This window comes from Segetibacter koreensis DSM 18137 (assembly GCF_000374045.1).
Classification (GTDB): domain Bacteria; phylum Bacteroidota; class Bacteroidia; order Chitinophagales; family Chitinophagaceae; genus Segetibacter; species Segetibacter koreensis.
In genome coordinates this window covers 1-52188 of record NZ_KB893334.1, presented here as the reverse complement: position 1 = coordinate 52188, position 52188 = coordinate 1, and the positions used below count along the sequence as shown (strand labels likewise).

Genomic DNA, 52188 nt, shown 5'->3' with positions numbered 1-52188 from the left:
CTATTTGTGTGATCCTTTTTTATTTGACCGGACATACATCAAAAGACATCGTCGATGTAAACACCCCTTTCTTATTTCGTCCGCAGCACTTTGGCTTTAATTTATGGATTGTTTACATTACCTGGCTTTTTGTTATAGTGGTTCTTTATAAGCCATGCAAATGGTTCGATCAATACAGACGAAACCACAGGCAGTGGTGGCTTAGCTATTTATAAAATATTTACAGAATGAAAGATAGTTGTGCGACTGAGGATGGGGAATGCTTGCAAAGAAGTATTCTGTATAGCCTAAAACTTCTCCGCAATATCCTCCTTTTTTAGAGTCTTTCAACAATCACTAAAACTCCCCAAGGCACTCTCCCATTCTCCGCTATCTCCTCCGCTCGACCGTCCTTGAGGATTATCAACAGCATCATAAGTTTCAACAACGTTTAATGATTGCAAATCCTGCAGCTTCATCGGGTTAAGGCTGTGGTGAATGTTGGTTCGGTAGCCGTAGAACCAGATCTCTTTTGTCCAGCTCTCTGCCGCTGGGTTTGTGCAATCTCCTCCGACAGTAGATCAGGATCGGGAAGGTTGTCTACGTCAGCAAGTGGTTTATCTTACCCATGTGTCATCTCTTCATCCAGGTTTCAACAATATATTTTCCCAAATCAGCACCCATTTGAAGTGCTACCTCATTATCTGTGCGGAAATGAATGCCTGCATAAAATCGTGAAGCTGCACATTCTTTTGCCAATTGTTGAAACTGTTCGGCGTCTGCAGGAAAAAAATATTCAAGTACTGCGCAAGAAGTGGCCGCTCCTGCAGCATGGCCAGACGGATAACCGGGGAAAGGTGGGGTTGGAATAAGAGGCTTATAAGTAGTATCGTATTGAGATGGCCTTATACCCCAATATGCATATTTTGCATCCATGATAGCAATTACGGCGTCATGATAAGCCGTAGTTAATACAGTGTATATACGCGCAACAGCAGGAGCATCGTCTTGCATACGGTATTCAAATATTTTTTGGCCTACTAAATCCATCCACACATCTCCTTTGCTTGCCCAATAATATGCTTGTGAAGCGGATTTAAAAGTTTGTTTGAAATTTTTCATTTCCTTCATATCCTTTGCAAAATCAGGAGGAGGCGCAGGTCTGAATTGGTTTGCTGAATGTATAACGATTGGCGTAAAGGAAGCGAGTGTTATACCTAGCGGGTATGGGCCTGTCCATTTTTTTGGGTCCTTGTTCATTTTGCCATCCCAGGCTTTAGCTGAACCATCGTTTTTTGCTTTTTCTATAATCTGCTTTGCAACCTGCTCACCAAGCTTCCAGCCTGCTTCTACATCACTTGGAAATTGCACGCCTGCATCAATCCTTGATTGCGAGGCATCATGGGCAATTTGCAAAATCGAGTCCGCTTTCGCGGGAAAAAAATACGCAAGCACATTGGCGGCCGCAGAAGCGGTTACAGAATGTTCACATGGATAAGAATAAGTCAGAGGTGCGTTAATGGCAGTTTTAATAGAAGTATCTAAAACGCTGGGACGTTTTCTCTTATATTTCAACTTTTCCTTCCACGCTAAAATAGTTGCATCATAAATGGCAATGTTCATCCACGCATCCGGCATGCGCAGCTGAACCTCGAACTTTTGAGCAAGTAGCTTGGGCACTATTTGATTCCACCGGTAACATGGCGCCCCTGCATCCCAATATTTTATTTGCTGCATTTTCTTGTCATCAAGCTTCCTCAGTCCCAGTTTCAAAGATTTCAATTCTGCTTTAGTTTGATCCGGACCGGGAGCAGCAGGTATTGTTATTTGCTCTGATTTATCTAACAACCATGTATGCCATGTGGCCGCTTCATAGTTGACCGGCTGGCGCTGCTCCATTTGCGCATTTGCATATACTGCAGTAAAAACAATCGCAAGCGAAAGAATAACGTGTTTCATAAAAGAGGTTTTAAAAGGTTGTTTTACAACTAGTCTTGTAAATTTTACTATTAGCTATCGACTATTTAGTACAAGAATACCTAATAAGAAAATTTGAAGGAAGCGGTTGTCAACAGATAACAACTGCTGGTCAACAAACAACACAATTGCGATAACCACCAGGAATAGCTGCTAAAAGAAATCTGCGTTTTTTACAAAATTTGATGATTAGGAAAAGCTGAATAAAGGTTTGTTTTACAAGTGAGTGACACGACGATGTTAAATAGCGAACATTGACGGCTAATCCCAATAGCTATCAATTGCACTTCTCACTCTTTTAATTGACTTCGACTTGTCGTTCGTTGACCACAAAATCAATTATAGAGATTGTGGAATAAAAAGGAAAAGATTTGACGATATTTATATCATCTAAAAAAGATGAAGAAGCCATTTGATATAAAGCTGGTTAAATTTTATCTATGGGTCGGTCTCGGTTACTTTTTTTTGGGGCTCATGGCCACTATGGGAAGTTATCCTGGCAAATTTTTTCCGGTTGTTTTCAATAATGTTTGGGGCGTTATTTATCTTATTGCTGTCAACTTTATACTTCTTGAATATACCATTCCATTTGTTTTAAAGAAAAGAAGTAACGTTAGCTATAATATTCTCCTGGCAATTATCCTTTCATTCGTTCATTTGATGTTATATTCTTACGGTTCCTATCTATGGAGGTCACTGGGACTGCAGTTAGGAGTTTATACAGCCTTAAAAAATTACTCCTCTTTAGACGCCCTACTTCAAAATCAGATGGGATATAGTATGGGGTCGGTTTTCCTTTTTGGCATCATCCGGCACATTTACAACTATACAAAACTAAAACAAGCAGCTCAGCGCTTGCGAATTGAAAAACAGGAAGCAGAACTCAACTACCTGAAGTCTCAAACGAACCCACATTTTTTATTCAACACGTTAAACAATATTTATTCATTAGCGAGAGATAAGAGTGACCTTGCACCGGAGGCAATTTTACGCCTGTCGAAAATGCTGCGGTACATGTTATATGAAACCAGCGCGGCATACATAGCTATAGAACAGGAACTAAAAATCATAAGCGATTACATCGCTCTTGAAAGCTTGCGTTATGATGACTCCTTACGCATCAATTTCAATCACGATGTTGAGGATATGAAACAAGCTCTACCACCACTGCTGTTGATACCGCTAGTTGAAAATGCATTTAAGCATGGCGTATCAGAAACCAGAACTCGGCCATTTGTTGATATTCATTTATCGGTGAATAAACGGCAGCTATCATTCTTTGTTAAAAATTCGTCGGAAGCAATTTCTAGCGAACGCAATGTAAAAGAAAATATAGGTCTATCAAATTTAAGACGTCAACTCGAATTACTATATTCAGATTACAGTTTATCGGTTCGTCAACATCAATCAGTCTTTACGGCGACTTTGAAAATTAACCTGGCAAGCCATGTCTAAAATAAAATGTATTGTAATAGAAGATGAGCCTTTAGCAGTAAAGGTTTTACTTGATTATATATCACAAGTTCCGTTTCTTGAATTGCAAAAAACATTTAAAGATGCCATTCTTGCAACTGACTTTTTACATGATAATCATACGGACCTTATCTTTTTAGATATCCATTTGCCAAGGTTGAAAGGAATGGCTTTTTTAAAAACACTTATTCATCCGCCTGCCGTAATTATCACGACGGCTTATCATCAATATGCGGTGGAAGGGTTTGAACTAAATGTAACAGATTACCTGTTGAAGCCATTTGAATTTGAACGTTTTTTGATAGCTGTTAATAAAGTAAGAACATTACAAAAAGAAATACACGAAGTGGATGAAAGCAGGGAGGCAAAAGATTACCTGTTTTTGAATGTGCAAAAGAAGAAGGTGAAGATTTTGCTCTCAGACATTATCTATGTTGAAAGTCAGCGCGAGTACATAAAGATTGTTACAACAAAAGGGGAATACATATCAAAGATGAGCACTCATGATATTGAGGATTTGTTACCTGCAAATCTTTTTAAACGCATTCACCGGTCTTATATAGTTTCTATAAACAAAATTGACTCTTATACAGCGGAGGAAGTTGAGGTAAACGGGGTGCAAATTCCAATTGGAAGGGGTTATAAAGATGTTATTGAAAAATGGTAGCAATACCAATTGAATTATAACCGTGCAAAAGCCCGAAGGCAACAGTTGATGGTCCCATTGTCATTAATTATGAAAATTCAGACTTTGGTTGACAAATGCTAATTTCTATATATTCATCACCGTTGTTCTCTTGTGCTAACCTTCTTAGTGTAAACAACAGCATTTCAAGTCTTACTTTTAAGAACACGCAGAGCCACTGATGGATTTAATAAACCTGATATTGAAGCATTTGCTCATTTTTTTCCTGTTGCAATGATTGCAACTTATTGAAATTGCGCCTCGTCTTTATTACATGATTTGGGCAGATTAAGCCCCCGAAAACTTTTTTTTATTTGTGGTTAAACATCAAAACTAAAACATGCAAAAAATTTTAAAGTCGGTCGCAATAGCTTGCTTACTAATTGCTACCCAATCTGTAAATGCTCAAAATGAAGCAAAAACTATTTCTATTGACCAAAAGAAAAACGTTTTTAAAGTCAATCTCACCTCCTTGATTTTTAAGAACCTTTCCTTTCAATATGAAAGAGTTGTAGCAAAAAAGACCTCGGTAGCACTTGGTTTGAGCGTAATGCCTAAAACCGGTTTGCCATTTGCTTCGACTGTAAAAGATAAGTGGGGTGGTAATGCTGATGCGGCACGAGCTATTGATCAAACACAACTAAGCAACTTTAGCATCACGCCTGAGGTTCGTTTTTACTTAGGAAAAAAACAAGCTCCAACAGGTTTTTACATTGCTCCATTTGGTCGCTACAACCAATTGAGGTTTGATCAGATTTACACGTTTACCCCAAGTGATAATACTTTACATACCGCAAACGTTAAGGGAACTCTAAATAATATTGGAGGCGGAATATTGATAGGATCACAATGGAACCTGAGCAAGAGCATGACGCTTGATTGGTGGATTGCAGGTCCAATTTATGGTTCAAGCAATGGGAAGCTATCTGGCACAGATCCAAAAGGCATTCCTGCACAGGATCGTGCAAAGGTTAAGAGTGACATCGAATCAACAAACATTCCAGGAACTAAGATGGAGGCAACTGTAGGTGCTAATCAGATAGATGTAAATTTAAGTGGACCGTATGTCGGCCTACGAGCATTCGGCATTGCTCTAGGCATTAAATTCTAATTTTAAAATACTCTTCATATTTTTCGTTCAGCATGGGCCGGTGTCTTTACACCGGTCCTTTCAATTTCAGGCGGGGATTGTGTGCACCATTTTGTCTTGTAATAGGAATGGGTACGTTGATAGCTGTCCTGATCGTTGCAAAACTAAAACTGGTAACTGCTCAACTTGCAGTGCCGCACGACAGTTCACCGGTACGCCATTTACTAAACACCTTCTCAAAAAGAAACTAGCGCATCGGCTTTTAAGCCGCCTTTCTGCCTATCGGTGGATTTATGATGATGCCCTTCAGCAGTGCGTTAGCAGTAAACAACCTGGGAGTGACGCATAAACAACTGCCCTTGTTATTTAGGGTTTCCCGGTGCAGTTCTCTTGTCATTATGCCGCTTGCAGGGCGAATTGCCGACCGCATAGACAAGTTTAGTAGTCCTCTGTCTGTATAAAATATTCAAACTGCTTTGAAACCTGCAACTTATTTGCAGAGGCTTGTTTAATTTTATTATCAATTAATACGTAAGCAATGTCCTCTTCACCTTTATTAGATATCTTTAAGAATACATCCACAACTTGCTTGAAACAATCTTTTTTTACTGAATATTCAGGCTCCGCAGTAACAGAATAGTTTTTTGAAAACTAAATAATTTTTTCCCGGATAGTCCCTTGTCTCAACTGTAATAAGTTGCAAATTTTGTTATTAGAAAGATTACGGTCAATTAAATCAAAAAACAACACAAGATTACGTCACTGATTTCTCACCGCATCTCCATCATGTCTTTTCCTGAAATTGGCTTTTTGTATCTGAAAATGTTGCGATTTTGACATTTCGAAAGTTTAGATCGGTATCGATCTATAGAGTGGATCGGTTAGGTAACACCGCACGTTGCGGCCGTGCAATCTGCTGGCTTTTCGTTAGACTTAGAGCTTATCTGCAGCAGCTAGACTGTTCCTAAAGACAATAAATGTACGATGAAAGGCGTTTGAAATTATTATTAGTAGGTTCTCTAACAATTCAATAAACTCTACACTTTAGCTTTATGCAAAAACTACCTGTCTTTTTTTTGTTGCTCTTACTTGTTTCTTGTACAAAAAATTCTACTTCTATCAACCAAACTAGCAATAGTCAAGGTAATGGTCAAACCGAAAGTAAAACCGTATGGCCAGTCGTGACGGGGAATTATTGGGTGTATCGAGACTCATTGTTTAATGATAATGGGTCTTTCGGTTCCGTATTCCCTTCCGATACACTTAAAACTACTGATAGCGTGACCTATGAAGGAAAAGTATTTTATGGAACTAATCCCTTTTATGTTTCCCGCACATACTATAGGCAAGTAGATGACAATACAGTTGAAGAATATGATTACAACATAAATTCTTCCGCTATCATTTTTAAACGAGTAGAAGCAAACAATACAATAATCAGGAGTCAAGATGCAGTTGTTCCGAACGAACATGTTGTAACGACTTTAACCGGCTACACAGATGTTATTAATATCTATGGTTATGATTGCATTAGAAATGAGAATACGCAGACGGTTAATGGGGACCTTTGGCTGAGAGTTGTAACTTATGTGAAACCAGGTGTTGGGTTAGTACGAATGGAATACTATGTAAAATACAAAGCGTCAGAAAAATTAAGGTTATATTTCACCAGGACTATGGTATCATATAAGATTAAATGACACACAGCTTGCGATCTTAGCTAATTGTATTGCAACCTGTATGGGTCCTATTGTTCTACAACCGGGCTTTTTTATTTAGCGAGGTCGGAGGTGGATTTTAGAAACAGAAAAATAAATCAATAGAATTTTAAAGCAAGATAGGCGATCCGATAAATACTTGCCACTCAATTGAAATTACTAGATTTTTAAAGTGTAACAGGATATCGGTTCATTCTCCTCTATCAACGTCCCTCAGGATTTAAGCTAGATGAAAATCAAAAGTAACAAGCTCTAATTCACCTGCTTCTTCAATTAATGAGTCTTTCAAAACGGTATCTCTATTCGGAAATTTTTCCTTTGTGATAACAACAATTTATTGAAATTAGCAACTCGTTCAGAGTACCCGCCAACTAATCCGTTGAACATAACCGGTAGTACAGATTCCGTTCTTTATAGGATTCTTTATTAAAAAAATCGTTGATATCAGTGTTGTAAATCATAAGAAATCTCTTTACTTTCTTCCCTTACTTACATGTTAAAACCCTACAATTGCCCCTTCAACCTCCTCAACACCTCCTGGAAACTTCCCAGCGCACTCTCCAAATTCTCTGCTATCTCCTCCGCCAAAACATCAGGATCAGGTAGATTATCTAAATCAGCAAGTGATTTGTCTTTTAGCCAGGTGATGTCTAAAGATGTTTTATCGCGAGCAATGATTTCGTCGTAGGTGTACTTCCTCCACCTTCCTTCAGGATTATCAGCAGCATGATACGTCTCAACACGTTTAAACCTATTGTCAGGATTATAACAAGTAATAAACTCCTGTAGATCGCTAAGCTTCAGTGGGTTCTTTTTAAGTGTGTGGTGGATGTTGGTGTGGTAGTCGTAGAACCAGATCTCTTTTGTCCAGGGGTCTTTGCTGCTGGGTTTGTTGTCGAAAAAGACAACGTTTGCTTTTACGCCGTTGGCGTAAAAGATACCGGTTGGCAAACGAAGGATGGTATGCACATCTGGTGTTTCCAACAGCTTTTTACGAACCGTTTCTCCTGCCCCGCCTTCAAACAAAACATTATCCGGAACAACTACTGCTGCCTTGCCTGTTGTCTTTAGCATCCAGCGGATGTGCTGAACAAAGTTAAGTTGCTCGGTGCTGTGGTTACCCAGAAGTCCTGGCGGTTGTAGGTCTTTTTTCTCCTGTTCGCCTTCTTCATTTCTAAAGGTTTGACTGCTCTTTGTAACAAGGGATGGATTGGCAAATACACGGTCAAAGTAATTTACCGAAGGGGCAACCAAGCGGTAGCACTCCCTTATTTATATGCAACTGCCGCGCTCGTTGGCCCGGCCAAAGGAACTAATTCTGTTCGCCTGAATCCTGCTGCTTTGGCCCATTTCTCAAAATCATTTAGTGTATAGTCAAAAGCATCACCATTTTCAATTAGCATATTTAAACTCATCAGTAAGCCAAATGTATTTTGCCTCCGTTCATTATCAATAATATTTTCAATTGCAATAAAAACTCCATTTTCTGGCAGCACGTCATATACTTTTCGTATTAATTTTTGTTTCGCTTCTTCATTCATCCCATGTAATATATTGCCCATAGAAATAAGATCGGCTTTTGGCAGGTCTTCTTTCATAAAATCCCCTTCACATGTAGTTATGCGATCACTCAAATTAAACGCTTCAATTTTCTTTTTTGCCAAAGGTTCTACAGCCGGCAAGTCAAAAGTGATGCAACGTATAGCAGGATGGCGAAGGCAAATTTGTATACTCAGCCACCCATCCGCACCTCCAATATCGAGCAATTGATTGTACTTACTGAAATCAAATTTGTTTGCCAGTTCGATAAAATTGCCTGTCTGAATACCGCTCATAGCATTCATAAATTCCTGCAGCTTTTCCTGGTCTTTATATAGGTCCTCAAAAAAAACCATGTTTCCCTGTGATGTTCCCTTTGCTTCATTTTGCGGTTGCCCAGTTATTAATCCATCTTCAAGATCGCCCCAATATTTGTAAAGGCGGTTGTTTGCCATTTCCAAAATGCCACCCATATAGCTCGGCTTGTTTTTATCTAAAAAAATGCCAGTGTCCTCTGCGTTTGAATACATACTATTTTGCAGCAAACCTGTACGCTCTAAAAATCCCAGTGAAACCAATGTATCCAGCCAGTCAAACACATGCCTGTCGTCGCAGCCTAAACCAAGTTTTTCCTTGATCTCTCTTGTCGACAAAGGCTTCGTTGCAAGAAGCGTAAACAATTCGAACTTAACAGCAGTAAGCAGTACTTTAGAAGCCCAGAAGCCCATCCCCAATTGCATAATTTTTGAAGGAGTAGGTGTGGGAGCAACTTTTTTTTCGGAAGTAACTTCAGTTAGCATAATCGTTAGTTTAAGGTTTAGTAAAAACAGGAGCAGTATAAAATTAAAAAAAATAACGGCAATTGCTAGTAGCGCGTGAGATATAAAGTTTTAAAAAAAGCAGTTTACTTGGGTGAGCTCCCAAGACGAGCTACTGTTACCCCTTCAACTGCCTCAACACCTCCCTAAAACTTCCCAACGCACTTTCCAAATTCTCCGCTATCTCCTCCGCTAATACATCAGGATCAGGAAGGTTATCTAACTCCGCAAGTGATTTTTCTTTTACCCGGGGGCCCTTTACGATTATCTGTTGCATGATATGTCTCAACATGCTTAAACCTATTCACTGGGTTATAACAGATGTTGAAGTCGTTCAAATTGTGTAGCTTCAATCAGTTTTTCTTGATAGTTGCACCGCACTATTTTGTTGGCAGCTAAGTATTAAGTGCGGTTTTTTGATAGGTCGCAATTGGTGCGTTAGTTTCTGAAATTCTCATTTTAACAGCAGAACCCTGTAAATATATTATTACTAGTCTCTTAATTCTTCAACTTCACCTTAATAAATTCCACATACTTTTCAATAATATCCTCATTAGAAGAGACGCCGTAATTGATTATTCGGGTATTATGGCGTACTAGTGGGGAAAGATGCATTAAAGGAAGAACAGGAATGTTATTATAAAATAAATTAAGATGGGCAGTATCACTTGTATTATTACTAATTTCCAAAAGTCGCTTATACGATACTTTAGGTTCTTTTATGCTTGTGAACCATAAACGTGGGTGCTTTCCCAAAGTCACAATAAGGTCCGGTTTAACTAATTCCACTTCTCTTGCAAATATTTCCTGATGAATTGCTCCATTTCCATACGCCTCTGGATTTGTAAAGGCTGCTATATCATAACTTCTTTTGCCCTGAAATTTGAAATATAATTTAAAAGTATCAGTTAAATATACTGTTAGATTAAGCTGCTCCATCAAACCGCTCATCAATTGCCAATAAATGTTATGTTGAGTTAAATGAAAAGCATAGGGGGTACCAAGCGAAATAAATTTTTGCAGATCAGGTTCACTTCTTAGTGGATCGATACCTACTACCATTATTTTAGGGGTATCTTCACGGTAATTATAATATACCGGCACATCTATTCCAACGTATTCAATAGTTGGAGCAGTGCGCTCTACATATCTGAAGGAAGGAATTAATGAAAAAGAGATTGGATATTTTAAAGAAACCTCTTTCGACGTTCTTACCTTGCTGTAAAAAGCACTTAACACTTCATACAAATTTGATGCTCCTTGTGGATCATCAAACTTAAATATCTTCTCTTGAACTAAATCTGCAAGTTTAGCATTCCAGGTAGGGTTGCTACAAAAGGATGGGAACTGATTCACGATATACGTTTTTTTAAGGATTATACTCGAATTAATTGCTTTTGTTTCAGACTTATTTTTCACCGCTTCAACCTCCTTAACACCTCCCTAAAACTCCCCAACGCACTCTCCAAATTTTCCGCTATCTCTTCCGCCAACACATCAGGATCAGGAAAATTATCTAAGGCAGCAAGAGATTCATCTTTTAGTCAGATAATGTTCAAAGATGCTTTTTCACAATGTGATCATAAGTAAACCTTCTAAATCTACCTTCAGAAGTCCGATAGCATCTAATAGTCTCCAAATTTCTCAATTATACTCTCTTTAGTAACAATGGTTGAATAGGATATTAAAGCATCAATAATTTCATTTAGGGGCAACCTGTCTTTAGTCTTATATGCTAAAAGATATAAAAGAGCCTCAGATGTTAATAAAATGAAACGCTTGACGTCTGTATTCCAAGTTATTGAATTAACAAGCTCGTGCAAATTGGATTTAAACGAATTTGAGACGATAATAAAGCCAATCTTATTAAAACCTGCCTGTCTCAGCTTTGGGCAATAGTAATTTATATACTCTCTTATTGCACGATCATCAGTTCCAAGCGAATAACCTAGCGAGTATGCCTTCGCATCTATAATAAAGGCAACATGCTCTTCGCTAAATTTAATTATTGCATCAGGTTCACGACCTGCCCCCTGGCCTAACATCTCTAGTTCAAAATCTAATAGCCGAAACACTTCACCGACCATTTTCTCAAATTCGTGTCCTTTTGAGGAACTGGATCTTTCCGTACTTGCGCCCAATTCAACCAATTTACAAACTTTAGGTATCAGATAGTCTGTCAACTCGAAACCTGGGGTAACAACTTTAATTTCAGCTTTGCCTTCAACAATAGTAGCAGTATTAGTGGTAGGAATAGGAGGAGAAGTAGCAGGAGTAAATTGCTTTTTTTTCGGCTGCTTCCAATTTACTGACACCGTACCTGAAAAATGCCAAAATGCATGTTCAATCTCCCAGTTTGAAATGGAATTTTTCCTCTGCTGTATCAAATAGTTCTTGATTTCCTCATTCAAGTTATAAAACTGCTTATAATTTTCTTGTGGTGTAGACTGCTCTTCCCATATACCTAACTCTTCGAAGGAGTTGATTAGGGAGCTATACATAACCGGCCACTTTTGGAAGTCATGAATCTGCCAAAAGTAGGAAAGAAAATATGCAGCCGATTTAGGATTAGCGCATTTTCTCTTGTCTATGGCCTTCAATTGATATTTGCTTGTGTACACAAATAGTTCCTGCATCCTTGATAGTGCATCATCAAGGTCCGTAGGTTCTGTAATAATTTTTTTAAGTAAGGCACTAAGTTTATCAAGTTCATTCTCGCTTGATTTTGTAAGTAGATTAAAAAACATTTGCCCTTTAGCTGCGGTAAATCCCCAGTAGTTATTTTGCTTATTGTAACTGTCAAGGTTTGTTTTAAACTCTAACAGATTTGTTTTATCAGTTAAAAAGTCTCCTATAATTTTTTTTATCACCTTTATTGCCTCAACTCGAGAACCGTCGATGTTTTCAATTTCATTGCCTTTTGTATCAAACGACTTTTTGTTACTGTTGCTATAGGCAAACCAAATGGCATTGATTCTTGATTTTGTTTCTTCAGTTAGCATTGTTTGTTTAATTAGCTACTCTTTTAATATCAAAAAATATTTATTTGCATACTACTATTGAACTAGTGAATCCCTTAGTTCTTGAACTAATTCACCCCCTTCAACTGCCGCAACACCTCCCTAAAACTCCCCAACGCACTCTCCAAATTCTCCGCTATCTCCTCGGCTAATGCATCAGGATCAGGAAGATTATCTAAGTCAGCAAGTGATTTATCTTTTAGCCAGGTAATGTCTAAAGATGTTTTATCACGGGCAATGATCTCTTCATAGGTAAACTTCCTCCACCTGCCTTCAGGATTGTCAGTAGCATGATAAGTCTCAGCACGTTTAAAACGATTGTCTGGATTATAGCAGGTAATAAACTCCTGCAGGTCGCTAAGTTTTAATGGGTTCTTTTTAAGGGTGTGGTGGATGTTGGTGCGGTAGTCGTAGAACCAAATCTCTTTTGTCCATGGGTCTTTGCTGCTGGGTTTGTTGTCGAAGAAGATAACGTTGGCTTTTACGCCGTTGGCGTAAAAGATACCGGTAGGCAAACGAAGGATGGTATGTACATCTGTTGTTTCCAACAGCTTTTTACGAACCGTCTCTCCGGCCCCACCTTCAAAAAGGACATTGTCCGGAACAACTACTGCTGCCTTGCCTGTTGTCTTTAGCATCGAGCGGATGTGCTGAACGAAGTTCAGTTGCTTATTGCTGGTGGTAGCCCAGAAGTCCTGGCGATTGTAGGTGAGGTCTTCTTTTTCCTGTTCGCCTTCTTCGTTAGTAAAGGTTTGACTGCTCTTTTTACCAAAGGGTGGATTGGCTAATACATAATCATAATAAACAGCTGAAGGAGCAATCAGCGCATCAGCCGGAGATATATTGTTGTCACTGTCTATATCGCCGATGTTGTGCAGGAACAGGTTCATCAGTGCAAGCCTTCTTGTGCCTGCAACTATCTCGTTGCCATAAAAGGTATTTAGCTTAAGAAACTTCTTTTGTTCTCTATCCAGGCCCTTATGATGCTCAACAATAAAATCGTAAGCGGCTAAAAAGAAACCACCGGTACCACATGCAGGGTCTGCAATGGTACGCATTGGTTCAGGACGAACACATTCTACCATTGCCCTTATCAGCGAACGTGGGGTAAAGTATTGACCGGCTCCGCTCTTCGTATCTTCTGCATTCTTCTCCAGCAGCCCCTCGTAGATGTCGCCCTTTACATCTGCACCCATCATTACCCAGTTCTCGTGGTCTATCAGGTCTACCAGTTTATACAGCTTGGCAGGGTCCTGTATCTTATTCTGGCTCTTGGTAAAAATCTGTCCCAGCATGCCTTTCTCCTTACCCAACTCACGAAGCAGGATGGAGTAATGCACCTCCAGCTCTCCACCACGAAGCGCAGTTAAGCTTTGCCAGTTATATTCTTGTGGAATAGCAATATTACGACTGCAAGGCGGCTTGCTATATTCATCTGCCATTTTCAAAAACAGCAGGTAAGTAAGTTGTTCTAAATAGTCACCATAGCCCACACCATCATCACGAAGGGTATTGCAAAACGACCATACTTTAGAAACTATTTGATTCGTTGACATTTAGTATTTTGTAATTATTATGGTACAAGCTGAAGTAACTCCGATTAATCATCATTGCGTCGCATTTCGTTCATCGGCACAATTTGCATGATACTTTTTCAGCTTATTATTTACCCAGAGCAGCCTCTAACAACAGTTCATCTGCAGGTAAGAGTGCATATTTTGTTTTCAATTGTGAATGTCTGAATTCGCCCGCCCTTAACTCACTCATATCTGGATTGTCTAATCCAAATATCTCAATAGATTTCCTTGCCTGGGGGGAATCATTTTTAACTTGTATAAGCAGTTCTATTTCGTTATCTGTCCACTCGTAATGTTCTTCCGGATCATCAAGATAAGGATGCACTATGTTGAACTTGCACTTCGAGTAAATAGTTTTCTTTATGCTTATGGTATCCTTTGTACCTTTCTTTTCTGGAGAATTACAATAATGGCATGCAAGCACTAAGTTTTTTAATGTAAAAGTAAACTCTGGATGACGGAAATAAGCCTTTGGTGCTATATGTTCGATTTGACCTTGGCTTGTGCCTTTCAACTTCAATCCACAGAAACCACATACTTTTTGTGACGCCTCTAAATCTACGCGTATTTTTTTCTTAATTGCATCAACTTCGTCATTTGGTGGATAATCCCAAGGATTATTTCCCTTATAGTTTATAAAAGGTTCATGTGGTCTGACTTTAGCAAGTTCTTTCACTTCGCTAAGGGTCAATGAAGAATTGTGTATACATTTTTTAATCATTGGTGAGATATTCTTCCGCTTTCGCTATAATTAATGTTATTGGATCTGACGCAGAAAATTTGAGTGATTTTAATTTCTCAACTATTCTCTGCATCTCTGCATATTCAGTTGACTTTATTGCAATATTGTGAAGCAAAAATCTTAAGTCTTCTTCCAAGTATTTGTTGCGGGTCGTTTTGACATCGAAAATTGAATAAAGCACTTCTTCAGCCGACCAACCATATGTTTGAGCAGTCAATAAGTTCGCTGAAATCTGACCCGCATTTTCGTTGTTTCTTAAAGCCAAAACGGAGGAAGAGGTATTCTCAAGATCGGATACTATAAAATGAGAATGGCTCGCGAGAATAAAATGACAGGTCGAATACTTATAAAACATTCGTTTAAGCTCATGAATATATCGCATCTGCCAATTTGGATGTAGGCTTATTTCAGGTTCATCTATAAAAATCAGGCTATCAGGTTGTATTCTTGAGAAAATACCTAATAGAGAGATTAATAGATGGTATTCACCAGAACTACTGTTTTCAACTCCATATGCTTTTGTATCTTTTTTCTTAATTCTTATACCCTCCAACCTTAATAAATCAAGGAATATCAATTCTTCGATTAATGAATAACTTTCGAATATTTGTTCTTCTTTGAACACATCAATAATGAACTCTCTCGACCTTTTAGAATCCTGCTTAAGAACCAGTCCGTCACTGATATCGTTTAGCAATTTTAAGAGACGTAAGATTTTTTCTTCGTCTTCTTTGATCTTTTCATAATACCATAAGCCCCAAGGCTTATTTTCCCTTTTCCTTTTTCCATTTGTTGCTATCCACCATTCCGTAAAGAATTGATGAAAGTTTTCAAGTTTAGCAGTTTGCTTTTCAAAGAGGTCTTTATACTTTATAGAATAACTAACCGTTAGCTGCTCTTCCAAACCCATGAAATCCAAAATCTCTGCAAGATTGATCTTAAATTCATTTGTCTTTGTTGCATCAAAAAGATAACGGATTGTTTTCCTCTCGAAAGTTTGCGTACTAGAAGTACTTCTATTTCTTCTAACACCTAAATATTGGTAGAAATCATCAGGAGTGCTATCTCGAAAAGTGAATCGATCAGTCAACATAACAGAAGACACCAAGACCCTCATAGGTAATTCAACTTCTCTACTTAGAACTACAAAAAAATCCTTTTCCTCGGGAGACAGACTTTCAAAATTTTTGGGTTTATTTTTCAAACATTCAACTTTTCTGTGCTCACCCTTTTTGTTGAAAATTTTAAATCTTCCAGTACGTATTTCGTAAGTATCCTTGTAAAACTTAAACTCTATCGAAAAACCAAAGCTGTTAGTCCAGAATAAACTTTCATCAAGTTGAAAATCCTTAAAGTAAACAAACGTATCAGCAATAGCTTTAAGAATATGACTTTTACCTGTCCCATTTGGTCCTATCATTACAGTTGTATAAGGAAACTGTTTATTTTCAACCTCTTCGTAGTTTACAAAGTCCAGCTTTAAGTCGCGCAGCACAGGATGATTATCAAATTGAACTTTTAAAAGTTTGAACATAATTCGTTAAATTAAATATTAAGCTGTTTCAGCTAGTGACTATTAAACTTCTTCATCTCCTGACGTTTTAACAAACTTTAGTTGACGTCCTTCAGCATTGTTTTAAAGTTGTTATAGATACAGCTTTTCGCCGCTTCCAAATCTTGTTTCATCATTAAACCGAGTCCTTCGGTAGCAGCTCGTAAGCTATCCAGGCGAGATTTAATATTATCGCTGAACGTAAAAGGTGCATCTGTTTCGGTAAGTAACAAATGATTTGGTATTGACATGATGATTTGTTTACCTTTTTCTGAAGCGACCATTTTATGATTTACAGAAAAATAATATCCGTTTCGAATAGCTGCTTTCAAATCCGTTTGATTTCCTGAGTACCAGTGAAATATTACTCTACAACTTGATTTCGCTAAGTACTTTTCTAATAGCTCAATCGTTTCTGATGCAGCATTTCGAGTATGAATTGTAAGCACTTTTTTGTCACTTGATTTGCAGAGGCTGAGTATTTCGATAAACACCTTCTTTTGATACTCGAAGCTTTTACTAAAACGTGGAGAGCCGTCTAATCCAATTTCACCTATATATTTGGTGTCACCAATTAGCTTTTCAAACAAATTTAGTTGGCTTCCATATTGATCAACTAATTCTGGATGCATTCCCAAAGCCACTCTAATATTTTTTGAATTTGAGAAAAGCCTTTTGCTTGGTTCGTAAATAAAGGGTGCGTTAGTAACGCTAATTGTTTTTATTGGCAGAGAATCCTCATTCGTCCAACTATATTGAATGTTTTTTAGTAAATCGACGTGGCAATGTGCATCAATATAATAATTCATGCAGTAAGTGTAACTCCATTTAAAAATTGATCAACCTCGTTTAATGCCCTACTATAAACATCAACATAACGTTGAACTTGTGTTCCTAACCGACCTGTATTTCTAATTGCAGCCGTCAAATAAGATGGATGCCGCTTTACTTTTTCAATCATATATTTAAAAGCTATTACGTCAGCTCCTTTGGCAGTTTTAATGTCGATTGGAGTTGAATGGAGATCGACACCATAAGGAAAAGGATCGTGTTGACTAGCTGCACGAAAAGATGACTGGCGAATGATACATGGGACACAATAGCCACAATGCTTGTTTGAACTTCCCACTCCACCTTGATATCGTCCTGCTGCAGGATGACTGCATGACATCGTTTCTGTGTTTATTACGAGAGATTGATTGGCACATTCAATTAGCATTTCTCCTTTAGTTTTAAACTGATAAGGATTATGTAAGGTAACACCTAGTCCTAATTGAGAAAATAACTCCTGCATCATCTTCAAATAGTAAGGATGCGTTGTACGAGTACTATGAGATCCTATACGAAGAGGTGTTAATGGCAAGTTTAAACTAATCATACCATTTTCTGGAATTACCAGCGTGGATGTTTGATTTAATGAGGAAGCACAAACCCCACCCAAAGTTAAAAAGAGAAAAGATCTACCTCTTTCAGTATTGTCTAAGCTATCGAATAAGTCTTCTTTAGGAATACTTAAAAAAGCATGTATCCTTTGTGGAGCAATATTATTATAGTGAGATGCTAAAGCGGCAGCACACTTTGATTGATATGGTGCAACATCTGCACTTTTAGAATGCCCAACTAAAAGCGGTCTAATACCTCTTTCCAATAAGTCTATCGCTCCAATAAAACTGTCCATCCCTCCTGAAAACAAACAGACAGTATCTGTATTGTAAGGCATTTTATACTTCTTACGATTCCCCCTAGGTGAAAGAATAGGCATATTTGTTCTAGGACGAAAATAAAGAGTCCAAATATCGCCAGTAAGAAAGCGAAATATCTTTTGTAAACGATCACTTTGATTACTCCAGCGAACAGGATCACTAACAGGTATATAGAGATCTATTATTCTTGTCCATGAATCTTCTCCAAATGTTTTCCTATCTATTCTTGTATCAGCTGCATACATGGTACTAGCAACCACAAGAAGATCCATAGCAACTTCAGAAGGCTCAAGCTTTAATTTTTTAAGACTTGAGAGTAATGCATGAACACTTACACTTGAAGATGCTGTAAACATTTTAAGATTACCGGTTTTTAAATATTCTCGTCCGCTCACATCCACTCCGGTATCTTCTTCACCCACTTTTGTAATTAAGGCAAGCTTTCCCATAGTTAATCATTTGTACCTGCCATTGCATCAAAGGCAGTTCGGTAAATGTTTTCAATGTTTCGTTCAAGGTCTTGTTTGTCTCCCCGTCTAGTAGCACTTATTTCAGGCATTATTTGATTGCGTACCATTCCCTTTACAATTTGGTAAATACCATTTTCAATCTCTAACAATGCTTCAATATCAACAAGGGTTTCTGTGTATTGATTTCCGATATCATTAATAACTCTTTGGGCAATTGTTTCTTCAATGAAAATCGCCATCATAACTTCTACCTGATCATTGCTTAAGTCATTTAAATCCATATCAGGTGCATCTTCACAAATTCGTATAACAGTATTTGCATAAGCGACTTTTGTAATACTATCATCTTGGGTGTCTTCATAGACTTTACCCGTATCACTAAAAACTAAGTCGCCTAATGCAGATAAGGTATCAAGTAACGGTTGATTTACGTATTCCGCCAGATTAAATTCAGTCAGGGCGGTGGTAGCACCCCGTCTACGAATGGTGTCAATCGTCTCGTAGAATATTGCTACCCGTGATGCTGATGGCCGCATCCTTCTTGCAAGGGCGCTGGTACTTCCAGCAGCAGTTCGGCTGTAACTTTTTAATGCTTGCCTCAAAGAAGTTGTATCTCTTCCCCCACTGCGTGAATATTTATTGAACTGCTTCTTGGGGAGGGTGTAACGATTGTTACTCCTTGTTTCGGCTCCTCCAAGCGGAGGATTGATACTCGTCTCCCCATCTCCATTGGGCGCAGGACCTCCATTATTATCTCCTGGTTCTGCATCACCTGAATTGTCTTCTGGGCTGCTTTGGTCTGTTTGATCCATGTCAGGTGGTGATGATTGCGGTGGAGGTAGACCTCCATTATCAATCCAACTAGGTATAAGTGGATTTCCCCCACCAGCGCCACCACCCGAACTTGATGTTCCCATATTTATTTTACTTTAAAACTTTTTGCTAGTGATTGTAAAGTTTTATTTGAATCCTGTCTTGCCCAGGTTTCAAAAAGTGCTCTCACTTTTTCTTTAGCTTGTTCATTCTTTAATCCCCCCAATTCTGCTACTGCCCAAGGACCTAATTCTGATGGTGGAAACGAAACCATTAAATTGATCATTCTTAGTTCAAGAGACTCATCTACTTTAATAATTCTTAATAACCCCTTGATAGGAGCAGGAATATTTTTCAAGTCTGTTGCCGCCCTGCTTTCAGCTTCAAGTTTGTCAAAAAGCAAAATCCTTTCTTTTGATGTAATCGTCTCAAGTTGTTTTTCTGCAGTACGCAACCCAAGATCAGAATTGCTATTTAACATTCCGAGTAATGTCTGCAGGTTGTCAGGGAAAAGAGAACTTGCATCAAATCCAACAGCTTTTTCTTTTGAAATAAAAATGTAAGGTCGAAGGTCTACCGAACTTAAGGAAGGTTCAAGTGATAACCACTCTCTCCATTCAAGGTCTTGCTTATCTACAGTTTTCTTTTCTGTTACCTTACCGTCTCCTTTTTCAGTTTCCTTCTTTTGTTCATCTACTTCAATAGTTGAGGATATCCCATTATCTGTTGAAGTTACCTCTTCTACCAAATCGTCAAACTTCTTTGATTGGAACCTTTCTAATAACATGAGTTTCGCCAGCACGTTCATCTTCACTATATCTTCCAATCCATAAATGCGGGCTATCCTCATTCGCATAAAGAGAGTATTCATAAACCTTTTAATGTTTCTTGGATTTCCTTTAAGCCCAGATGCTAAGGTGGGCGTTAATTGATCTGCAACTAACAACGTTTCTTTTAGCCCTGTGGCATCAGATCCAATTGCTTGTGAAATAATTTCATAGGAGAGGTTCACGGTGTCATAAGGTCTTTTCTTTTGTTTATTATAATGTTCGTATACATTTTTCAGTTGCTCATAATCGTGTTTTAAGTGATGCTGGAGCATTAACAACTTAATATAGTTTCCCGTTTGTGCTTTATTTAATAAAGGGATTCTGATAGGGATTTGAATTAACTTTTCTAAGTAATTCTTTGTGTAGTCCTGATAGTCTGCTGGCAGGTTGGGGAAGTGTTCCCTCACTGCATACTCAATCATTTTCTCATCTGCCGACAATACGAAAGTAGTGCCCTCGACAAAAAGGAATAGACGAATTGCTTCAAGAATTTCAATTACAGATTTAGGTAAACAACGATCTAAATCATCAACAAGGATAATTATATGATCAACTTTCGAAGTTTGAATTAATTTTTTGAACTCTTTCCGAAAAGCCTCAATTTGTTGAGTAACCGATTCTTCCTCCGCCTCTTTTAAAAAAGACTCATCATCTTTAGAACTTTCATCTCCTGCTTTGATTCCTATCAATTCCTTCCCCTTATTATACCAATTGCCCATTTGTCCAAACATTATGGGCAAGGGTACACCGGTAAGAAGCGTCACCGCCGCTGAAGAAGAAACCTTGGCAACTTTAAGCCAATTAATTCGCTTAAACAAAGACTTTGCAAGCTTTTGTATTCTCTCACTACGAGGTTGTAATCTTGCTAGTTCAGAAACGACTGTTTCCATTAAAGCTGTCTTAGCATCTTCGTAATCCTGAAACAACCATCCATTAAAAAGGATGCAATGAATTTCAGATACTTTAGCTTGCTTTTCCAAAGCTACTTTTGCCTGTAACAAGGATAAAATAGAAGATTTCCCCACACCCCAATCACCATAAACTCCTATAGTAAGTGGCCGCAAATGATTATCATTAATAATCTCAATTATAGTTTGTGCAATCTTATCATGCCCAAGTAAATCAACATCTGTTTCTTTATCGTTCCACATAGAAATAATATTATTTTACATCAACTTCCCTTCAAAGGCTTTCTTTAAAATACTTTGTCTTAAAGCCTCCGCTTGTTTTAGGCTGTTGGTTATTGTTTCTTCTATCTTATCACAAACACTAAGGCGACTTTCTATTTCCTGAACGATTTGTTGTTGTTCTTCTAAAGGTGGCAGCGGAACTTTTAAAGTTCCTATTCTATTCAATGCAAGCTTTCCTAATGTTGCAGATAAGATTTTCCCTTTAATTTCTGTTTGGCAAACATGTGAGTTCAACCATCTCGCTAAATAGATATTTTGAACATTTTTTAATTCGATGATCTTGGCCGCATTTTCAGTAAGTATAGCGTTACCTATCTTTTCTGGAATCACACCTGCATCACCAATACATGCACCGACAATAGTTATGTAAACTTCGTTACCAGTAACTTTGTAATTAGCAAGTGCATCAAACGTTTCTTTATGAATATAAGTTGGTGAATGCTTCACAGTCCCATCTTTTAGATTGCCTGCCATTATATAAACAAACTCCGTCTGTTCTTGGGAATAAAGATGTTTAGGCGGCAATCGTTTTCCTCCTTTTACTTTCCCTACATCATTTATTTCAACCCACTTCCATCCTTTCGGTAACTCTCCTTCGACAAAATCTTCATTTGTCAACTTCCCTTCAAAAGCCCATTTTAATACAGCTTGCCGGTATACTTTTAATTGCTGTTGTGCTGTTTTTATTTCTTCAATGCCTTTATCTATTTCGCTAAAAAGTTCTTCTATTTTAGTTACAATTAATTTTTGTTCTGCCATCGTAGGCAGAAAAATCTCTGCTTCCTCAAATTTTTTCTTAGTAATATGAGCAAGTCCTGCTGTGCCGTGAGCTTTACTAACAAATTCTTTTACCTTATTATTTAAAGCATATAAGTAAAACTTTTTATCAATCTTATCTTCGTTTACTACTACTCGAAAAATATGTTGATTCAATACAGCTTGATCGCCTTTCCAAATGTGGGCACCAAAGGAAGTATCAGGAGTTCCTGACCATGCAAATAATAAATCGCCTTTATTAAGTACAAACTTTTTGTCTACAGGAAAATTACAATAGTTATAAAAAGATTTTTCCTTGTTTAGATTTTGGATTCTGACAATTGGCAAACCTTCTGAACCCCATTCAGAAGGTTTAAATGCTTTCCCGTTTATATAAGTAGCAACTTCCCCGAGAGTCACTCGTTCCCAACCTGTTCGTATGTCTCTACTAACTATCATTTATTTTCTTAAAATATTGCTCAATATTGTTATCCACTACAAGAGTGCGACGCAACGGATGTTTCATAGTAGCAATGTTGTTTGGTTCATAAAAAAGTTCCTTTCTTTTATCAGGAGATTGCTTCGTCGTACTTCCTCGCAATGACGGGAAGTCTATGCTACCAAACTTTCATTTAATTCATTAATAATTTCATCCGTTTCTTCGCCAAATAACTGCCACATCTTACCCAGACCGCCTTGCTTGTTGAAAGGGTCGAGTTGGAAATCGTCTCTGTCTACATGAAACGAGTTGGCTATGTAATCCTTTATCATCCGCAGCCAATGTACCTGTTCTTCGGTGTACTTTAGCGTGCCTGCCTGTTTCTTAAAGATCCACTCCTGGAAATTCTTATCTACCGTTTTATCAAAAGGGGTAAGGGTGTTATCAATTCCACTTACTTTACGCACCAGCGATACCAAAGCAATCAATTCGTTCTTTGTACTGCCATTTACTTTTTCGAGTTGTTCGTAGGCCTGCCACACATGTAAAGGCGCAAGAAGGGGTTTGTTTGTCTTTATGGTTTCTACCAGGTCTTTTATCATCTTATACGATAACTCTCTTCTGCGGTAAGGCTGCTCGTAGAATATCTGTAAAGCAGTTATCTCTGTTTTATGTTGTTCTATCCATTCCCTGAATTCATCTACCAGTCCTTCAGCAGCGGCTTTATTGTCTTTTACCCAACCCATTTTTACAATCTCGTCCGCATTAATTGTATCAATTACCTGGTCGTACTTTTTACGCACATCAATAATATAGTTACGAAGGTCGGGATCGTTGAAGATATCAGTAGCCTTTTCAACTATGGTTGACAGTTGTTCGTTGATAGTTGATTGTATTTGTTCGGGACTTGCTCCGGGCATTTCACCTTCCACCTTAAGCCTTATACCTTCCACTGTATCTGCGTCATAAGCATTTAGCAGTTCCTTTACTACATGATTAATGGTTTGTCCGCCTGCTTTTTCGGCAAAGCTCATTTTCTCCTTTTCGTTGACCTGTTTATCTAAACGGATCAGGCGATTGGCTAAGGTGGTAAGCATGTCTTCGCTGGTATCTCCTAAATGTATTCTTTCAAGCACTTCCTTCAGGCTCATGCCTGGCTTTTTTTCAAGAGGACGACTGTCGGTCTTTTGGCTTTTCTCAACACCTATACAATCTATAATTACAAAATGATCTTTGGTGAGTTTTGCAGCAGGTGTACCAGTAGCCCTAAGTTCTTCGAGGCTGCATGTACGGGTACCACGTCCTTTCATTTGTTCGTAATAACTCTTGCTTTTTACATCTCTCAAAAAAACCAATACTTCTAATGGACGGATATCAGTACCGGTAGCAATCATGTCGACCGTAACAGCAATGCGGGGATAATAGCTATTGCGAAAATTGTTCAATATGCCTTTAGGGTCGTCAGCATTATAAGTAATCTTTTTGCAGAACTTATTTTCTTCGCCAAACTCTTCACGAACGATATTGATGATGTCATCGGCGTGGGAGTCGGATTTAGCAAAGATGAGGGTTTTGGGAACTTCGAAAACCCCGGCGCCTTCGCCTAAAGGGGAAGGAGTAAAACGGTCAGTAAAAATTTGTGGTAATTGTTCTTTTATCGTTTTAACGATTAATCTTATCTGGTTTGGGTTAACTACATCACGGTCTAATTGTTTTTGTGTGTAGGTTAAGTCTTCATCTGCTGTTTGCCAGAATTGTTTGCGGGTTAGTTTTTCACGTTTACCTACATATTCACCCATTGCTATCTTAGCTCCTTCCTTCGTGATCTTTGTTTCTATTTCAAACACATTATATGGTACCAATACTCCATCCTGAACAGCTTTTTGGTAACCATAATCGCACACAAGATTTTGATTGAAATAACCAAACGTTCTGTTATCGGGTGTGGCGGTTAAGCCGACCTGGAAAGCGTCAAAATAATCCAACACCTGTTTCCATAAGTTGTATATGCTGCGATGACATTCGTCAATTACCACAAAATCAAAAAACTCCATTGGTACTCTTTGGTTGTACACAACGGGTAACGGCTCTTTTTTCGTAAACGATTTTTCTGCAGGATTTTCCTCTTCGTCTCGTTCATCCAGCTCTATACCTTTTAGTATAGAATACAATCGTTGTATGGTACTGATATAAACCTGGCTATCACCGGGAATAAAGGAACTTGTCAATCTTGTTACACCATATAATTCAGGAAAGAGGCGATTATCATCTTGCGGTACATATCTTCTAAACTCCTGTTCTGCCTGTTCGCCTAAGTTCTTTGTATCAACCAGGAACAGGATGCGTTTGGCCTTGGTAAATTTTAGCAGGCGGTAAATGCTTGTAATGGCCGTAAATGTTTTACCACTACCAGTAGCCATCTGCACAAGGGCTTTTGGCTTAAATTGTTTGAATGATTTTTCAAGATTAGTGATTGCTTCTACCTGGCAATACCGTAAGCCGGTAAGTGGTAAAGTAGGCAGTTCAAGAAATTTCGATCTTAACGACTTTCCTTCCTGCAACCAGTTCTTAAATGTTTCAGGACGATGGAAAGTAAACACCGGGCGAGAACGAGGCTTGGGATCGCGATAGTCGGTAAAACGGGTTACCCCATCTGTACTTTCATAAGCAAAAACCAAAGGAGCATTATCTATCAACCGAAGTTTCGCCTTCGCATAACCTTCTGTCTGGTCTTCATGCACGGTCAGGTGTATTCCTTCTTCCTCACGCTTTGCTTCGATAACCCCAACAGGCTTCTTATTTACAAAAAGAATATAGTCAGCAGGACCAACGTTCGTTTGGTATTCGCGAACGGCAACACCAATATTTGCAGCGAGGTTTATTTGCTTTTTTGATTGTACTAACCAACCCGATGCAAGAAGCATTTTGTCAATTTTGTCTCGGACAAGCTGTTCGGGGTTTTGGTTAGCAATCAATGGTGTAACTTAGATTTGCTAATGTAGACTTTTTTTCAACCTGTCCAACCACATATTTATGTGGTTTTATGAAAAAAAGCAGTTTTTAGAAAATTAAGGCACTACCACAAGGAATTAGCGGACCAAGCAACAGGGTAAATAAAGAAGTCTGAGCAGTTACAATTTTTATCTATGTCTTCCCCATTCCTCTTCGTTTTGTTCGAAACCCCTCAACAATAAATATAAATAGAACTCCTAAAGTATAAGCAACTATATCGCTCCAGGAAAATGAACTTCCTAAAATAAGCCTGGCGACTGTAAAGTTTTGAAGCCCAAGCACTTTTATAAACTTGAAATACTGAGATACTTCGACTGCATAAGAAAAAGCCAACACATACAAAGCAAGTCTATTAACAGATTCATTCCAGAAACTCTTTAATGTTGATATCCTTGTTTTGAAGGGTTGTCCATTTTTCTATTAAAAAACCATGAGGATTATTATCTGATCTGGCTGCAAATTATTTACAAGACGCAAACACTATGAATTTTTATCAAAAATTGGCGGGCTTTGAAAACCTCAATATCCTAAACGACAGGGCAATAACAAAAACTATTCATGTATCTCTAAATTTCGATCCCCGCGAGAAATTGAGTAAGGAGGTGCTTTCTACGATAGCTGCGGAGTATATGAGTAGGATCGGTTTTGCTAAGCAGCCTTACCTGGTTTATCAGCACCTTGATGCTGGTCACCCTCACATTCACATTGTCAGCACTACCATTCAGGAGGACGGCAAACGCATCAGCAAGTGGTGTAAGCTCCGGTTAAAGTACCCACCAAAGTAAATTATCTGTAGATAGGCCAACAAGGTCATAACCAATGAGGGCTGGCTGTAAGTGTGCTGTAAAAAAGTAGATGCCTTCGTTAGAAGCATTTAGTGACTACTCTCATTAGCGCCCGATACCTTGTCTCAAGCTATGAGATGGGATCTCGGCAGGACAAAACAATATTCCGGGATAGAATGCTTTGAAAGTAGAAATATTAAAAGTATATTCATCACGCTTTGCGCAACTACAATTGGAAAAAGCCAAAATGAGGAGATTGATTACGCAGTAGCTTCTTAGGTTGGGGTTGCGGCGACAAGAGCGTTGGCGGTCATGTTAGATAAATTTCGGGAGGGTTGTTTCTGCAACCTTGCCAAACTTAAAATCTGATAAATGATTCTAAAAGATTTTTTACCTAACCCTGCATTAAGGGAGTTTATACAATGTTACCGGATCTGTCATTTTGAATTTGATAAAACAACCGAAATTCCACTAAAAGCTTACCCACCAAAACCGGAAGAATGTATTTATTTTATTTTAAAAGGTAGTATAGAGATTGAATTTATAAACTGCGGTAGAAAAAATCTTGATTTACCTATTGTATTATTTGGACAACAAACTTTCATTAACAAGCGCTATTTTTTTCCAGGGGTTTTCTTAAATTTTCAAATCGTTTTTCAACCTACGGCTTTATTCCAGCTAACCGGCATTCCTTCTTTTGAATTGACTAATCAATATTTTGATTCAGAAAATGTTTTCCCAAAAAATATCGGGTTTATTCACGAACAATTACAACATGCCAAAAGTTACAGTGAGATGCTTTTGATAGCTGATAGGTTTGTAGGCACCTTAGTTAGCAATGTGAGAAAAGATGTTCATCTGTTAGATTCAATAACTAAGTTGATGATGCAACGGAATGGTAACATTTCTCTTGACTGGTTAGCGAAAGAATCCTGCCTTTGCACAAAACAGTTTAAAAGGAAATTTAACGAAAGAGTTGGCGTTAATCCTAAAACATACGCAAGAATCATACGGTTTACTAAAGCCTATAATACAAAGAACGCCTATCCAGGTTGGGATTGGTTGAGAATAGCCATTGAATGTGACTATTTTGATTACCAGCACCTGGTAAAAGATTATAAAGATTTTACGGGATTAACTCCAAATGAATTTCATTTACTTGAAAAAAAATCACCCGAAAACAAACTTGGGCTTACTGATGAACTTTATCGCAGTCGCATGAGGTTAACGTAACTTTTATTGTAAAAAGTCCTTTTTTTACCACTTCTTAGCACCGAATGCTTCTCAATTTTGGCAATACAATTTATTGCTATCTAACGTATTTTCCTTTCGATAATAATATTCTTATTTATGGCAACCAATACTTTTTCGCACTCATCAAAAAAAACATACATTTTAGTGCATGGCGCTGCTCATGGTGCATGGTGTTGGAAAAAATTAGTTCCACTTTTAGAAGCTAAAGGATATGAAGTGATAGCCCTTGATTTACCAAGCCGTGGAGGTGACACGACACAACTTGAAAATATTACGCTTGGCGATGATGCGAAAAAAGTAGCAGATGTAGCAAATGCTACAGAAGGAAAAGTAGCTTTGGTAGGACATTCAAGCGGAGGCGTTGTTATTTCACAGTCAGCCGAACTTTTAGGTCCGGAAAAGATTGACAAGTTAATATACCTGGATGCTTTCTTGCCTCAAAATGGCGAGTCCGTATTTTCTTTGGCAGGAAAAATACGAGAAAGCTATAAGGTATTATCCGACTCAAAATCTGATGGTCCCGAGCCTGAGTTGCTTATTTTTTCAGAAGACAAAAAATCCGGCAAATGGAATACAGAACATGTTGAACAATTTTTTTATCATGATTGTTTACCGGAAGACATATCATTCGCTAAAGCTCATCTTTCATGGCAATCTGTCTCAACTATTGCCACTCCGGTACATGTAACGGACAATCGTTATGGCATTATCAAAAAGTATTACATACTTTGTACCCAAGCGAAAGATTTAGATAAAAGCAGTATCGTATCCAATGTTCGTTGTGAAAAAGTTTACAGACTTTCCAGTAGCCATTCGCCATTTTTTTCAATGCCGGAAAAATTGGTAGATATATTAGTCGAGATTTACTAATTGCTATTATTTCTGGTTTTCGTTGGAGAAACACGAACCGCCAATCGAGAAGGACGGCCTCACCGTTGGTAAGTAGCAGGGAGGGGCCCTCATAAAATTGGGTAAAAAACCTCTCTCTTTACCCCGGTGGCAGCTATTAACAACCTATATTTTTATTATAGATCATAAAGTATGTAAGCTGGTGTGGTATGGCAGATTAAAGTCTCTTTATCAGGTGGAAGAAATGTTTAAGAGGGCTCGGCTTCGTAATGGACTTGAACGAAGCGTTTTAATACCGACCATACTTAGACGTCTTGAATGCCCACCAGACGGTATCGGCTTTGGAGCCGCTGAGCACTGTTCGCAAAAAGCACAGAAAAAACCACGGGCTACCGGGTTAACATGACAATTAGCCTCCTTATTAAGAGTATGGAGTAAATTATGTTGGATTGGCAGTAAGACGTGTACAGGCTTCGTCAATTACCTTAATTATCAGTCCAAGACTACTCACGTCAATGTTTTTGTACGAAAGTAATATCTCAACTCGTCAGCGGAAGCCCTACATAAATGGCAAAGCTCTGTAAAAAACCGATGAAACAGTGTAACCACCGCTCGTAACCCATGAAATGAGGCCCCAGCAGGACAAAAGAATATTTGGAATCAGAATGCTTTGAAAGTAGAAATATTAAAAGTATATTTCATCACGGTTTGCATAATTACGACTCAATATTCAAATCCAGTATGATAATAATCAAACCGATGAAAATTGCTTAATTTGAAAACCGGGCTTTTTAAGTGTCGCATACCATGTTAGGCAGATATCAACCGTTGCAAAGGTCTTCGGCTACTGTACACTGGCAGTTTACTACTTGACGACACAACAATCTTAGATCACCAAAAGAAATCTTCGTATGAGAAATGCCAGTAACTTTTTTGCGCTCATGTTTTTTATCAGCGCTGCTTCAGCACAAAACGTAAAATTTTGTAAGCCGTGCGAGGAGCTAAAGAACCTCCAGCTTCCGGACGTGACTATTTTGCTTGCTGAAGTTAAAGCTTCGGACACGATCAAAACGCCGAATGAACCGTGGAATCCAACTGTCATAATAAAGAAACCTTTCTGTCGTGTGCTGGGCAGGATAAGCAAGGAAATAAATTTTGAGCTCTTGTTACCAAAGGAAAGTAACGGTCGGTTCCTCATGTCAGGAGGAGGTGGTTTTGTGGGTAGCATCCAAAACTCATTCCGGGACAAGGTGAACGAGGGCTTTGTAACCGCAGGCACTGATGCAGGACACGAAGGAGGCGAGGACGCAAAATGGGCTTACAATAACATGGAACGTCAATTGAATTTCGGAAGGCTTGCCATACACCGTACCGCTGTGGTATCGAAACTGGTCATGCAACAGTTTTATTGTGTTGCACCAGCTAGATCATACTTTGTCGGTTGTTCCCGGGGCGGCGGACAAGCTATGGTTGAGGCTCAATCTTACCCAGAAGATTTCGATGGGGTCGTTGCCGGGGCTCCAGCATTCGATTGGCCTGCTTTTGCAGCAAAATTTCTGGAAGACACTAAAAACAATTATCCAAATCCAAATGACCTGAAGCCGCTAATTACAAATGATAACCTCAAACTTTTGCAAAACGAGGTGCTAAAGCAATGTGACCAACTCGACGGCTCTGCAGACAGTATTATTAACGACCCTCGCAAATGCAAGTTCAATTTTTCAAAATTGCCAGTATGCCCCGCTGGGCAAGCAGGAAGGGGATGTTTTACGGACCAACAACTGGCTGCGATTAAGGCGGTTTACAATCCTTTGGTCGTAGAGGGAAAAGAAATTTATCCCGGCTTCCCATTTGGCTCGGAAGCTGAAATGGGCTCGTGGGATACGTGGATTACGGGAACAGGTTCGGAAATACCAAATGGTCCGAGTTTACATTATATGTTTTCAACTAATGTTTTCAAATATCTGGTCTTCAATGATTCCACATGGGATTATTCGAAGTATGACTTCAAGAATTTTGCTTCGCAGACGGCATATGCTTCATCTTATTTAGATGCCACTAATACTGACTATAGTGCGTTCAAAAAACGCAATGGGAAGATTATCTTCTTCCACGGGTGGAATGATCCAGCTCTGTCCGCATATGCAACCATCAAACATTATGAAGGAATATTGAAAGGCGACAAGGACGCAGGGTCGTATGCAAGACTGTTTCTCCTACCGGGAGTCTTGCATTGCGGAGGCGGTCGGGGATGTGACAACGTTGATTGGGTTACTCTGATTGTTGACTGGGTGGAAAAGTCAAAGATGCCGGATCAGATAGTTGCTTCAAAAACGGTTCAGGGGAAAATAATCACGAAGAATATTGTCCACTATCAGAAGCAGTAGTGGCACATGAATCAGTCTTGCCCGCTGTGCTTTGGCGTAAACAAAACACGGCAAAGCTCTGCCCGTTCGCGATAATTATTTTGCGACAATTAAATTTTAGAAATGCCTGACAACAAAAGCAATTAGAACTTCGTTGTGGACAGCGATTTATATTGTTTGCGCTTATTTTTTTGTGACTTTTGTGACCCCTTATTTTCGAAAGTAGGACGAAACACTTGAACCGAGAAGAATTGCTGAAATAGGATGGCTCATTGTTCACCTTAGCTTTGGCTTTTTTGCTTTGTTTCCTGCTCCACTTCAGTTCTGGCCGATAATACGGGCAAAATATCGTTATTATCATCAGACAGCAGGAAAGATTTATATAATCGGAAGTATGGTTTCCTCGCTAGGATAATCGGACTGATGGAATATTGGCTAAATTTAAGGCGCAGCAGTATATTATTGATGTGCGAAATATATTATTAGAAACGAATCGAGCAAAAACAATAAAATGAATTTCGAAATTGTTCTTTGGCATTTTTATGAGTGATTAGCATATGCATCGTTGCATGTAGAAAACGTTCAGTCAGGGAAAATGCGAGCTTGCAAATTTCTGTGACAGATGAAACGCAAAGACCCATTTCTGGTGCAATTGTACGTCTATATACGACCGATTTCTATCAAGGAGTTAATCAGGTATCCAACCACAAATTATTTCCTTGTTCCCGGTTTTGTTACATATGGATCTGCTCGTTTGGAAGAAAACGGGGTGCTAAAAATTATCAACCGCTCAGCAGATGCCTTTGTTATTTCATCTTCATCATTCCTTTTGGATTTACCTGCAAGAGATACAATTATAACTTATCCTCGTATAGGTCAGGTGCATTCTTTTTATGTTGAAATCGTCTTTTATAGTGATACATTAGAATTTGCCATACTAAAATATTTCAGTAGTACTAATCCGCTGGCCCCTTATGTAAAAGATATGGATATTTCAAATCTCATTTCTACTTAACCCATTAAATAATTTTAATGGACTGCACATGCAGCTATTCACTTGGCAATACTTTCTTTACAGGACTCAAATAGAAAGAATGTACATATCTTAAATCTTTAAACCTAAAACAAAACACCCTTAATGAGAGTCAAAGACATGACCATGAGAAAAAAAGTTTTCTTCAGCGTAGCTGCGCTGTGTATCGTAGTCCTTATTGGGTCCTGGGTCTTCGGCAAGTCCGACGCAGAACTCGCCGCTGAGAAAAAGGCTGCAGCTGTCGATCCGAGGCCAGCAGACCAATTGGTATTCTTGAAAACGATTCACCAGTTCCAGAAAGATTACGCCGCAGCTAGTGGCAATGAAATCGTGAAGGAAGAAATCAGGACGAAGGCACTTGCTTATCTTAACGAGAAGAGGTCGATGGACAACTGGCTCGGGTCGGTAAAAGAGATCAACGCCCATTACGATAAGCCTTTCGTAGTCGTCACGATGTTTCCCTACAATGCCATGCCGCCGGAGCTACAGAACCAGAACTATGGCAACAAGATCACGGTAGAGGTAGACAACGTACCCGAGGACCAGGCCAGAACGTTGAAACCGGGCGATGTCTTTAGGTTCTCAGGGACGATCTACAACGAAAAGTCGATAACCGACGAAGGTGCCATTGAAGAACCAGAATTTGTTGCCGAGCTCAGAGGAACTGAGACCGACCACGAACAGAACATTGCCGGCTACTCCAGCGTCGGCAAGGCTCTGGACGACGCCATTAACAATCCTGAAAAATTTGCTAAGCAAGCCGATGCTCAGGTCCAAGATTGGCAGCGAAGAGTTGACTCGATTGAATGGCAGCGAAGAGTTGACTCGATGAAGAATGCTTCTGGCTCGGACGATTCTGTTACCGTCATACAAGATGTATTTGACCCAGAACACCCGACTATAATTAAAACGAGCGACGGTAGAGAAATCGAGACCGAGGTGACGTCAGAAGATAAACCGTAATAAATTATATTAAGCGCAAAAACAAGGCACAGTAAGCCTCGAAGGGGGCTCTTGTCGTTTTAAGCCTTTGCGGAAATAAGTTTCCCAGTTTCGAGAAAACAAGTAAATGGGCTATTGTGGCTAATGGATGAAACTTACTTAAATTTTGCATTTAATACTCTTTTTGAAAATTACGGAAGAAGTGTTAGCGATACTGAAATGGCTGACATTGCCAATCATAACGGCATTGACTATCCTATTGAACATCATCGCATACTGCTTCATTTATACCGAGACGAGTATTCCAATTCGGAGACCACAGAACCCTTACTAGTTTTTAAAAAAGTTTTATAGTATTTCGTCTAAGGGTACAAGTTTTATTTATAACCTACCCAGGAATTTAAGGGAAAGGCTTATTTTTACCATTTAAAACAAATTAAGGATGAGGAAATCAGGAAAATAGAGAAAGAAGAATTGGAGTTGAGACAATTACAGTCTATTATTGATACAAATAATAGTGTCACGGCAAGTATAAATTTTCATATTTTATATTCTTACCGATTTTATAACCTAGTAGAACTGTTTTTTCCTGTAAATATCTTTTCGACTACTTTCCCATTTACGAGTATTATCGCAGTTTTAATTGCTGGGTTTGTGATTGCAATTATATTAAACAAGATTTTTGCAAAAGTTATTTTGTTAGTTAGCGTCAAAAAGCTTCAAACATTTATGCTACACCAAATTTCAATCACCCTCTTTTAAATCTAATTTAGGAATTCCTTATGAGACCACCTTTCGTTAGTGAAAAGAACCTATAAATCTATTTGTATATCGTAAGTTTTCCCATCTTCTCCTTCAATTTCAACATGACCATCTTCATCAAGCTCAGCAGGAGTTATGTGATCCTCATCTAGGTAACCATCATTAGGGAAATGTATAACTGTTACTTCGTTGTCTTCTATATCTACGTCTAAAGTATAGGTATTAGAATAGCCTGTTTTTGGATTAGTATACTCGACAGTGGCTGAGTAAGTATCCTCCTTCAATTTACCTTTCTTTATTGCTAAATTGTCACTACTATTATCTATATCATCTTCCACCAACTCTTCATCTTCAACCTCTTCATCCTCAAAATCCTCTGAAGAACCGTGTTTATAACTATTAGATGAATGACTCGAAGGATCGTCGTAAATAATGGGACCGTTTGTTTGCGTATTAGTATTATGTTCCTTTGCCTTATCATTTTTACACGCGATAAATATTATTACGAGCAACAAAGGTGTAAAATTTATATGTGTTGTTTTTTAGTTTGGTGACTAAAGCTACAGAATAAATAAAAGTAAATGTAGTCATTCAGAGTTTAGTAAGTGTCACTTTCGATAGTTTTCTCAGCTTAACCATGCATTTGGCTGTTGCAGGTGATATCTTAAGCTTTCCCATTATGATATATACTTAACAAAAGTTGTTGGATTTGATATGCATATACACTCGCCATAGCTAATTGTAACAGTTATAATTTATGGAGACCTTTTTGTAGCAAATACCGGTACCAATACGCACATATTCCATGACTAAAATTTTTATTTGCTGAAAAAATGGAAGATTTTTTTTCTTTTCTTCCGAAAATTCTTAATAGGTTATGCAAATACTTTTTCTTCACCAGCCCACCTCAGTTATGGTTGATGTTAAGCAAAAGGGTAAGGGTTGTAGTTTGACTAATAAAGCATCATAAGTGCGCCTGCTAAAGATTAAAAATTTTCTTCCCCGTACTATAGCTGTACAATGTTAAGTGCTTATAAGCAGGCAAAATCAATTTCACTGACGGGATTGCTTCACCAATAAGAATCGGCCTTGTACTTATGATGCCAGTTGTACTTCATACCCTAATTGTTTCAATTTTTTAATATAGTGCCTGGTCGCTTTTTCTTGTTTGTCTTTAGTTAAGTAAGGTTCGCCAAGGTCTTTATAAACGACTTTATATTTTAAAATATGCCAACAGGCAATTAGTATTTTATGCGCAATAGCAACCTGAGCTTTTTTAGTTCCCATNCGCGAACAGAGTTGATAAAACTTGGAGCGGAGATAAGAGTTTTTTACCAATACCGAAGACCACGCACATTCTATCAATAATGCTTTTAAAAAAGAGTTACCATGAGTTATGCGAGAGCTTTTTTTTTACCCGCACTTTCGTTGTTTCCCGGGCACAGACCGGCCCAGGAAGAAAGGTGTTGGCTTGTAGGAAAAACACTCATGTCTACTCCTATTTCAGCAATGATGGTTTTTGCAGCTTTATCCTTTACTCCCGGAATGCTTTGCAATAAATCATATTCTGTTTTAAACGGCTCTATCATTAGGTCCGTCTGTTGCTCGAGGCTATTAATTTCTGTAGTTATAAAGTCATAATAACGAAGATGACTTTGAAGCAGGAACTGATGATGATTGGAAAAGCAACCGGTAAGTGCTGCTTTAGCCTGGCCGATTTTAGAAACTAATTTTTTGTTCTTTGATAGATATTGGCTTAACACTTCAGGGTCAGTTACTCCTTGTGCAAGTGAGCGAAGTATGCGCATTCCGGTTGCACCAAAGATGTCAGAAAGCACCGAGGTAATCTTGATATTAGCTTCCTGCAAGAGTTTATGCATGCGGTTCTTTTGGTCAGTTAACTGATGCTGCAGTTTTTTCTGATAGCGCATCATATCTCTAAGTTCACGAATGCGCGAAGGTGGAATGAAGCTGGCTTCTAAAAGGCCGGCTCTAAGAAGTTGGCAGATCCATTCACAATCTTTAACGTCCGTTTTTCTGCCCGGAACATTTTTGATATGCCTGGCATTGGCAAGTATGATAGTGAATGCTTCACCTAAAACATTGAGCACAGGTTTCCAATAGACACCCGTGCTTTCTAAGGCAACATGAGTAATGTCTTGTTGCTGTAGCCATGCCTTTAAAGACAAAAGTTCAACTGTAGTAGCACCAAAAGTCTTGATTTGTCGCTCAACCCCTTGACGCATAATACAGGCTGTAACAGAGGCCTGATGCACATCAAGGCCACAAGCTTTGATAACATCGTTTCTCATAATAATAAACTTTTAAATAAAATTAAAATGAATATAAACAGCCTCCCGATTTTCATCCAGTTAAGTGAGCTCCGCTCATGGATATTTCACTGAAGGTTTACAGTACTCTTCACTTCAAAAATTCAGAAGCTACGGTTGATAGCCTTTTCTTCGTAAGCCTACATATTGCTCCGCTTCCTGTCTTATTTCCGCCATCGTCTTTTTGCGGCCTGCTTTTATCCAGTCTGCTAATTCTGACTTATAGAAATACAGTCGCTTACCCTGTTTATTTACAGGGATCTCTTTTCTGCTTACTTTACCATAAAGAGTGGGAACGGATAGATTGAGAAACTTTGCAGCCTCAGATATAGTCAGCAGTTCATCAGCGTGCTGTGGCTGGCTTGTTCCTTGCCGTAATAACTGCTCTATTGCGTCTAGTTTTTCACACAGCCCGCTTACTGCGTTGGGTAATTGCTCAAATGTTAGTGGTTCCATGACAGCATATTTTTGTTTTATGCCGCAATGATAATGTTCTGTTTAGTAGGGTTACAAGGGGGAAAACATCTTCTCCCCATCAAAACCCTACTATCATTTATGATTTTTATTGTTTTTTAACTAAACTGTCAGGTAATATTTGCCTTCGATTCTTTTTACCTCCAACAAAGGAGACTGACAGGGCTTAGTATTGGACGATACAATGTCCTGCAAATATTTTTCGGTGTACTGTTTTTGCACTCCCTTGTCGTTATACTGGAAGTTCTTTTGTATCCAACTTTCCAACTCTGTTTTGTTGCAGCCAACGATTATTTTGGAAAGATATAGTTGTTTGAAAGCATCAGCAAGCTGATTGCCAGAACCATTAAATGAAAGAGGTACCTCCACATCTTTGCTTGTTGATAGAAGTTGCAAAAGCGGTTCGTGGTCTTTTTCCGGGAAATAATTTTTAATAATCTCAAAAAACTCTGCTACCATTTCCTTTCTAAACACTGGCCTTAACTTAAGCTCCCTATTTTGCTTGACATAATTTTTCTTTTCTTCTTCTTTAGGTAAATCTATTGCCTTTAACACTGCTGCTTCAAATTGTTCCAGGATATCTTCCCTTGCAGTTATAGTATCTTCAAGGTCATTAACTAAGTTATTGTTTGCAACGGCATGATCCTGGTAAGTAGAATGGGGGGCAATGAAAATTTCATGGAGGCGTAACCTCCAAAAAAAATCAGTAGAATATGTATCTAAAGGTGAAACATATGAATTATTATAATTTTCCCAAAATCTTCGGAAGTTATCTTTAATATCTCCTAATCTCCGCATTTGAAAAACAATCTGTTCGCGCTGCAGCATTAGTATATCTGTTAAAGCAAGTTCCCTTAATTCTTTCATCTCATTAGCGAAGGAAGAACTTAAAAAGGGGTTTTCATGACTAATGTCATAGATTTTTTCAGGCTTTATGTCGCTATATCCTACACCGTTTCTCTGATTGATTTTTATATCAATTGTTTGTAGTTTTATGATAAATTGCTTAAAGTGCTGCATAAAAAGGTATACGTCTGAGTGGTTACTTTCTAAATCCTATCCTGTCTCTTTCATCCCATTTTCTCTGAGCTGCTTTTTCGTCCAACAAATTTTCCATTGCATCATAGATTTGATTTAATTGTACATCATGTTCACCTAATCGTTCTATTATATTTTTGAATTGTTCTTTCAAATCATTCTGCTGCAATAAAACCTTTCTCACTTCGACAAATGCCCTCATTATTGCAATATTCATACTTATTGCTTTATCAGAATTAAGGATGCCACTTAGCATTGCAACTCCCTGTTCAGTGAAGGCATAAGGAGTGACATTTGTATTGCGTTTGCTTTGAGATGCGGTCACAATTTGTGACCTCATAGAATTGGCACTTTTAGATGCGGTAACAGTTTGTGACCGGATAGCTTGCCATTCAGCCAGGGTTAGGCGAAACATAAAATCTTCTGGAAATCTTTTTATGTTCCGTTTTACAGCCTGGTTTAAAGCTTTTGTTTCCACTTCATAAAGCTGCGCAAGGTCAAAGTCGAGCATTACTCTTTCACCTCTAATTTCGTAAATTCTGTTTTGTATGCTTTTTATTATTTGCATTCTAAATGCTTAAAGGTCTAAATGAATTTTATCAGCTGCTTCCCTTTTAGTCTGATCAATAATTTTGGCATAAACCTGCGTAGTTTTTAAATCCCGATGACCTAACATTTTCGACACAGTATAAATATCGGTACCCTTGCTAAGTTGAAGTGTTGCAAACGTGTGCCGGAAACTGTGAAAAGTTATTTTTTTAGTAATACCGGCATCAGTAAGCCATTTAAATAGATGACGATTTGTCCCTGCTGAATAAACAAGCCCAGCAAAGACGCGCTCAGTTGGTTTTTTACGTTCTCCTAATAAACCAAAAGCCTGCTCCGAAATGGGCATGGCTTCCACGCCTTCTGACTTTTCCTGTCTAAAATGAATAAAGTATCCCTGCCCTTTAATAAATTCAAGTTCGCTCCACACCATTTTCTCAATATCAGAAAAACGCAAACCGGTGATGGCCGAAAACAAAGCTGCTTTTTTCAGTATTGGTAAAGTGCATTCCGTTTTGGCAAGTTGGTTCACTTCCTCCATTGTTAAAAACTTTCGTTGCGTTTCAGCCGCCTTCAAAGGGTTCACTTTTGCGTTAAGATCACTTTGTAAATAACCGTCTCTGTATGCTTGCCTTAGGGCTGCCTTAAATTTATTGAAATAGGAAAAAGATGAGTTTTTTGATAGCGGTGTTTTGCCACCTCGCATATTGGGAGCTGATAAAAGATAATCTTTGAAATTCTCACAAAAGCTTTCATTAAGATCAGCAAACTTTAAGTTACCCTTCGTAAATCTTTTCAAGTATTTTAAGGCAGATACCCAATTGTCATAGTTTGACGTTTTCTTCTTGTTGGCCAATTTTTCGAAAAACTCCACAAAAGACTGATTACTCTTTTCTTTTAGTTTGAGTTGCTCTCTCTCGAAGTCTGTATAAATTTCGGGCTTATTTAGTTGGTTGTCTCTTTTTTGTCTTATTTGTTCGGCCAGGCTTTGAGTTTCTTTGTTATGCTGCTTATCAACCAGAGTTTTAGGCGTATCAAACAAATAAAGCCCTAAAAATTCCCTTCTGGTTAATTGACCGGAATCAGTATTGATAATGGCAGGATAAAAGTCCAAGTATAAACTAAGCCTTTTACCTGAAATTGGCTTTCTTCTTAATTTCACCTTTATTGCCATGTTATTTATGCCTTAAAAAGGTTATTCAAATAATTTGTCTATTTCAGATCGCTTAACAAGCGTTTTCTTCTGAAGAATATTTGTCGCCTTTAATTTGCCCCCATTAATAAGCTTGTATACATTTTGCCTGGAACAGCCAATAAGTTTGGACACTTGCCTTACCGTTAAAAACTCTTTTTCTTTTAAATCCTCTAAAGTCTTATTTTTAATAGTCTCCGTCTCGATATTACTTGCCGCAATTTTTGCAACCATTACCCTAACCTTATAGGCCCGTTTTGCGCAATTGTCACTGCAAAACTTTGTAACGGTAGTTCTGGCAGTAAACTCTTTGCCGCATTGTTGGCAAATCCGTTGTAATTCAATTTTCGAACTCATAAGTTTAATTTGTCCAGTAGTTGTTGTTCCATATTTCGTACTTGCTGCAATAATTGAATCAAAATCTCTTCGTTTTTGTTCTTTTCTTTAGCCAAATCAACGGAGTTAGAAACAGCGTCGGTATATTCCCCTTTTTCTAATAGTTGCTGTCTATTTATCAGAATTTCACTTGCTTGAAGCCACGCTTTTTTATTGTGTCTTTTTTGTTCAAGAGTTCTAGGCTGATCATAAATATAGAGGTTCAAAAACTCTCTTCTACTTTTCTTACCTGTTTTAGGATTGAAGATAGCAGGGTAAATATCTAAGTAAAGGCTTTTTCGATCCCCGGTAATGGCTTTTGCTCTTAGTGTAACTTTTATCATATCAAAGAGTAATAAAAAGTTTAAAAGTGTTCAAAAGTGTAAACTTTGTCAACCGATGTTGTCATCAAAAAATTGTTGCTACCTCCATGGTACAAATAGGGTCCAAACTGACACTAAAAATACAAATAATAATCATACAAAAAAATATAATAAGATAAAAAAAGCGCTGTAAAACAGCGCTTTATATTTTTGATTTTATTTAAATATCTACCGAAATTTATCGATTTACTTCCCGATACAAAACTTACTAAAAATATAATCTAATTGATCTTCATTAGTGATCTCTCCTGTTATTTCTCCCAGGTAATGAAGGCAGCGTCTAATATCGAGCGATAGCAGATCTCCGGAAATATTCATATCCATTCCCTCGCGAATGTCTGATAACGATTGATGTACTAACCGTAGGGCTTCGTAATGTCGGGCATTTGATACAATCGTACTTTCTGCTTTCAGATTTCCGCCAATTACTTCATCCACCAGCCGTTGCTTTAAGACTTCTACATTTTTTTTGTTTCCTGCAGAAATGTATAAAACATTGATGTTCGAGAACTTTTCTGCAAGTATTTCATCTGTACTTAAGTCTATTTTATTTCCTACCAATAAATAATGAATCCTTTTTTCATTTAGTTCGTGTATAATGATTTGCAATTCTTCACCAGATATTTCATTTACATCAAATAAGTAAATTACCACATCAGCCTGGCTCATTTTTTCAAGGCTTTTTTCAATTCCAATATTTTCTATAATATCATGTGTATGCTGCCTGATTCCTGCCGTGTCTATCAACCGGAACAATATCCCGTCAATATTTAGTATTTCTTCAATTGTGTCACGTGTTGTGCCTGCAATTTCACTTACTATCGCCCTGTTTTCATTTAAGAGCGCATTTAATAAGGTAGACTTTCCTGAGTTTGGTTTCCCTATTATGGCTACCTGTACACCGTGTTTAATTACATTGCCTAATGTAAAAGACGATAATAAATCAGCCGTTGTTTTCTGTGCTTCATCTATTATGTTGTGCAGCCGTTTTCTATCAGCAAATTCTACATCTTCCTGGCTAAAATCGAGTTCTAGCTCAATCAAAGCAGAGAAGCTTAGCAACTGGTCGCGCAACGTTTTTAATATAGATGAAAATCCACCTCTTATATTTTGCAATGCATGTTTGCGGCTTGCCTCGGTGTTACTTGATATTAAATCGGCCACTGCCTCGGCCTGCGTTAAATCGAGTTTTGCATTTAGAAATGCCCGTTGCGTAAACTCGCCAGGCTTTGCTAACCTTGCGCCTTCAGCAGTTATTGCACCTATTATTTTTTCTAAAACATACGGCGACCCGTGAGAAGATATCTCCACCACATTTTCGCCGGTATAAGATGATGGGGCTTTAAATAAAGAAACAACCACCTGGTCTATGGACGTTCCTTTTTGCTGCAACATGCCAACATGTAAAGTATGCGATGGCTTTGCGGAAAGGTCTTTAGATGGAAAAAGATTATTTACTATGTTTATTGCGTCTTTCCCACTTACTCTTACCACACCTATAGCGCCAATGCCCTGCGGCGTGGCAAGCGCTACAATGGTGTCATCCCATCCTGATAATTTTCCTAACATTTTTATTAAAACATTAATATTTTTTAAATTCCTGTCAATACTACAGTTGCAAAGATGAATAACTTTTAAAACAATCCGGTTTTGTATACGAACTGTTTTACTTCCGTATCTATAAATAATTTTAATTCATCTTAGTAGTGTAACGTATAGCACGATTATGATGTGTTGAAAACCGGCAAGCGCAGACAGAAAATTTGTTTTTACTATTTTTGCACCAAAAATAAAAATAATGAATATAGCAATAGAAGCGCCCGTAACATTAACAGCAGGAGCTGTTGCTGAGTTAAAAAGAATAATAGATGAGCCGGGATTTGATAATAGTCAATTTTTGCGGGTAGGCGTAAAAGGAGGCGGATGTAGTGGAATGACGTATCTTTTAGGCTTCGATCAAAAACAGGAAGGCGATGAGTTTTTTGAAATAGCAGGCATTAAATGTATAATGACAAGAGCTCACGAAATATACCTTTTAGGAATGGAAATAGATTTTCAGGATGGATTAAACAGCCGGGGATTTACATTTAGTAACCCTAATGCGAGTAAAACCTGCGGTTGCGGAACTTCATTTGCCGTTTAATACAACGAAACTTACCTGTAAAAATAAACTTCAGAAATATAGAATTTGCGTGTAAAGATTTTTAAACAATTCCTACTTTTTTCTCAATAAGATAATTATTTCTTTCAGAAGAGTTTCGGGAGATTAGCTCTCCAATAAAACCGGCTAAAAATAATTGCATCCCTATAATCATAGATGTAAGTGCAATGTAAAATGAGGGGCGATTTGTGAGTGCGAAATCAAACGTTACAAATTTTGCGATTATCAGGTAAATAACCATGCATAACCCTATCAAAAAACAAAGGGTTCCATACAGTCCAAAGAAATGCATAGGGCTTTTTCCAAATTTGCTAACGAAAGTAATGGTTGCAAGATCAAGAAAACCATTAATAAAACGCTCCCATCCAAATTTTGTCGTTCCATATTTTCTTGGGCTATGCTCTACCACTTTTTCCCCGATTTTTTTAAATCCTGCCCACTTTGCAATTACAGGTATATAACGATGCATTTCGCCATATACTTCAATGCTTTTTACCACCTTTTTTTTGTAGGATTTTAAGCCGCAGTTGAAGTCGTGCAAATAAATACCGCTGGCTTTTCTTGTTACACCGTTAAAAAACTTCGTAGGTATTGTTTTAGAAAGGGGATCAAATCTTTTCTTCTTCCATCCACTTACAAGATCATATCCATCTTCTATAATCATTCGCCTGAGTTCAGGTATTTCTTCCGGAGAATCCTGTAAATCTGCATCCATCGTAATTACAACATCTCCTTTCGATGCTTTAAAACCTTCATTTAGCGCAGCTGATTTTCCATAATTTCTTTGAAATTTTATTCCCTTTATATGAGGATTGGCAGAAATGAGTTTTTCAATTATATACCAGCTATCATCTGTACTTCCATCATCTATTAATATAATTTCATACGAAAGGTTGTTTTCATTTACAACTCTTTCTATCCAGTCGCAAAGTTCTGTAAGCGACTCTTCTTCATTTAATAGGGGAACTACGATAGATACATCCATTCTTGATAAAATTAACCTTGTTGTACAAAAGGCCCTTGTTGTGGATTTTTTTTAGATACAGCGGCACCAATGACCGATCCGATTACTCCCATTATTAAAAAAGACAATAAAAGACCGCCTGCTGTCAAAGGAATAAAAAATTTCCTGGTAAAAGCTAACGCCTGGTCAATCTGGTCATCTGACATATTTTTCCCTTCCATTCCGGCACGTGCTTCCTGTAAGGCTAAATCGATTGTTTCAGGGCTTATAAACTTTATAGATATAATAGCATAAACGACCATAATTGCAGTAACTGCAGCGGCCGTTTTAAAAGCATGGGTAAAAAGACTGCCAAAGGTGACGTTTCCATTCATTTGCTTAGAAAAAGAAACCGCACTCCAGATGATGCCGGCCATAAGTATAATAAATTGTATTGAGCTAAAACCGCGGTTCTTACTAAGATTCAAAAATTGAATAATTAAAGAAAAAACAATCAAAATCAGCGATATAATTACTCCTTTTACAGCCGAAGATGTTATTTTCTTATCCATAAATAAACTTTTTAATCATTCAAATATACTCTGTCTTTATTGATTATGCCAATCACCTTTCCCTTTAGCTGCTTATTGATAAAAGGACTATTCTTTGACTTGCTTTTTATACTTGCTGAGTCGTATACGAATTCTCCTTCTTTTGTGAACAAGGTTATATCTGCCACTTCATTTTCTTTGATAACAAACTGGTTAAGACCAAATATGTTACGTGCATTGTTTCCTAAAAGATCAGTTATACTACCTGCAGAAATATGCGGAAATATATTGTTAATGACACCAAACACCGTTTCTAAACCAATCATGCCTGCGGCGGCATATTCAAACTCACACGTTTTATTGTCCCAGTCCTGCGGTAAATGGTGCGACGCTATACAATCAATAGTTCCATCTTCGACTCCACGTCTCAACGCCAACATGTCTTCCCTACTTCGCAGTGGAGGATCAGTTTTAAAGTTTGTATCATAGGTAGCCAAATCTTCATCGCAAAAAGCAAGGTGATGTGGCGTAACACTGCAAGTAATACTGACACCATTTGCTTTAGCCTCTATTACAACCTGTAAACTTTTGGCAGTTGATATGCCCGTAATATGCAGTTTGCTACCGGTATATTTTGCCAGTTCTATATCGCGTGCTACCATTAACTCTTCAGCAATTGCGGGTATGCCTGGCAATCCTAACCGGGTACTTGTAATGCCTTCGTTCATTAGGCCGAATTTCGAAATAGACTTATCAACGGGAACCTGAATAAGTACCGCGTTTATTGCTTTTACATACTGAAATGCCTTTAGCAATAACCCAGGCGTTTGTACTGGTTGTAATCCGTCAGAAAAAGCAATTGCACCACTGTTGTACATATCATACATTTCAGACAATTCTTTGCCTTCAATGTTTTTTGTGATAGCTCCAATTGGCACAACATTTACGGCAAGTGACTTTGATTTCTGTACAATGTATTCAACCGCTGTTTTATTACTTGCTACGGGTTGTGTATTAGGTAAAACAAAGACATGAGTAAATCCGCCTGAAGCAGCAGCTTTTGCTCCTGTTTCAAGGGTCTCTTTGTATTCAAACCCCGGATCGTTAAAATGGGAAAAAATATCAATCCATCCATTTGATACCATTAAACCACTTGCTTCAATAACTTTATGATCAGCATTAACAATAGAATTCTCTATTTTTTCAATAATACCATCAGTTACTAAAATATCCTTTATTAATCCGTTATAAGGAGAAGATGGGTCAAGTATAGTTGCTTGCTTTAATAAAAGCTTCATGTAGTGAAAAGAAAATTTAGCGCAAGATAGCCGTTTTTTACAAAATCAATTTACATTTGCCTCCCGCTAAACAAATATGGTTAGCAAATAGATCCGGATGTGGCGCAGTCCGGTAGCGTACACGTCTGGGGGGCAAGATGAAGAATAAATATTTTCTGTTAATAAACTTATTGAATAATAAAGGGTTACATTACTGTAACTCTTGTGTATTTTTACAAACTGCACTGGGGCTGGCTGGATTTTGAATCGTTATGTACAAAACTGCATGTAGCGCGTGCATTCTTTAGTATCTAGCTGGTGCTTCTTTGAAGGAACTAACTCTGTATAAGACTATATTGTTATTTTGTAGCCTTATTAAAACTAACCTATTGAAGAAAGTTCCCGTCATTATTCAGCTATCAGCATTCGTCTTTCTAATATCAATTGGATTGTATGTAATACTCGATGCCTTCTTTAGACCAGATCGAGATACAACAAGCCTAACTAATTACGGCTTTGCAATTTTTATTGGTCTTGCAAGTGTATGCTTTGGATGGTCTCGTGCTATAAAAGGACCTCAATCAGATATAGATAAAATTATTAAAACCGGGGAAGAAGCTTTAAACGCAGGTTTAATCTTCTTAGCGGCGTCGGGGTTGAAATATTTATTCCTGAATTTCGAATTATTGACGACAATTAAAAGCATTCCTCTCCTTCATAATACAACTAAGTCTATAGTTAATATTACCTATATGGCATGTTTCGCCTTTGGTTATTCAGAAGGCTTAACTGTTGTTTTTAAAATATCATTAATAATACATCAAAGGAATTAAACTAACTAATAAAGACATGGCACCGGCCTAAATCGATTTCCCTTCATCCGATAATTAATACTGGTTTGATATGGGAAAATGACGCACCATGCATTGCTATATACACTGCAACCCCTTATATTTGCAGCACAAAGATGGTAATCTCAGGCAAATAAATTATTTCAACGACTTGATTACCAGTAGTGCGGGATGTGGCGCAGTCCGGTAGCGTACACGTCTGGGGGGCGTGGGGTCGCAAGTTCGAATCTTGTCATCCCGACAACAGCGGTTTCATTACAAATTAAAAAGCTCATAAAACATTGATTTTGTGGGCTTTTTGTTTTTTGGCTATATTAATTCTTATCAAATTTCTTCAAATCTCGCGTTACCAATTCGGTTACCAGAACGGTGTTTGTATGTTTGGTAACCGAATCCTTTGTTACTCCTTGTAATTCAAATAGTTATTTTAAAACATTTTAATTGTTTTTGATATGTTTTAGGGCTTTTTGAAGCTTTTCGAGGTTACAAATTGAGCCTAAATATCAAGAGCCATTGGTAAACAAAAAAAATTTGTAAGAAATGGAAACGAGATCAAACACTTTCAGTGTCATTTTTCATCTGAGAAAAGACAGGCTGCAGGATGAGCAACTTCCTATTTACGCCCGCATTACAATTATGCGCAAAAGAATAGAGATAGCTATGAAGCAAAAAATCAAACCTGACGATTGGAACGAGGCCAAGGGAATGGCGAAACCTAAAAAAGAAGAATTCAAAATACTGAACAATTACCTGGAGCAGATGCGCGCCTCCTATGTTGATTGCTATCGTGAAATGACCTTAAAGAAAAAAGTTATTACGACCGAGACTTTTAGAAAGGCTTATTACGGCGAAGATGACGAAGATATCACGCTGATTAAGTTAGTTACCTATCACAATCAGGATATGAAGGATAGCATCGCATGGGGCACACTCAAAAATTATTTTACTACGCAGAAATATTTGCAAAAATTTCTAAGGGACCGACTACGTAGATCGGATATTTCGTTAAAGGATGTGAATTACAAATTTGTGATGGACTTTGAATATTTTTTGAAATCCTTTAAGCCACTAGACCACCATAAACCTCTTTCAAACAACGGGGTAATGAAACATATGGAGCGCTTCCGTAAAATGATTAACGTTGCACTTAAAAACGAATGGATGGAGAAAGATCCTTTTCGTGCTTATAAAATCAAATTTACCAAATATGAAAGAGGTTATCTCACGGAAAAGGAACTTGAAAGAATTGAAGTGAAAAGCTTCAATATTGAAAGGTTGCAATTTGTAAGAGATCTTTTTATTTTCAGTTGTTACACTGGACTTGCGTATACCGATGCCATGAATCTCAACCCTACTAATTTACTAAGAGGGATTGACGGAGATCAGTGGATCATCACACATCGTCAAAAGACTGCAACATCTGTAAAAATCCCATTACTACCAAAGGCAAAAGACATCATAGAAAAGTATAAAAACAATCCAAAGAGTTTGGCTGAAGGAAGTCTCTTTCCTAAAATCTCTAACCAAAGATTGAACGGGTATTTGAAGGAGATGGCCGACCTGTGTGACATAGAAAAAAACCTGACTTTTCACCTTGCCAGGCACACCTTTGCCACAACTATAACCTTGTCTAATGGCGTACCAATTGAATCGGTGAGTAAGATGTTAGGACACACTAAAATCACAACTACTCAAGTCTATGCCAAGGTGATTGAAAGTAAGCTAAGTCATGACATGCAATTATTGAAGCAGAAGTTATCTAAAGGTTTGTTAGGGGTAACACAGCAAGATATGTCATATAACGATATAAAAAGGCAGGCAGACAATCTTACGTAACTAGTCAGAAATTCCAAAATTCTTAAAAAAAACTATTGAAGTAAAATAATTTTAAATATCCTTTTTGACGCCACAGTCCTGTTCAAAATATAGTCAGGATTGTTTGCTATTTAAAGCCTAACTATTTTCGGTCTTCTAATACCTATCGTTTGGAATTAAAACGATGCGAAGATTCAGAATTACCATTAAAATAAAACAGAAAAAAGTGCGCCATGGAAAGAATATTCAAGAAAGCAGACGAGGCTTTTCCTCAAAAAATCTTTGCTCACCAGTTGATAACTATCGAGGACTTGCAGCAGTTCAGAAAACAGCTATTAGACGAGCTCTTATCAGCCCTTAAGATGCAAAGCGTAGTTTTGCCTAAGAAGTGGCTAAAGTCACATGAAGTAAGGAGACTTCTTAAAATTTCTCCTGGCACTCTGCAGACCCTGAAGTCAACAGGCGTTATCCCTTATACCAAAATTGGCGGTATTCATTTTTACGATTATGACGATATCCAAAAATTGTTAGAGGGAGGGAAAAGGAATATCCAATTTTGATCATCTTATGTTTTAAAATTCGGGTGAATAACTTTTTTAGGTCAGGAACAATTACGGAGAAAGTCCAGGGCAGTAAGGCCGTTTATTTCCGTTGGTGCGCCACTTTTGCCTACGCTTACAAGTACTTTAGGCTCAAGAAAAGGATACAGTAAAGTACGTTTCTAGACTATGTCACACCTGCAAAAATTAAAAATTTCGACTATTGGTACTTATCTCCTTTACGTGAAGAAAAGGCCTTCTTTCAAGGTAAACAGCAAATTGAATTATTGGTATGATCACGGCATTGGCAAGGGAGGAAATGTGATCGATTTTGCCATCCTTTATCACAACTGCACAGTAGGTGAATTTCTGCAAGAACTAAAGACACTTTTTCTCTTCACCAGGCTGCTACGTCACCAGCAGAAGTGAGTGGAGAAAACACTGAAGGCAAAATAGAAATCTTAAGTGAAAAAACTCTTTCTTCCTACGCTCTTGAACGGTACTCAACTCACCCACGAATTCCAATTACAGTTGCAAAGGAATATTGCAAAGAAGTATGCTATAGTTTGAATGATAAAAAATATTTCGGCATAGGGTTTAAAAACGATGCCGGAGGTTTTGAACTACGCAAACCAATATTCTAAATTAAGTAGCACTCCAAAAGACATAAAAACATTTGACCTCGTAGCAAAAGAAGCTATTGTTTTTGAAGGTTTTTTCAACTTCCTTTCTTTCGTTTCAATTCAGAAAAACTTGGCACCTATCCATGCCAATTATGTCGTCTTAAACTCCCTGTCATTGTTTGAAAAAGCGCGCGGGTTTATGGAGAAACACGACCATATCAAACTGTATTTAGATCATGATAAAACAGGACAAAAATTCACCCAATATGCATTATCTCTTTGAAAAAAATACAAAGATGAAAGCCGATTGTATAAAAACTAAAAAGACTTAAATGATTGGATAATGAACATTGCAAAAGGTCAGAAGAAAAGGCTTAAAATATAGTCCTAATAACTTTTGCCTTCTAAACCCCTACCCTATTAGCGTTAGTAAGAAAATTGTCAATATCGCTCGGTTAAGAAAATAGGGCGGAATTATGAAAAAGAGAAAAAACACTGTAAGACTTGCAGATTGCCACCTTCCTGCAATCTGCAAGATGTCCGGTTGTTAAACAACCGAATCTTGCCACCCTTACTCCGAAGTCGTAGGTGGAGCAGTGAAACAAGAGCAGAGCTAGTAACATCTAAAATAAAAGCCATGAACAACAAAAATTCATCAAGAAGCAGAATTATAGGCGTTCGACTTACTACTAAAGAATATGAGCAAATTGTAAAGAAATGGAAAGGAAGTACTTGCCGAAAATTAAGTGACTATGTTAGGCGAAGCATTTTTAATAAGCCTATAGTCACCATCTATCGAAACAAATCTTTAGATGACTTAATGGCAGAGGCAATAAAGCTAAGAAACGAATTAAACAGCCTCGGAAACAACTTTAATCAGGCCGTAAAAAAACTGCATACGCTGCAACAAATCCCCGAATTCCGGCAATGGATTATAGCTTATGAACTGGACAAAGAAATTCTTTTAAACAAGGTGGATGAAATAAAAAATAACATTCAAAAAATAGCCGAAAAATGGTTGCAGTAATCAAAACAGGGCACTCTATTAACCGCATCTTAAACTACAATGAAAACAAGGTTAAAGAAGGCAAAGCAGAATTTATTTCAGCTGTAAATTATCCTATAGATTTCGAAAAAATTGCGTTTAATCAAAAGCTAAATCGTCTCCTAAAACAAGCTTCCCTAAATGAAAATGTAACCCGAAACAGTGTTCATATATCCCTCAATTTCGACCCTTTTGAAAAACTTTCTAAAGAGCAATTGAAAGAAATTTCGAATAGGTATATGGAAAAAATAGGCTTTGGAGAACAACCTTATCTAGTATACCAACATAATGATGCCGGACATCCTCATATTCATATTGTATCTCTAAAAGTACGTGCTGACGGCAGTCGAATAGATACTAATAATATTGGCCGTATCCAGTCGGAAAAAGCCCGCAAAGAAATCGAGAATGATTATAGGCTGGTGAAGGCCGAAGGTATGAAAGCGAAGCCTTACGAACTCAAGTCAGCATATGCTCAGAAAGTGCAGTACGGCCGATCTGAATCAAGACGAGCGATTGTAAATGTTCTCGATAACGTACTTAATACTTATAAGTACACTTCTCTTGCTGAATTAAATGCAGTACTTCAACAATATAATGTATTAGCAGACAGAGGTAGTGAAGGTTCAAGAGTATATAAAAATGAAGGTTTGCTTTACCGAATTCTCGATGAAAAGGGAAATCCTGTAGGAGTTCCAATTAAAGCAAGTTCTTTCTACAATAAGCCAACTTTAAAATATATTCAGGAAAGATTTAACCCTAATGAAGCAGCTCGACAGAATCACAAAGCAAGGGTTAAAAATGCAATTGATTTGGCATTATTAAAACAGCCGGAAAAGTCTTTGCTAACCTTTGAAAAAGCACTTCAAAAAGAAGGAATACACACTTTCATAAGACAAAATAAGGAAGGGGTTATTTATGGCGTGACCTATGTAGACCACAAAACAAAATGTGTATTTAACGGCAGTGACTTAGGCAAACAATACTCCGCAAAAGGCATCCAGGAAAGATGTGGCGAAAACGATCATTTAAATCAAAATAATGGTCAAAAACAGCAACTAACAGTACGTCATCGAGAGAACCGAAACAATTCTACCTACAAAGAACAAACTTCCATCAAAGACCTTCTTAAGACGAATGATTTCGGAAGGACAGCAGACGAATTACTGCGACCTATACAAGGAGGCTACTATGTCCCTTACCAACTGAAAAAGACTAAAAAGAAAAAGCGTAGAAATATATGAAATAACCAATAAATTTTAAAAAATGCGTAACAGTGAAAACGAACAGGGGTTAAGGAAAATACTTGATATGACGAGGCTAGTGAGCATGGCATTATAGGTTTGCCTTTCTAGTTATGAATATAAGGTTATTCCAAAAGCATAGCACATAACGTGCTCTTGCAAAAGGCCAATTAATATCTATTTATGTTCCTTCCCCTAAGCAGGAAGCCGATCGGCACCTTGTTCGCATGCGCAAAAAAATATGGCGGGACCTGGTATGCTGCAAAAACAGGGTAAAAAGCTTTCTTGATTATGTAGGTATTCCTATACCTGCTCAATATGATAACCGTAACTGGAGCCACAACTTTATAAACTGGTTACAGCAGTTGTCTTTAGACTATCCTGTTATGCGAATAACACCTAACTACCAGATAAGAGAAGTACAACTGCTAAGAAGAGAGTTGGATTGGTTCATGTTCTTCCGCTAGTATTACATAAACATGCATGTTGTGGGAAGTCCTATTCGTCAATTTGGTTTTTCAAGTCCATTCGCTGGTGTAAACTTCTCAGGATTTCAATGTCATTGGATAGGCCCATCCGATAAAACACGATGTGTTTGGCTAGGCGAAGTCCGAAAATGAATTTATCGATTTCATCATAGTTCTTGCCGATTTTGGGATTTTGAACAATCTCCTGAAAAGAGCTGGTCAAAAGGTCATAATATTTTCAGCCTGGCTTTCCGACGAAACTTCATAAGTGTACTCCTAAATCTTTGAAAAATCTTCTCCCGCCTTCTTAGTGAGAAAATACTTAGCCATTTTGCTTTTTACTGGCTTTTAAACTTTCAACATGCTTTTTGGGGTTGAAGTTTTTCACCACACCGCTATTTATTCCCTCTTGAATGGCACTTTTCAACGCGGCATTCTTGTTTTCTTCCTCTTCTAAAAGCCGTAGTCCGGCACGAAGTACTTCGCTTGCATTTTTATACCGGCCTTCTGCAACTCTGTTTTCAACAAAATCTTCAAAATAGTCCCCTAAGGAAACAGAAGTATTTTTTCCCATTGTCAACACGTTTTGAACAAGGTTACCAATTTTTGATAATTACTATAAAAGGGTTTTGAAAGCAGCAAGCAGGGGATTTTGCACAACGAGCAGGTATTTATGCAGGGATGGCATTGGCAGTCCCCCTGTTGATTAAAGATATTGTCGAAGGCTTAACGTCCACCCACAATTTTTATAAAGCCCTTATGCTATAAAAAAAGTGGCGTTTAGACAGCGAAGTAGATCAAATTTAACTTTGACTACAAGTAACAATCTTGGTTACAACTAAATCTAAACGCCATGAATAAAGTTACAGCAAACTTCGACGAACAAACAATTTTTGTGGGTCTTGATGTACACAAACGTAGCTGGAATGCTGCCCTGTTCTTAAACGATCAGTACTTGCG

Annotated in this window: 54 protein-coding genes, 1 tRNA gene and 1 pseudogene; 23 read left to right on the top strand and 33 right to left on the bottom strand. The window is 37.9% G+C overall.

Annotated features, from left to right (window positions below; all coding sequences use genetic code 11):
* Positions 1-215: pseudogene (locus B154_RS33115) on the top strand (hypothetical protein); the annotation flags it as partial.
* Between the two features lie 111 nt (positions 216-326).
* Here the strand turns inward: B154_RS33115 and B154_RS33635 are convergent.
* Positions 327-458 carry a hypothetical protein gene (locus B154_RS33635; RefSeq protein WP_018615276.1) on the bottom strand — a complete coding sequence of 44 codons (132 nt, stop codon included), beginning with the start codon at positions 456-458 and terminating at the stop codon, positions 327-329.
* A gap of 154 nt (positions 459-612) precedes the next feature.
* Positions 613-1938, bottom strand: coding sequence for a phosphatase PAP2 family protein (locus B154_RS0116050; protein ID WP_018615275.1), 1326 nt, complete (start codon positions 1936-1938; stop codon positions 613-615).
* Positions 1939-2355: 417 nt separating this feature from the next.
* Between B154_RS0116050 and B154_RS0116045 the strand changes: the two genes are divergently transcribed.
* From B154_RS0116045 to B154_RS32475, 4 genes are all read left to right on the top strand, one after another.
* The gene (locus B154_RS0116045; protein WP_018615274.1) at positions 2356-3411 is read left to right on the top strand and encodes a sensor histidine kinase; all 1056 of its coding nucleotides are present in this window, start codon (positions 2356-2358) and stop codon (positions 3409-3411) included.
* Positions 3404-4096, top strand: coding sequence for a LytR/AlgR family response regulator transcription factor (locus tag B154_RS0116040; RefSeq protein WP_018615273.1), 693 nt, complete (start codon positions 3404-3406; stop codon positions 4094-4096). The genes B154_RS0116045 and B154_RS0116040 overlap by 8 nt, the downstream gene beginning before the upstream one ends.
* 358 nt (positions 4097-4454) lie before the next feature.
* Positions 4455-5225: a DUF3575 domain-containing protein gene (locus tag B154_RS0116035; protein ID WP_018615272.1), complete on the top strand. Its 771-nt coding sequence runs from the start codon at positions 4455-4457 to the stop codon at positions 5223-5225.
* 32 nt (positions 5226-5257) lie between these two features.
* Positions 5258-5455, top strand: a complete 198-nt coding sequence (locus tag B154_RS32475; protein ID WP_157580813.1) for a hypothetical protein — start codon at positions 5258-5260, stop codon at positions 5453-5455.
* Between the two features lie 11 nt (positions 5456-5466).
* Here B154_RS32475 and B154_RS32470 read toward each other — a convergent pair whose 3' ends face one another.
* A complete protein-coding gene (locus tag B154_RS32470) occupies positions 5467-5634 on the bottom strand; it encodes a hypothetical protein (RefSeq protein WP_157580811.1) in 168 nt (55 codons plus the stop codon).
* Positions 5635-6256: 622 nt separating this feature from the next.
* On the opposite strand from B154_RS32470, the gene B154_RS0116025 reads away from it, so the two are divergent.
* Positions 6257-6904 carry a hypothetical protein gene (locus B154_RS0116025; RefSeq protein WP_018615270.1) on the top strand — a complete coding sequence of 216 codons (648 nt, stop codon included), beginning with the start codon at positions 6257-6259 and terminating at the stop codon, positions 6902-6904.
* 522 nt (positions 6905-7426) lie between these two features.
* Here B154_RS0116025 and B154_RS30215 read toward each other — a convergent pair.
* The 15 genes from B154_RS30215 to B154_RS28775 form a co-directional block, all read right to left on the bottom strand.
* Complete coding sequence (locus B154_RS30215) at positions 7427-8176, bottom strand: HsdM family class I SAM-dependent methyltransferase (protein WP_071595301.1); 750 nt, start codon at positions 8174-8176, stop codon at positions 7427-7429.
* A 14-nt stretch (positions 8177-8190) separates the two neighbouring features.
* Positions 8191-9261, bottom strand: a complete 1071-nt coding sequence (locus tag B154_RS0116015) for a methyltransferase (protein WP_018615269.1) — start codon at positions 9259-9261, stop codon at positions 8191-8193.
* Between the two features lie 136 nt (positions 9262-9397).
* Positions 9398-9556: a hypothetical protein gene (locus B154_RS32780; protein WP_169337677.1), complete on the bottom strand. Its 159-nt coding sequence runs from the start codon at positions 9554-9556 to the stop codon at positions 9398-9400.
* 221 nt (positions 9557-9777) lie between these two features.
* The gene (locus tag B154_RS0116005) at positions 9778-10635 is read right to left on the bottom strand and encodes a uracil-DNA glycosylase family protein (RefSeq protein ID WP_018615267.1); all 858 of its coding nucleotides are present in this window, start codon (positions 10633-10635) and stop codon (positions 9778-9780) included.
* 269 nt (positions 10636-10904) lie between these two features.
* Positions 10905-12281: a restriction endonuclease FokI C-terminal domain-containing protein gene (locus tag B154_RS28795; RefSeq protein WP_018615266.1), complete on the bottom strand. Its 1377-nt coding sequence runs from the start codon at positions 12279-12281 to the stop codon at positions 10905-10907.
* 86 nt (positions 12282-12367) lie between these two features.
* Complete coding sequence (locus B154_RS0115995) at positions 12368-13855, bottom strand: class I SAM-dependent DNA methyltransferase (RefSeq protein ID WP_018615265.1); 1488 nt, start codon at positions 13853-13855, stop codon at positions 12368-12370.
* Between the two features lie 106 nt (positions 13856-13961).
* Complete coding sequence (locus B154_RS28790) at positions 13962-14597, bottom strand: HNH endonuclease (protein ID WP_018615264.1); 636 nt, start codon at positions 14595-14597, stop codon at positions 13962-13964.
* The gene (locus B154_RS0115985; RefSeq protein ID WP_018615263.1) at positions 14590-16152 is read right to left on the bottom strand and encodes an AAA family ATPase; all 1563 of its coding nucleotides are present in this window, start codon (positions 16150-16152) and stop codon (positions 14590-14592) included. Before B154_RS0115985 ends, B154_RS28790 begins: the two co-directional genes overlap by 8 nt.
* Positions 16153-16229: 77 nt before the next feature.
* On the bottom strand, positions 16230-16979 hold the full coding sequence (qatD, locus tag B154_RS28785) for a Qat anti-phage system TatD family nuclease QatD (protein WP_018615262.1): 750 nt from the start codon (positions 16977-16979) through the stop codon (positions 16230-16232).
* Positions 16976-18322 (bottom strand): Qat anti-phage system QueC-like protein QatC, encoded by a 1347-nt coding sequence (gene qatC, locus B154_RS0115975; RefSeq protein WP_018615261.1) that lies wholly within the window; start codon positions 18320-18322, stop codon positions 16976-16978. Before qatC ends, qatD begins: the two co-directional genes overlap by 4 nt.
* 2 nt (positions 18323-18324) lie before the next feature.
* Positions 18325-19260, bottom strand: a complete 936-nt coding sequence (gene qatB / locus B154_RS0115970) for a Qat anti-phage system associated protein QatB (protein ID WP_018615260.1) — start codon at positions 19258-19260, stop codon at positions 18325-18327.
* 2 nt (positions 19261-19262) lie between these two features.
* Positions 19263-21137: a Qat anti-phage system ATPase QatA gene (gene qatA / locus B154_RS0115965; RefSeq protein ID WP_018615259.1), complete on the bottom strand. Its 1875-nt coding sequence runs from the start codon at positions 21135-21137 to the stop codon at positions 19263-19265.
* A gap of 15 nt (positions 21138-21152) precedes the next feature.
* Positions 21153-22391 (bottom strand): restriction endonuclease subunit S, encoded by a 1239-nt coding sequence (locus B154_RS28780; protein WP_018615258.1) that lies wholly within the window; start codon positions 22389-22391, stop codon positions 21153-21155.
* A 153-nt stretch (positions 22392-22544) separates the two neighbouring features.
* Positions 22545-25295 carry a type I restriction endonuclease subunit R gene (locus B154_RS0115955; protein ID WP_211217507.1) on the bottom strand — a complete coding sequence of 917 codons (2751 nt, stop codon included), beginning with the start codon at positions 25293-25295 and terminating at the stop codon, positions 22545-22547.
* Between the two features lie 220 nt (positions 25296-25515).
* On the bottom strand, positions 25516-25773 hold the full coding sequence (locus tag B154_RS28775) for a ribosomal maturation YjgA family protein (RefSeq protein WP_083934972.1): 258 nt from the start codon (positions 25771-25773) through the stop codon (positions 25516-25518).
* A 92-nt stretch (positions 25774-25865) separates the two neighbouring features.
* On the opposite strand from B154_RS28775, the gene B154_RS0115945 reads away from it, so the two are divergent.
* The 7 genes from B154_RS0115945 to B154_RS0115910 all read left to right on the top strand — a co-directional run bounded on the left by B154_RS0115945 (position 25866) and on the right by B154_RS0115910 (position 32966).
* A complete protein-coding gene (locus B154_RS0115945; protein WP_018615255.1) occupies positions 25866-26168 on the top strand; it encodes a relaxase/mobilization nuclease domain-containing protein in 303 nt (100 codons plus the stop codon).
* A 372-nt stretch (positions 26169-26540) separates the two neighbouring features.
* A complete protein-coding gene (locus B154_RS0115940; RefSeq protein ID WP_018615254.1) occupies positions 26541-27401 on the top strand; it encodes a helix-turn-helix domain-containing protein in 861 nt (286 codons plus the stop codon).
* A 117-nt stretch (positions 27402-27518) separates the two neighbouring features.
* On the top strand, positions 27519-28292 hold the full coding sequence (locus B154_RS28770) for an alpha/beta fold hydrolase (RefSeq protein WP_018615253.1): 774 nt from the start codon (positions 27519-27521) through the stop codon (positions 28290-28292).
* 890 nt (positions 28293-29182) lie between these two features.
* On the top strand, positions 29183-30658 hold the full coding sequence (locus B154_RS0115925; protein ID WP_018615251.1) for a tannase/feruloyl esterase family alpha/beta hydrolase: 1476 nt from the start codon (positions 29183-29185) through the stop codon (positions 30656-30658).
* A 601-nt stretch (positions 30659-31259) separates the two neighbouring features.
* On the top strand, positions 31260-31652 hold the full coding sequence (locus B154_RS0115920; protein ID WP_018615250.1) for a hypothetical protein: 393 nt from the start codon (positions 31260-31262) through the stop codon (positions 31650-31652).
* A 123-nt stretch (positions 31653-31775) separates the two neighbouring features.
* The gene (locus B154_RS0115915; protein WP_018615249.1) at positions 31776-32633 is read left to right on the top strand and encodes a hypothetical protein; all 858 of its coding nucleotides are present in this window, start codon (positions 31776-31778) and stop codon (positions 32631-32633) included.
* A 123-nt stretch (positions 32634-32756) separates the two neighbouring features.
* A complete protein-coding gene (locus B154_RS0115910) occupies positions 32757-32966 on the top strand; it encodes a hypothetical protein (protein ID WP_018615248.1) in 210 nt (69 codons plus the stop codon).
* A gap of 458 nt (positions 32967-33424) precedes the next feature.
* Here B154_RS0115910 and B154_RS30800 read toward each other — a convergent pair whose 3' ends face one another.
* From B154_RS30800 to mnmE, 10 genes are all read right to left on the bottom strand, one after another.
* The gene (locus tag B154_RS30800; protein WP_157580810.1) at positions 33425-33889 is read right to left on the bottom strand and encodes a hypothetical protein; all 465 of its coding nucleotides are present in this window, start codon (positions 33887-33889) and stop codon (positions 33425-33427) included.
* A gap of 580 nt (positions 33890-34469) precedes the next feature.
* Positions 34470-34661, bottom strand: a complete 192-nt coding sequence (locus B154_RS31885; RefSeq protein ID WP_018615246.1) for a hypothetical protein — start codon at positions 34659-34661, stop codon at positions 34470-34472.
* A 107-nt stretch (positions 34662-34768) separates the two neighbouring features.
* Positions 34769-35686 carry an IS110 family RNA-guided transposase gene (locus B154_RS30210; protein WP_018615245.1) on the bottom strand — a complete coding sequence of 306 codons (918 nt, stop codon included), beginning with the start codon at positions 35684-35686 and terminating at the stop codon, positions 34769-34771.
* Positions 35687-35815: 129 nt separating this feature from the next.
* Positions 35816-36160, bottom strand: a complete 345-nt coding sequence (locus B154_RS0115895) for a helix-turn-helix domain-containing protein (protein WP_018615244.1) — start codon at positions 36158-36160, stop codon at positions 35816-35818.
* A gap of 120 nt (positions 36161-36280) precedes the next feature.
* Positions 36281-37198 carry a hypothetical protein gene (locus B154_RS0115890; RefSeq protein WP_018615243.1) on the bottom strand — a complete coding sequence of 306 codons (918 nt, stop codon included), beginning with the start codon at positions 37196-37198 and terminating at the stop codon, positions 36281-36283.
* 22 nt (positions 37199-37220) lie between these two features.
* The gene (locus tag B154_RS0115885; protein ID WP_018615242.1) at positions 37221-37784 is read right to left on the bottom strand and encodes an ORF6N domain-containing protein; all 564 of its coding nucleotides are present in this window, start codon (positions 37782-37784) and stop codon (positions 37221-37223) included.
* A 9-nt stretch (positions 37785-37793) separates the two neighbouring features.
* Positions 37794-38936: a tyrosine-type recombinase/integrase gene (locus B154_RS0115880; protein ID WP_018615241.1), complete on the bottom strand. Its 1143-nt coding sequence runs from the start codon at positions 38934-38936 to the stop codon at positions 37794-37796.
* 21 nt (positions 38937-38957) lie between these two features.
* Positions 38958-39311 (bottom strand): helix-turn-helix domain-containing protein, encoded by a 354-nt coding sequence (locus B154_RS0115875; protein WP_018615240.1) that lies wholly within the window; start codon positions 39309-39311, stop codon positions 38958-38960.
* Entirely contained in the window at positions 39308-39673 is a 366-nt protein-coding gene (locus tag B154_RS0115870; RefSeq protein WP_018615239.1) for a hypothetical protein, read from the bottom strand. Before B154_RS0115870 ends, B154_RS0115875 begins: the two co-directional genes overlap by 4 nt.
* Before the next feature lie 225 nt (positions 39674-39898).
* Positions 39899-41281 carry a tRNA uridine-5-carboxymethylaminomethyl(34) synthesis GTPase MnmE gene (mnmE, locus tag B154_RS0115865; protein ID WP_018615238.1) on the bottom strand — a complete coding sequence of 461 codons (1383 nt, stop codon included), beginning with the start codon at positions 41279-41281 and terminating at the stop codon, positions 39899-39901.
* A 229-nt stretch (positions 41282-41510) separates the two neighbouring features.
* Between mnmE and B154_RS0115860 the strand changes: the two genes are divergently transcribed.
* Entirely contained in the window at positions 41511-41855 is a 345-nt protein-coding gene (locus tag B154_RS0115860; protein WP_018615237.1) for a HesB/IscA family protein, read from the top strand.
* A 61-nt stretch (positions 41856-41916) separates the two neighbouring features.
* On the opposite strand, the gene B154_RS0115855 is transcribed toward B154_RS0115860, so the two are convergent.
* Genes B154_RS0115855 through B154_RS0115845 form a run of 3 tightly spaced genes read right to left on the bottom strand, consistent with a single transcriptional unit; the run spans position 41917 to position 44665 of the window.
* Positions 41917-42858 carry a glycosyltransferase family 2 protein gene (locus B154_RS0115855; protein WP_018615236.1) on the bottom strand — a complete coding sequence of 314 codons (942 nt, stop codon included), beginning with the start codon at positions 42856-42858 and terminating at the stop codon, positions 41917-41919.
* Positions 42859-42869: 11 nt separating this feature from the next.
* Positions 42870-43388, bottom strand: a complete 519-nt coding sequence (locus tag B154_RS0115850; RefSeq protein WP_018615235.1) for a DUF4199 domain-containing protein — start codon at positions 43386-43388, stop codon at positions 42870-42872.
* A gap of 11 nt (positions 43389-43399) precedes the next feature.
* Entirely contained in the window at positions 43400-44665 is a 1266-nt protein-coding gene (locus B154_RS0115845) for a dihydroorotase (RefSeq protein ID WP_018615234.1), read from the bottom strand.
* A gap of 368 nt (positions 44666-45033) precedes the next feature.
* Here B154_RS0115845 and B154_RS0115840 point away from each other — a divergent pair, with 368 nt between their 5' ends.
* The 9 genes from B154_RS0115840 to B154_RS0115800 all read left to right on the top strand — a co-directional run bounded on the left by B154_RS0115840 (position 45034) and on the right by B154_RS0115800 (position 51228).
* Positions 45034-45477: a hypothetical protein gene (locus B154_RS0115840; protein WP_018615233.1), complete on the top strand. Its 444-nt coding sequence runs from the start codon at positions 45034-45036 to the stop codon at positions 45475-45477.
* Between the two features lie 185 nt (positions 45478-45662).
* A tRNA-Pro gene (locus tag B154_RS0115835) sits at positions 45663-45736 on the top strand.
* A 299-nt stretch (positions 45737-46035) separates the two neighbouring features.
* Positions 46036-47331, top strand: a complete 1296-nt coding sequence (locus B154_RS0115830; protein WP_018615232.1) for a site-specific integrase — start codon at positions 46036-46038, stop codon at positions 47329-47331.
* Between the two features lie 212 nt (positions 47332-47543).
* Positions 47544-47870: a helix-turn-helix domain-containing protein gene (locus B154_RS0115825; protein WP_018615231.1), complete on the top strand. Its 327-nt coding sequence runs from the start codon at positions 47544-47546 to the stop codon at positions 47868-47870.
* A 168-nt stretch (positions 47871-48038) separates the two neighbouring features.
* The gene (locus B154_RS33425) at positions 48039-48278 is read left to right on the top strand and encodes a hypothetical protein (RefSeq protein ID WP_026260234.1); all 240 of its coding nucleotides are present in this window, start codon (positions 48039-48041) and stop codon (positions 48276-48278) included.
* Between the two features lie 177 nt (positions 48279-48455).
* Positions 48456-48755, top strand: coding sequence for a toprim domain-containing protein (locus B154_RS33420; RefSeq protein WP_026260233.1), 300 nt, complete (start codon positions 48456-48458; stop codon positions 48753-48755).
* A 354-nt stretch (positions 48756-49109) separates the two neighbouring features.
* Positions 49110-49499, top strand: coding sequence for a plasmid mobilization protein (locus B154_RS0115810; RefSeq protein WP_018615230.1), 390 nt, complete (start codon positions 49110-49112; stop codon positions 49497-49499).
* Positions 49487-50761 (top strand): relaxase/mobilization nuclease domain-containing protein, encoded by a 1275-nt coding sequence (locus tag B154_RS0115805; protein WP_018615229.1) that lies wholly within the window; start codon positions 49487-49489, stop codon positions 50759-50761. The genes B154_RS0115810 and B154_RS0115805 overlap by 13 nt, the downstream gene beginning before the upstream one ends.
* Before the next feature lie 227 nt (positions 50762-50988).
* Positions 50989-51228, top strand: coding sequence for a hypothetical protein (locus B154_RS0115800; RefSeq protein ID WP_018615228.1), 240 nt, complete (start codon positions 50989-50991; stop codon positions 51226-51228).
* A 31-nt stretch (positions 51229-51259) separates the two neighbouring features.
* Here the strand turns inward: B154_RS0115800 and B154_RS33930 are convergent, their stop codons facing one another.
* Positions 51260-51451: a type II toxin-antitoxin system RelE/ParE family toxin gene (locus tag B154_RS33930; RefSeq protein WP_211217506.1), complete on the bottom strand. Its 192-nt coding sequence runs from the start codon at positions 51449-51451 to the stop codon at positions 51260-51262.
* Between the two features lie 99 nt (positions 51452-51550).
* Positions 51551-51802 carry a type II toxin-antitoxin system ParD family antitoxin gene (locus B154_RS0115790; RefSeq protein ID WP_018615227.1) on the bottom strand — a complete coding sequence of 84 codons (252 nt, stop codon included), beginning with the start codon at positions 51800-51802 and terminating at the stop codon, positions 51551-51553.
* Between the last annotated feature and the right edge of the window lie 386 nt (positions 51803-52188).

Bases quoted from the DNA above. Each gene is read 5' to 3' on its own strand.
- B154_RS0115860 (WP_018615237.1), top strand. From the start codon at position 41,511: ATGAATATAGCAATAGAAGCGCCCGTAACATTAACAGCAGGAGCTGTT.
- B154_RS0115800 (WP_018615228.1), top strand. From the start codon at position 50,989: ATGCGCAAAAAAATATGGCGGGACCTGGTATGCTGCAAAAACAGGGTA.
- B154_RS0116035 (WP_018615272.1), top strand. From the start codon at position 4,455: ATGCAAAAAATTTTAAAGTCGGTCGCAATAGCTTGCTTACTAATTGCT.
- B154_RS0115955 (WP_211217507.1), bottom strand. From the start codon at position 25,295: ATGCTTCTTGCATCGGGTTGGTTAGTACAATCAAAAAAGCAAATAAAC.
- B154_RS0115830 (WP_018615232.1), top strand. From the start codon at position 46,036: ATGGAAACGAGATCAAACACTTTCAGTGTCATTTTTCATCTGAGAAAA.
- qatA (WP_018615259.1), bottom strand. From the start codon at position 21,137: ATGTGGAACGATAAAGAAACAGATGTTGATTTACTTGGGCATGATAAG.
- B154_RS0115805 (WP_018615229.1), top strand. From the start codon at position 49,487: ATGGTTGCAGTAATCAAAACAGGGCACTCTATTAACCGCATCTTAAAC.
- mnmE (WP_018615238.1), bottom strand. From the start codon at position 41,281: ATGTTAGGAAAATTATCAGGATGGGATGACACCATTGTAGCGCTTGCC.
- B154_RS33635 (WP_018615276.1), bottom strand. From the start codon at position 458: ATGAAGCTGCAGGATTTGCAATCATTAAACGTTGTTGAAACTTATGAT.
- qatC (WP_018615261.1), bottom strand. From the start codon at position 18,322: ATGGGAAAGCTTGCCTTAATTACAAAAGTGGGTGAAGAAGATACCGGA.
- B154_RS0115920 (WP_018615250.1), top strand. From the start codon at position 31,260: ATGAAACGCAAAGACCCATTTCTGGTGCAATTGTACGTCTATATACGA.
- B154_RS32475 (WP_157580813.1), top strand. From the start codon at position 5,258: ATGGGCCGGTGTCTTTACACCGGTCCTTTCAATTTCAGGCGGGGATTG.
- B154_RS0116045 (WP_018615274.1), top strand. From the start codon at position 2,356: ATGAAGAAGCCATTTGATATAAAGCTGGTTAAATTTTATCTATGGGTC.
- B154_RS28795 (WP_018615266.1), bottom strand. From the start codon at position 12,281: ATGCTAACTGAAGAAACAAAATCAAGAATCAATGCCATTTGGTTTGCC.
- B154_RS33425 (WP_026260234.1), top strand. From the start codon at position 48,039: ATGTCACACCTGCAAAAATTAAAAATTTCGACTATTGGTACTTATCTC.
- B154_RS0115985 (WP_018615263.1), bottom strand. From the start codon at position 16,152: ATGTTCAAACTTTTAAAAGTTCAATTTGATAATCATCCTGTGCTGCGC.
- B154_RS31885 (WP_018615246.1), bottom strand. From the start codon at position 34,661: ATGGGAACTAAAAAAGCTCAGGTTGCTATTGCGCATAAAATACTAATT.
- B154_RS0116015 (WP_018615269.1), bottom strand. From the start codon at position 9,261: ATGCTAACTGAAGTTACTTCCGAAAAAAAAGTTGCTCCCACACCTACT.
- B154_RS0115875 (WP_018615240.1), bottom strand. From the start codon at position 39,311: ATGAGTTCGAAAATTGAATTACAACGGATTTGCCAACAATGCGGCAAA.
- B154_RS0115910 (WP_018615248.1), top strand. From the start codon at position 32,757: ATGGATGAAACTTACTTAAATTTTGCATTTAATACTCTTTTTGAAAAT.
- B154_RS0115940 (WP_018615254.1), top strand. From the start codon at position 26,541: ATGATTCTAAAAGATTTTTTACCTAACCCTGCATTAAGGGAGTTTATA.
- B154_RS0116025 (WP_018615270.1), top strand. From the start codon at position 6,257: ATGCAAAAACTACCTGTCTTTTTTTTGTTGCTCTTACTTGTTTCTTGT.
- B154_RS0115915 (WP_018615249.1), top strand. From the start codon at position 31,776: ATGAGAGTCAAAGACATGACCATGAGAAAAAAAGTTTTCTTCAGCGTA.
- B154_RS0115995 (WP_018615265.1), bottom strand. From the start codon at position 13,855: ATGTCAACGAATCAAATAGTTTCTAAAGTATGGTCGTTTTGCAATACC.
- B154_RS0115810 (WP_018615230.1), top strand. From the start codon at position 49,110: ATGAACAACAAAAATTCATCAAGAAGCAGAATTATAGGCGTTCGACTT.
- B154_RS28770 (WP_018615253.1), top strand. From the start codon at position 27,519: ATGGCAACCAATACTTTTTCGCACTCATCAAAAAAAACATACATTTTA.
- B154_RS0115825 (WP_018615231.1), top strand. From the start codon at position 47,544: ATGGAAAGAATATTCAAGAAAGCAGACGAGGCTTTTCCTCAAAAAATC.
- B154_RS0115855 (WP_018615236.1), bottom strand. From the start codon at position 42,858: ATGGATGTATCTATCGTAGTTCCCCTATTAAATGAAGAAGAGTCGCTT.
- qatB (WP_018615260.1), bottom strand. From the start codon at position 19,260: ATGGGAACATCAAGTTCGGGTGGTGGCGCTGGTGGGGGAAATCCACTT.
- B154_RS30210 (WP_018615245.1), bottom strand. From the start codon at position 35,686: ATGAGAAACGATGTTATCAAAGCTTGTGGCCTTGATGTGCATCAGGCC.
- B154_RS28780 (WP_018615258.1), bottom strand. From the start codon at position 22,391: ATGATAGTTAGTAGAGACATACGAACAGGTTGGGAACGAGTGACTCTC.
- B154_RS33420 (WP_026260233.1), top strand. From the start codon at position 48,456: ATGCCGGAGGTTTTGAACTACGCAAACCAATATTCTAAATTAAGTAGC.
- B154_RS0115790 (WP_018615227.1), bottom strand. From the start codon at position 51,802: ATGGGAAAAAATACTTCTGTTTCCTTAGGGGACTATTTTGAAGATTTT.
- B154_RS0116040 (WP_018615273.1), top strand. From the start codon at position 3,404: ATGTCTAAAATAAAATGTATTGTAATAGAAGATGAGCCTTTAGCAGTA.
- B154_RS32780 (WP_169337677.1), bottom strand. From the start codon at position 9,556: ATGCAACAGATAATCGTAAAGGGCCCCCGGGTAAAAGAAAAATCACTT.
- B154_RS0115895 (WP_018615244.1), bottom strand. From the start codon at position 36,160: ATGGAACCACTAACATTTGAGCAATTACCCAACGCAGTAAGCGGGCTG.
- B154_RS0115850 (WP_018615235.1), bottom strand. From the start codon at position 43,388: ATGGATAAGAAAATAACATCTTCGGCTGTAAAAGGAGTAATTATATCG.
- B154_RS0115890 (WP_018615243.1), bottom strand. From the start codon at position 37,198: ATGCAGCACTTTAAGCAATTTATCATAAAACTACAAACAATTGATATA.
- B154_RS0115845 (WP_018615234.1), bottom strand. From the start codon at position 44,665: ATGAAGCTTTTATTAAAGCAAGCAACTATACTTGACCCATCTTCTCCT.
- B154_RS32470 (WP_157580811.1), bottom strand. From the start codon at position 5,634: ATGCGGTCGGCAATTCGCCCTGCAAGCGGCATAATGACAAGAGAACTG.
- B154_RS28790 (WP_018615264.1), bottom strand. From the start codon at position 14,597: ATGATTAAAAAATGTATACACAATTCTTCATTGACCCTTAGCGAAGTG.
- B154_RS0115880 (WP_018615241.1), bottom strand. From the start codon at position 38,936: ATGGCAATAAAGGTGAAATTAAGAAGAAAGCCAATTTCAGGTAAAAGG.
- B154_RS0115870 (WP_018615239.1), bottom strand. From the start codon at position 39,673: ATGATAAAAGTTACACTAAGAGCAAAAGCCATTACCGGGGATCGAAAA.
- B154_RS0115885 (WP_018615242.1), bottom strand. From the start codon at position 37,784: ATGCAAATAATAAAAAGCATACAAAACAGAATTTACGAAATTAGAGGT.
- B154_RS0115925 (WP_018615251.1), top strand. From the start codon at position 29,183: ATGAGAAATGCCAGTAACTTTTTTGCGCTCATGTTTTTTATCAGCGCT.
- B154_RS0115945 (WP_018615255.1), top strand. From the start codon at position 25,866: ATGAATTTTTATCAAAAATTGGCGGGCTTTGAAAACCTCAATATCCTA.
- B154_RS0116050 (WP_018615275.1), bottom strand. From the start codon at position 1,938: ATGAAACACGTTATTCTTTCGCTTGCGATTGTTTTTACTGCAGTATAT.
- qatD (WP_018615262.1), bottom strand. From the start codon at position 16,979: ATGAATTATTATATTGATGCACATTGCCACGTCGATTTACTAAAAAAC.